Origin of the sequence: Pseudomonas sp. SWRI77 (assembly GCF_014269105.1) — a bacterium.
Classification (GTDB): domain Bacteria; phylum Pseudomonadota; class Gammaproteobacteria; order Pseudomonadales; family Pseudomonadaceae; genus Aquipseudomonas; species Aquipseudomonas capeferrum.
Window position 1 is genome coordinate 1 of the sequence record NZ_JABWRV010000032.1, and the last position, 57,671, is coordinate 57,671.

At 63.2% G+C, this 57,671-nt stretch carries 51 protein-coding genes, 1 tRNA gene and 1 riboswitch (1 of these 53 running past the window's edge); of the genes, 22 read left to right on the forward strand and 30 right to left on the reverse strand.

Annotated features, from left to right (window positions below; genetic code table 11):
• The coding region (locus HU766_RS23440) for a S24 family peptidase (protein ID WP_273028043.1) at positions 1–457 on the forward strand (457 nt) is incomplete at its 5' end.
• Positions 458–744: 287 nt separating this feature from the next.
• On the opposite strand, the gene HU766_RS23445 is transcribed toward HU766_RS23440, so the two are convergent.
• Positions 745–3,684 carry a TonB-dependent receptor gene (locus HU766_RS23445; protein WP_238338674.1) on the reverse strand — a complete coding sequence of 980 codons (2,940 nt, stop codon included), beginning with the start codon at positions 3,682–3,684 and terminating at the stop codon, positions 745–747.
• Between the two features lie 188 nt (positions 3,685–3,872).
• On the opposite strand from HU766_RS23445, the gene HU766_RS23450 reads away from it, so the two are divergent.
• From HU766_RS23450 to HU766_RS23485, 8 genes are all read left to right on the forward strand, one after another.
• The gene (locus HU766_RS23450) at positions 3,873–4,412 is read left to right on the forward strand and encodes a sigma-70 family RNA polymerase sigma factor (protein WP_033703427.1); all 540 of its coding nucleotides are present in this window, start codon (positions 3,873–3,875) and stop codon (positions 4,410–4,412) included.
• Positions 4,405–5,349, forward strand: a complete 945-nt coding sequence (locus HU766_RS23455; RefSeq protein WP_186661082.1) for a FecR domain-containing protein — start codon at positions 4,405–4,407, stop codon at positions 5,347–5,349. The genes HU766_RS23450 and HU766_RS23455 overlap by 8 nt, the downstream gene beginning before the upstream one ends.
• 30 nt (positions 5,350–5,379) lie before the next feature.
• Complete coding sequence (locus tag HU766_RS23460; protein WP_186661084.1) at positions 5,380–6,276, forward strand: alpha/beta hydrolase; 897 nt, start codon at positions 5,380–5,382, stop codon at positions 6,274–6,276.
• A gap of 162 nt (positions 6,277–6,438) precedes the next feature.
• Positions 6,439–6,580, forward strand: a riboswitch (FMN riboswitch).
• Positions 6,581–6,660: 80 nt separating this feature from the next.
• Positions 6,661–7,311 carry a 3,4-dihydroxy-2-butanone-4-phosphate synthase gene (gene ribB, locus HU766_RS23465; RefSeq protein ID WP_047583482.1) on the forward strand — a complete coding sequence of 217 codons (651 nt, stop codon included), beginning with the start codon at positions 6,661–6,663 and terminating at the stop codon, positions 7,309–7,311.
• A gap of 114 nt (positions 7,312–7,425) precedes the next feature.
• Positions 7,426–7,668, forward strand: coding sequence for an exodeoxyribonuclease VII small subunit (locus tag HU766_RS23470; protein WP_033703432.1), 243 nt, complete (start codon positions 7,426–7,428; stop codon positions 7,666–7,668).
• Entirely contained in the window at positions 7,665–8,552 is an 888-nt protein-coding gene (gene ispA, locus HU766_RS23475) for a (2E,6E)-farnesyl diphosphate synthase (RefSeq protein ID WP_033703434.1), read from the forward strand. The genes HU766_RS23470 and ispA overlap by 4 nt, the downstream gene beginning before the upstream one ends.
• A gap of 96 nt (positions 8,553–8,648) precedes the next feature.
• The gene (dxs, locus tag HU766_RS23480; protein ID WP_033703435.1) at positions 8,649–10,544 is read left to right on the forward strand and encodes a 1-deoxy-D-xylulose-5-phosphate synthase; all 1,896 of its coding nucleotides are present in this window, start codon (positions 8,649–8,651) and stop codon (positions 10,542–10,544) included.
• A gap of 124 nt (positions 10,545–10,668) precedes the next feature.
• Positions 10,669–12,543 (forward strand): TonB-dependent receptor, encoded by a 1,875-nt coding sequence (locus HU766_RS23485; RefSeq protein WP_186661088.1) that lies wholly within the window; start codon positions 10,669–10,671, stop codon positions 12,541–12,543.
• Here the strand turns inward: HU766_RS23485 and HU766_RS23490 are convergent.
• The 12 genes from HU766_RS23490 to nrdR form a co-directional block, all read right to left on the reverse strand.
• Entirely contained in the window at positions 12,521–13,333 is an 813-nt protein-coding gene (locus HU766_RS23490) for a cobalamin-binding protein (protein WP_186661093.1), read from the reverse strand. The genes HU766_RS23485 and HU766_RS23490 overlap by 23 nt on opposite strands.
• Complete coding sequence (locus HU766_RS23495; protein ID WP_047583478.1) at positions 13,333–13,752, reverse strand: hypothetical protein; 420 nt, start codon at positions 13,750–13,752, stop codon at positions 13,333–13,335. The genes HU766_RS23490 and HU766_RS23495 overlap by 1 nt, the downstream gene beginning before the upstream one ends.
• Entirely contained in the window at positions 13,749–14,366 is a 618-nt protein-coding gene (ribA, locus tag HU766_RS23500) for a GTP cyclohydrolase II (RefSeq protein ID WP_033703440.1), read from the reverse strand. Before ribA ends, HU766_RS23495 begins: the two co-directional genes overlap by 4 nt.
• Before the next feature lie 160 nt (positions 14,367–14,526).
• Entirely contained in the window at positions 14,527–15,270 is a 744-nt protein-coding gene (locus tag HU766_RS23505; RefSeq protein ID WP_186661096.1) for a transporter substrate-binding domain-containing protein, read from the reverse strand.
• Positions 15,271–15,286: 16 nt separating this feature from the next.
• On the reverse strand, positions 15,287–15,790 hold the full coding sequence (locus HU766_RS23510) for a phosphatidylglycerophosphatase A (RefSeq protein ID WP_033703443.1): 504 nt from the start codon (positions 15,788–15,790) through the stop codon (positions 15,287–15,289).
• A complete protein-coding gene (gene thiL, locus HU766_RS23515; RefSeq protein WP_186661107.1) occupies positions 15,787–16,755 on the reverse strand; it encodes a thiamine-phosphate kinase in 969 nt (322 codons plus the stop codon). The genes HU766_RS23510 and thiL overlap by 4 nt, the downstream gene beginning before the upstream one ends.
• An 18-nt stretch (positions 16,756–16,773) precedes the next feature.
• Complete coding sequence (nusB, locus tag HU766_RS23520; RefSeq protein ID WP_033703445.1) at positions 16,774–17,274, reverse strand: transcription antitermination factor NusB; 501 nt, start codon at positions 17,272–17,274, stop codon at positions 16,774–16,776.
• Positions 17,271–17,747 (reverse strand): 6,7-dimethyl-8-ribityllumazine synthase, encoded by a 477-nt coding sequence (gene ribE, locus HU766_RS23525; RefSeq protein ID WP_003255395.1) that lies wholly within the window; start codon positions 17,745–17,747, stop codon positions 17,271–17,273. The genes nusB and ribE overlap by 4 nt, the downstream gene beginning before the upstream one ends.
• Positions 17,748–17,838: 91 nt before the next feature.
• Positions 17,839–18,930: a bifunctional 3,4-dihydroxy-2-butanone-4-phosphate synthase/GTP cyclohydrolase II gene (gene ribBA, locus HU766_RS23530; protein WP_033703446.1), complete on the reverse strand. Its 1,092-nt coding sequence runs from the start codon at positions 18,928–18,930 to the stop codon at positions 17,839–17,841.
• Positions 18,931–18,948: 18 nt separating this feature from the next.
• Entirely contained in the window at positions 18,949–19,614 is a 666-nt protein-coding gene (locus HU766_RS23535) for a riboflavin synthase (RefSeq protein WP_033703448.1), read from the reverse strand.
• Between the two features lie 42 nt (positions 19,615–19,656).
• Positions 19,657–20,787: a bifunctional diaminohydroxyphosphoribosylaminopyrimidine deaminase/5-amino-6-(5-phosphoribosylamino)uracil reductase RibD gene (gene ribD / locus HU766_RS23540; RefSeq protein WP_186661115.1), complete on the reverse strand. Its 1,131-nt coding sequence runs from the start codon at positions 20,785–20,787 to the stop codon at positions 19,657–19,659.
• A gap of 2 nt (positions 20,788–20,789) precedes the next feature.
• Positions 20,790–21,254, reverse strand: coding sequence for a transcriptional regulator NrdR (gene nrdR, locus HU766_RS23545; protein ID WP_016393425.1), 465 nt, complete (start codon positions 21,252–21,254; stop codon positions 20,790–20,792).
• A gap of 105 nt (positions 21,255–21,359) precedes the next feature.
• Here nrdR and HU766_RS23550 point away from each other — a divergent pair, with 105 nt between their 5' ends.
• The 3 genes from HU766_RS23550 to trxA are packed head-to-tail and all read left to right on the forward strand — an operon-like array spanning position 21,360 to position 23,376.
• Complete coding sequence (locus HU766_RS23550) at positions 21,360–21,812, forward strand: YbaY family lipoprotein (protein ID WP_033703450.1); 453 nt, start codon at positions 21,360–21,362, stop codon at positions 21,810–21,812.
• Positions 21,813–22,472, forward strand: coding sequence for a 50S ribosomal protein L11 methyltransferase (locus HU766_RS23555; RefSeq protein ID WP_186661117.1), 660 nt, complete (start codon positions 21,813–21,815; stop codon positions 22,470–22,472).
• A gap of 31 nt (positions 22,473–22,503) precedes the next feature.
• Positions 22,504–23,376 (forward strand): thioredoxin, encoded by an 873-nt coding sequence (gene trxA / locus HU766_RS23560; RefSeq protein ID WP_186661119.1) that lies wholly within the window; start codon positions 22,504–22,506, stop codon positions 23,374–23,376.
• Positions 23,377–23,453: 77 nt separating this feature from the next.
• Here the strand turns inward: trxA and HU766_RS23565 are convergent, their stop codons facing one another.
• The gene (locus tag HU766_RS23565; RefSeq protein WP_186661121.1) at positions 23,454–23,795 is read right to left on the reverse strand and encodes a hypothetical protein; all 342 of its coding nucleotides are present in this window, start codon (positions 23,793–23,795) and stop codon (positions 23,454–23,456) included.
• A gap of 133 nt (positions 23,796–23,928) precedes the next feature.
• Here HU766_RS23565 and HU766_RS23570 point away from each other — a divergent pair, with 133 nt between their 5' ends.
• The 5 genes from HU766_RS23570 to HU766_RS23590 all read left to right on the forward strand — a co-directional run bounded on the left by HU766_RS23570 (position 23,929) and on the right by HU766_RS23590 (position 27,848).
• Entirely contained in the window at positions 23,929–24,498 is a 570-nt protein-coding gene (locus HU766_RS23570; RefSeq protein WP_186661123.1) for a DUF2796 domain-containing protein, read from the forward strand.
• A complete protein-coding gene (locus tag HU766_RS23575; RefSeq protein WP_186661124.1) occupies positions 24,499–25,209 on the forward strand; it encodes an ATP-binding cassette domain-containing protein in 711 nt (236 codons plus the stop codon).
• Positions 25,209–26,474, forward strand: coding sequence for an ABC transporter permease (locus HU766_RS23580; protein WP_186661126.1), 1,266 nt, complete (start codon positions 25,209–25,211; stop codon positions 26,472–26,474). The genes HU766_RS23575 and HU766_RS23580 overlap by 1 nt, the downstream gene beginning before the upstream one ends.
• 68 nt (positions 26,475–26,542) lie before the next feature.
• A complete protein-coding gene (locus HU766_RS23585) occupies positions 26,543–27,055 on the forward strand; it encodes a DUF3299 domain-containing protein (RefSeq protein WP_186661172.1) in 513 nt (170 codons plus the stop codon).
• Between the two features lie 109 nt (positions 27,056–27,164).
• Positions 27,165–27,848, forward strand: coding sequence for an OmpW family outer membrane protein (locus HU766_RS23590; protein WP_014589498.1), 684 nt, complete (start codon positions 27,165–27,167; stop codon positions 27,846–27,848).
• Here HU766_RS23590 and HU766_RS23595 read toward each other — a convergent pair.
• Positions 27,836–29,059 carry an MFS transporter gene (locus HU766_RS23595; RefSeq protein WP_186661128.1) on the reverse strand — a complete coding sequence of 408 codons (1,224 nt, stop codon included), beginning with the start codon at positions 29,057–29,059 and terminating at the stop codon, positions 27,836–27,838. The two genes, HU766_RS23590 and HU766_RS23595, sit on opposite strands and share 13 nt — an antisense overlap.
• Positions 29,060–29,158: 99 nt before the next feature.
• Here HU766_RS23595 and HU766_RS23600 point away from each other — a divergent pair, with 99 nt between their 5' ends.
• Positions 29,159–29,602 carry a helix-turn-helix domain-containing protein gene (locus HU766_RS23600; RefSeq protein WP_095065405.1) on the forward strand — a complete coding sequence of 148 codons (444 nt, stop codon included), beginning with the start codon at positions 29,159–29,161 and terminating at the stop codon, positions 29,600–29,602.
• A gap of 35 nt (positions 29,603–29,637) precedes the next feature.
• On the opposite strand, the gene HU766_RS23605 is transcribed toward HU766_RS23600, so the two are convergent.
• From HU766_RS23605 to HU766_RS23615, 3 genes are all read right to left on the reverse strand, one after another.
• Positions 29,638–30,570: an NAD-dependent epimerase/dehydratase family protein gene (locus HU766_RS23605; protein ID WP_033703465.1), complete on the reverse strand. Its 933-nt coding sequence runs from the start codon at positions 30,568–30,570 to the stop codon at positions 29,638–29,640.
• Positions 30,563–31,447, reverse strand: coding sequence for a sugar nucleotide-binding protein (locus tag HU766_RS23610; RefSeq protein ID WP_186661130.1), 885 nt, complete (start codon positions 31,445–31,447; stop codon positions 30,563–30,565). The genes HU766_RS23605 and HU766_RS23610 overlap by 8 nt, the downstream gene beginning before the upstream one ends.
• A 119-nt stretch (positions 31,448–31,566) precedes the next feature.
• Positions 31,567–32,376, reverse strand: a complete 810-nt coding sequence (locus HU766_RS23615; RefSeq protein ID WP_033703468.1) for a helix-turn-helix transcriptional regulator — start codon at positions 32,374–32,376, stop codon at positions 31,567–31,569.
• A 178-nt stretch (positions 32,377–32,554) separates the two neighbouring features.
• Here HU766_RS23615 and HU766_RS23620 point away from each other — a divergent pair, with 178 nt between their 5' ends.
• Both HU766_RS23620 and HU766_RS23625 read left to right on the forward strand, forming a co-directional pair.
• A complete protein-coding gene (locus tag HU766_RS23620) occupies positions 32,555–33,997 on the forward strand; it encodes a sodium:alanine symporter family protein (protein ID WP_186661132.1) in 1,443 nt (480 codons plus the stop codon).
• Between the two features lie 63 nt (positions 33,998–34,060).
• On the forward strand, positions 34,061–35,059 hold the full coding sequence (locus tag HU766_RS23625) for an asparaginase (protein ID WP_186661137.1): 999 nt from the start codon (positions 34,061–34,063) through the stop codon (positions 35,057–35,059).
• A gap of 78 nt (positions 35,060–35,137) precedes the next feature.
• Here the strand turns inward: HU766_RS23625 and HU766_RS23630 are convergent, their stop codons facing one another.
• The 10 genes from HU766_RS23630 to fdnG form a co-directional block, all read right to left on the reverse strand.
• Positions 35,138–40,324 (reverse strand): RHS repeat-associated core domain-containing protein, encoded by a 5,187-nt coding sequence (locus HU766_RS23630; protein WP_186661147.1) that lies wholly within the window; start codon positions 40,322–40,324, stop codon positions 35,138–35,140.
• Complete coding sequence (locus tag HU766_RS23635) at positions 40,321–45,438, reverse strand: hypothetical protein (protein ID WP_186661150.1); 5,118 nt, start codon at positions 45,436–45,438, stop codon at positions 40,321–40,323. The genes HU766_RS23630 and HU766_RS23635 overlap by 4 nt, the downstream gene beginning before the upstream one ends.
• A 134-nt stretch (positions 45,439–45,572) precedes the next feature.
• A complete protein-coding gene (locus tag HU766_RS23640) occupies positions 45,573–45,884 on the reverse strand; it encodes a hypothetical protein (protein ID WP_186661152.1) in 312 nt (103 codons plus the stop codon).
• Positions 45,885–46,092: 208 nt separating this feature from the next.
• Positions 46,093–46,188: transfer RNA gene (locus HU766_RS23645), tRNA-Sec, on the reverse strand.
• A gap of 6 nt (positions 46,189–46,194) precedes the next feature.
• Positions 46,195–48,117: a selenocysteine-specific translation elongation factor gene (gene selB / locus HU766_RS23650; RefSeq protein WP_186661154.1), complete on the reverse strand. Its 1,923-nt coding sequence runs from the start codon at positions 48,115–48,117 to the stop codon at positions 46,195–46,197.
• On the reverse strand, positions 48,114–49,541 hold the full coding sequence (gene selA / locus HU766_RS23655) for an L-seryl-tRNA(Sec) selenium transferase (protein WP_186661156.1): 1,428 nt from the start codon (positions 49,539–49,541) through the stop codon (positions 48,114–48,116). The genes selB and selA overlap by 4 nt, the downstream gene beginning before the upstream one ends.
• 144 nt (positions 49,542–49,685) lie before the next feature.
• On the reverse strand, positions 49,686–50,612 hold the full coding sequence (fdhE, locus tag HU766_RS23660) for a formate dehydrogenase accessory protein FdhE (RefSeq protein WP_186661158.1): 927 nt from the start codon (positions 50,610–50,612) through the stop codon (positions 49,686–49,688).
• Positions 50,613–50,616: 4 nt separating this feature from the next.
• Complete coding sequence (locus HU766_RS23665) at positions 50,617–51,273, reverse strand: formate dehydrogenase subunit gamma (protein ID WP_186661160.1); 657 nt, start codon at positions 51,271–51,273, stop codon at positions 50,617–50,619.
• Entirely contained in the window at positions 51,270–52,220 is a 951-nt protein-coding gene (gene fdxH, locus HU766_RS23670; protein ID WP_186661162.1) for a formate dehydrogenase subunit beta, read from the reverse strand. Before fdxH ends, HU766_RS23665 begins: the two co-directional genes overlap by 4 nt.
• Complete coding sequence (gene fdnG / locus HU766_RS23675) at positions 52,220–55,288, reverse strand: formate dehydrogenase-N subunit alpha (protein WP_186661164.1); 3,069 nt, start codon at positions 55,286–55,288, stop codon at positions 52,220–52,222. Before fdnG ends, fdxH begins: the two co-directional genes overlap by 1 nt.
• 825 nt (positions 55,289–56,113) lie before the next feature.
• Here fdnG and HU766_RS23680 point away from each other — a divergent pair.
• Both HU766_RS23680 and HU766_RS23685 read left to right on the forward strand, forming a co-directional pair.
• Positions 56,114–56,383, forward strand: a complete 270-nt coding sequence (locus HU766_RS23680; RefSeq protein WP_186661166.1) for a hypothetical protein — start codon at positions 56,114–56,116, stop codon at positions 56,381–56,383.
• A gap of 4 nt (positions 56,384–56,387) precedes the next feature.
• Complete coding sequence (locus tag HU766_RS23685) at positions 56,388–56,660, forward strand: DUF3077 domain-containing protein (RefSeq protein WP_033697742.1); 273 nt, start codon at positions 56,388–56,390, stop codon at positions 56,658–56,660.
• A 93-nt stretch (positions 56,661–56,753) separates the two neighbouring features.
• Here HU766_RS23685 and HU766_RS23690 read toward each other — a convergent pair whose 3' ends face one another.
• Entirely contained in the window at positions 56,754–57,527 is a 774-nt protein-coding gene (locus tag HU766_RS23690; protein WP_033703478.1) for an SDR family NAD(P)-dependent oxidoreductase, read from the reverse strand.
• A gap of 22 nt (positions 57,528–57,549) precedes the next feature.
• A protein-coding gene (locus tag HU766_RS23695) for a TSUP family transporter (protein ID WP_033703479.1) crosses the window boundary here: on the reverse strand, positions 57,550–57,671 show its end. The gene runs 664 nt beyond the window's last position; the window shows 122 of its 786 coding nt (coding positions 665–786); the start codon falls outside the window, past its right edge; the stop codon is at positions 57,550–57,552.

Sequence of the window (57,671 nt, forward strand, 5' to 3'; positions counted from 1 at the left end):
CGACACCCCGCCCACCCCGCTGTCGGCCCACGGCGGCCGGATGCTGCAAGTGCCCCTGCACGAATTGCATAACGGCCGGCTTGCCCCGGTTGCCAGCAAGCACCTGCGCCTGCCCTGCAAGGCACTGAAGACCTTGGGCGTTGCCGCAGACCAGGCGATCTGCCTGGCCATGCCTGCCGCCAACATGGCCCCGCTGATCCCGCAGGAGGCCACCTTGGCTGTGGACCTGGGCATGACCCAGGTAATCGAGGGCGAAACCTACGCCCTGCTGCACAATGGCACGCTCAGGGTAAACAACCTCAGCCTCGGCCAGCATGGCACCCTGTACCTGCACAGCCACGACCGGCGCAACTACGCCGTCGAGCGCTACACCCGCGCCCAACGCCAGGCACAGGGCCTGGAGATTATCGGCTGGGTCTTCCACTGGTCGCATTTCCGCCGGCAGCGCCCCGGCTGAAACACACTGTGCCATTTTTTGCTGGGCATCCTGCGCGAGCCCTTGTATGCTACGCGGCACATTTAGCCCCGACCGGCGCAAGCCGCGGTCCAGAGGGCTCGGCGACACCCCATACGGGCGTTTGCCATCTCTATCAGGTCCTTGTGACCACACAGTTAAGGCGGTTGCGGCTTACCATAAATTAGTCGGAAGCGTCCCCGAGAAGCCGGCCACAAGCCGGCTTTTTAATGCCTGCAGAAAATGCAGGACGATGGCAAAACCCGCTGCGCCACCACCCTCACCTGCCATCAGAACCGCGCCACCATCCCCATCCGCACCGTGCGCCCCGGTGCCGGCATGAAGCTCTGCGCCAGTGGATCCAGGTAATAGCGATCGGTCAGGTTCTGCAGCGAAACATTCACCTCGGTGTTCTCCAGCAACTTGTACTTGAGGAACAGATCGAACAGTGCCACCGAGCGGTACTCGACCTGCGGCGTGGTGGCGCCGGACTGCCAGGGTTTGTCGAGGGTGCTGGTGGGGCCGGAGGTGTAGGTCACGCGCCCGCCCAGCGTCAACGCCTCGTCGAAGAAGCGCAGGCCGGTGGTCAGGTTGCCTGAGAAGCGCGGCGGGTTCTGGGTGTTGGTATAGGAGCCCATGAAGCTGCCCGGGGTGCAGTTGGGCGTGTCCTGGGTCTTCTGGTAGGGGTTGGCCGTGGCGCGCAATTTGCTGGCAAACGCCGCGTCGCAGGTTTCGGTCTTGAGGTAGTAAGTGGCCGACAGGTCGGCGAACACGCGGCCGGCATCGTAGTGCGATTGCAGCTCAAGGCCACGGGTGCTGAAACTGTCGGTGTTGCTGAAGGTCATCTGGCCCCACAAACCTGGGCTTGGGTCGTAGTAACGGGTGATGTAATTCTTGATGTGGTTGTCGAAGAAGGCCAGTTTGATCGCCGCCGAGTCGTGCGCGGTAAAGAGGTTGTCGCGCAAGGCGCTGACGCCGATTTCCCAGCTCTGCGAGCGTTCAGGCTTGAGGCTTTTGCCGGGGGTGACTTGCTGGGTGCCCTGGCTGGTCTCGAACAGTGAAGGCAGGCGCAGGCCTTGGGTGTAGGTGACGTAGAAGAACGTGTCGGGTATCAGCTCGACATTGATGCCGAAAGCCGGCGCGAAGCCGCCGCCGCTACTGCTGCCCTGCGGGGTGTGGTCGTAGCCTGTGACCACGCTGCTGATGCCTTCTGGGTTGACCTCCACGCGGGTCGCACCGAAGTCGTTGAAGCGCACGCCGTTGAACGGCTCGTTGCTGTTGCCGAAGACGATGCCGTTGTTCAGGCGCGGGTCGGTGGCGTCGGTGTACTGGCCGTTCTGGTCGGGGAACCAGGTCATGCTGCCCCAGCCCTTGGGGCCGCTCGCCGAGATATAGCGCACCTCGCGATCCTCACGCCGGGCGCTGGCCAGCACGGTGTTGTCCTTGGTGCGGAAGTGGCTGTACCGGCCACCACCCCACAGGGTCAGTTGCTCGATCGGCTGGTACTCGAGCTTGCCGTTGAAGCTGAACGCCTGCCTGGATGCATCGCGCAGGGTGCGGTTGGCATCGATGTCGTGCTGGGTGATCAGCACATTCTTCTGCGGTTGCAGGTCTTCAAGCTGGAACGCGCCGCCCAGGTCCAGTGTGAAGTCGCCATGGGCGGTCTGGAATTTGGAGACGTTGCTCAGGTCGCCGCCGATGCGGCGGTTGTCCTGCCGTGTCCAGCTGCGGTCCGTACGAAACAGCTGGGAAACCGGTGCAGTCCATGACGAACTCAACGTGCTGGTCTTGGCGTCGGTCATCCACAGGTTGCTGGTCAGGTCGACCCACGGGTTACCGGCAGGCAGGTAGTGATAGCGCGCGGTGTAGGTATCGATCTTCACCTCGCCCAGGGGGTACTGGTAGATACCCGCAGTGCCGTAGCGGTAGATGTCAGAAGGCATGATTTCGGCGCTACGCCCATCGTAGCGGCGGTAGCCCAAGTCCAAGGTGTGATCGTCGGCGATGCGCCAGGTGGCCTTGAGCAGGTACGAGTCGGTTTTCGAGGAAGAGTTGAGCACTTCCTCGCCCGCGTTGTAGGTGCTCGCCACGCTGGGCTGTTCACTGCCGTACTGGTTATAGATGCGGTAGCGATCCTGGCCCTTCTTGCCGGAGAAATAGTTACCTTGATTGCGGTGCGCATATGCCGCCACCACGTCCAGGCGCTCGCTGGTGAAGGCAAACGCGGCACTGCCAGATTCAGCCTCGGAGCCGAACAGGCTGGCGCGGTTGTCGCGGGGTGGCGCGGTGAGGTTTTCATCCTTGGCGCTGGCGCTGCGATGAGCGGGGGCTACGCCGTTGTCCCAGAGGTCGCCCTTGAGGCGCACGCCGACCTGGTTGCCGTCGACCAGAATGTCCTGCACGCCGATAGTCTGCATTTCAACCGTGCCGCCAATCGCCCCAGACTTGGTCGACGGGCCTTTGTTCACGGTCAGGCTGCTGATCAGGTCGGGGTCGATGTAACTGCGTTGCTGGGTGCCGCCATAACCGCGATAGACGTCCAAGGCCTGCTCCGAACCATCGACCTTGACTGCCACCCGGCTCTGCCCCTGGATACCGCGGATGTTGACGTCCAGGGCACCGCCATTGCGCGTGTCACCGACCTGCACGCCGGGCACGCCGTTGAGCAGATCGCCTGCGGAAACACGGCCGAAGCGGTCGATCTGTTCGCTGTTCAGGTGCACCGAAGAGCGTGGCGCCCTGTAGGTATGCGCCTCTGGCCCCTGGGCGGCGGCCTCGACCATCGTCGGCGATAACTCGGCCGCCGCATTCGGCGCAGCGCGCTGGGCGATCAGCACGTAGCTGCCGGTCGAGCTCGGCACCAGTTGCAACCCGGCGTTGGCCAGCAACCGCTGGATACCCTCGCTGACTGTATACCGGCCCTTCAAGGCCGGCGCCGTACGCCCACGGGTCAACTCAGGGTCGTAGGACACCAGTAGCCCGGACTGGCTGGTGAAGCTGCCCAGGGCTGCGCCCAGCGGGCCCGGGGCAATGTTGTAGTCACGCGGTGTGGCATCGTCCAGGCGGGTGGCGGCGAGCGCAGCCGTGCCGGTGTCCTGTGCCAGGGCCAGGCTGCTGTTCAACAGGCCGGCGCCGCAGCAGCCGATCATCGTGCAACGCAGGGCAAACGTGATGGGCGCCAAGCAAAATCGAGGGCGCGGAGCAGGTGAAGGACAACGTACTGGGAGCATGCTTATCTCGCTCGTAGGGTTTGCGCCCACCACTGGCTGCGGGCTGTTACCTCCTCTGTCGCACGAGATCGAAAAAAGGATATGGGGGCATGAGCACCGGCTGAATTTACCGATTCGGCCTTGTGATCTGAGCAATTCTAGTGATAATGGTTTTCATTTGCGACCGTCATGTACCGATTCAACCGACGATGAATGCGCCCTTTTCCCCGCCGAACAGTACCGAACCGTGCAGCGTCGAGACGCTGTACATCGAGAATCACGCCTGGTTACGCAACTGGCTCGCCTACCGGCTGAGGTCGTGGGGGCGCGGCGTGGCCGATGATCTGGCGCACGATATCTTCTTGCGGGTGCTGACCAGCCGAGAGGGCGCGCGGGCCGAACCGATCCGCCAGCCGCGCGCCTACCTGACCCGCATCGCCAATTGCGTACTGGTCAGTTGGCGCCGCCGGCAGTCGCTGGAACGCGCCTGGCTCGAAGCCCTGCTGCTGCTGCCAGAACCCGAGCACCCTTCGCCTGAGCTGCAAAGCGTGATCCTGGAAACCCTGCACGAGATCGATGCGCTGCTCGACACCTTGCGCCCACGGGTCAGGCAGGCGTTTCTGATGGCGACGCTGGACGGCATGAAGCAGAAGGACATCGCCGTAGCCCTGAACATCGCATTGCCGACCGTCAAGAAGTACATCCACGAGGCCTACCTCACCTGCCTGACGCAGATGCCCGATGAATAGCGGCACTGCCACGCTTGACGCTGCCATCCCCCAGCAGGTGCTTGCCCAGGCGGCCTCCTGGCTGATGCTGATGCAGGAGGGGCCGTTGCTGCCGGCCCAACAGCGCGAGCTGGAGCGCTGGCGGCTTGCCAGTGCCGACCACGAGCGCGCGTGGAAACGGGCGCAGCACCTGCTCACGCGCCTGGGCAGCGTGCCGCCCACGCTGGCCAAGCAGACCTTGGACCGCCCGACGGGCAGGCGCGCCGTGCTGCGCGGGCTGCTCCTGCTGATGGGCGTCGCCCCCCTCAGTTGGTGGGCATGGCGCTCGCAGGTCGGCGACTACCGGACGTCGCTGGGCGAGCGCCAGCACGCACGGCTGGCCGACGGCACGCAGATCACCCTCAACAGCGACAGCGCGGTGGACGTGCTGTTCGATAGCGCGCAACGCTTGCTGCACCTGCGCCGGGGCGAGCTGTACATCGTTACCGCTGCCGACCCCCGCCCACTCCTGGCGCAGACCCAGCAGGGCCAGTTGCTTGCCCTGGGCACGCGGTTCAGCGTGCGCCAACTGGCCGATGAAACCGTGCTCGCCGTCTATGAAGGCGCTGTGCAGGTACGCCCTGAGCGCGCCAGCGTGGCACCAGGCGAGCACATCATCCGGGCCGGGCAACAAGTGCGCTTCAGCCGTGAGCACCTGGGCAGCATCGAGGCGGTGCGGGAAACCACCCTGGCTTGGCGTAACGGGCTGCTGGTGGCCGACGACATGCCGCTGCGCCAGTGGACCCAAGAACTGACGCGCTACACCGACCAGCACCTTGAATGCGACCCTGCCCTGGGCGAGCTGCGGGTGTCTGGCACGTTCCCGGTCGATGACTTGCCACTGGCCTTGGCCATGCTGGCGCAAACCTACAGGCTGCAGGTTCGCCCGACCGGCCGGCAGGTGTTGATCAGCCGTTGACCACCCTATACGACCGAGCGAGATTCCCCGATGAGCAAGATGCCCCTGTACCTGGCCATGGCCATGGCCCTGGCCCTGGCTGCGCCCGCCGCTTTGGCCAAGCCGGAACGCGAGCAGAAGATGGACACGTCACTGCTGCAGCGCCAGGACCTGGCCTACCGCTTCAGCCAGCTGGACCTGGATTCGGCCGACGGCCAGCGCCATTACCGCCTGTGGGTCGGCAAACCGGACCGCCCAGCCCCCGCCGCAGGCTACCCGGTACTGTGGATGCTCGACGGCAATGCCGCGCTGGGCGCGCTGGACAGCGCACAGCTGAGCAAGCTCGCCGCAGGCCAGGCGCCGTTGCTGGTGGCCGTGGGTTACCAGACCGATCAGCGTATCGACCGAACTGGGCGGACCTATGACTACACCCCGTCGGTACCTGGGCAGGCGCAGCAGCGTGACCCGCTGACCGGCCAGCCCAGCGGCGGCGTGGATGCGTTCTTCGACCTGCTGAGCCAGCGCATGCGGCCGAGGGTGGCCGCCGTGGCGCCGATCGACCTGCAGCGGCAAACATTGTGGGGGCATTCCTATGGTGGCCTGGCGGTGCTGCATGCGCTGTTTACCCGGCCGGCCGAGTTCAGTGACTACGCAGCGGCCAGCCCGTCGTTGTGGTGGCGTGACGGGGTGATTGTTGGCGAAGCCCAGGGGCTGCAACAGCGTTTGGGTGATCACCGCCCGAGGTTGCTGCTGATGCGTGGTGGCGACGAGCCTTCGAGCCCGCGTGCATCTATGAAAAGCGATGGGGAGCAGCCGGCGCAAGTGCTGGCAGCGGACCTGGCCGACGTGAAGGGTTTGCAGGTGCGGTTCGAGCGGTTTGACGGATTGGGGCATGGGCCGATGTTGCCGGCCTCGCTGAAGAAAGTGATCGACGAGATGTCTCGGTAAACTTGTTCCGGCCTCCTTCGCGGGGCAAGCCCGCGCCTACTGGATCACCACGGGTTCTGAAGGCGACAGAAGCCCTTCTGTTGCTTCAGTTTCACCGCCCACGGTCGCCTAAGGTCTTAGCCGCGCGGGTTGCCAGCAGGGTGGCACTGTGCTGTATGCTTGGCCGGTCTTCAGGGCGGGGTGCAAGTCCCCACCGGCGGTAAATCGAAAGATGAGCCCGCGAGCGCCCCGGCCATGCCGGGGGTCAGCAGATCTGGTGAGACTCCAGAGCCGACGGTCATAGTCCGGATGAAAGAAGGCGTCAGGCAGGGGCCATTCGGGCGCCTCTGCGCGCGCGTTTTGTTCGCCCCGAGACGTTCATCGATCATTCACGAGGAGCGTTTCATGTCACCTATGCTGCAAAAGCAATTCCCCAACCTTTCTGCCGCCATCGCCGCCTTCCAGGCCGGGCGCCCCGTGCTGCTGCTGGACGACGACGACCGCGAGGACGAAGCGGACATCATCGCCGCCGCCGAAAACATCTCGTTGCAAACCATGGCCATGATGATTCGCGACTGCAGCGGCATCGTCTGCCTGTGCCTGGACGAAGCCACCGTGGACGCACTGCAGCTGGCGCCGATGGTGCAGAACAACCAGGCGCGCCACGGCACCGGCTTTACCGTCACCATCGAAGCGGCCGAAGGCATCACCACCGGCGTTTCGGCGCACGACCGGATTACCACCATCGCGGCGGCGCTGAGCTCGACAGCCGAGCAACGCCATATCGTCAGCCCTGGCCACGTGTTCCCGCTGCGTGCGCGCAACGGCGGGGTGCTGACCCGTCGTGGCCATACCGAGGGTTCGGTAGACCTGGCGCGCCTGGCCGGGCTGCGGCCGGCAGCGGTGCTGTGCGAGCTGATGAACCCCGATGGCAGCATGGCCCGCGGGGAGCAGGTGGCGGTGTATGCGCGGCAGTACAATTTGCCGGTGCTGACCATTGAAGAGCTGGCGCAGTATCGCGAGGCGATGGTGGCCCGCGAAGCCGAGATTGCCTGATAAACCGGCGGGGCCGCGCTGCGGCCCCAAAGCCTGGCTGACGTTCACAAGTTTGCTCCCCCCGCCCTGCTCTGCTAGTGTCGCGCCGTTAAGAACGCCACCGAGACAGCCGCCATGGCCCGCAAAAAAGCCTCCCTCGATTTCGAGCAATCCCTCGCAGACCTGCAAGCCCTGGTCGAGCGCCTGGAGAACGGCGAGTTGTCGCTGGAAGATTCGCTGGCCGCCTTCGAGCAAGGCATCGCCCTGACCCGCGATTGCCAGGGCGCACTGGCCCAGGCCGAACAGAAGGTGCAGATTCTTCTGGAACGCGACGGCGAGCTGGCAGCCCAACCCTTCGACGCCGAGCCGCAAGCATGATCAACAGCTACCAGGCCAACTGCCAGGCCCGCGTCGACGCCGCCCTCGAACCCCTGTTCGAAGCGCCAACCAAAGAGCTCGAGCGGCTCTATGCCGCCATGCGCTACAGCGTGATGAACGGCGGCAAGCGTGTGCGCCCGCTGCTCGCCTACGCGGCCTGCGAAGCGTTGGGTGCGCCTGCCGAACAGGCCAATGGCGCGGCCTGCGCGGTCGAGCTGATCCACGCGTACTCGCTGGTGCATGACGACCTGCCGGCGATGGACGACGACGACCTGCGCCGCGGCCAGCCCACCACCCACAAAGCCTTCGACGAAGCCTGCGCCATCCTGGCCGGTGACGGCCTGCAGAGCCTGGCCTTCAGCGCCCTGCTCGACACACGCCTCAGCCCGCAGTCCGACACCCTGCGCCTGGCCATGGTCCAGGCCCTGGCCAAGGCTGCCGGCCCGGCGGGCATGGTCGGCGGCCAGGCCATCGACCTGGGGTCGGTGGGTATCAAGCTGGACCAGCAAGCCCTGGAATTCATGCACCGGCACAAGACCGGTGCGCTGATCGAAGCCAGCGTGCGCCTCGGCGCCCTGGCCAGCGCCCGCGCCGAACAGGCGCAACTGGATGCCTTGCAGACCTACGCACAGGCCATCGGCCTGGCGTTCCAGGTGCAGGACGACATCCTCGACGTAGAAAGCGACACCGCCACCCTGGGCAAGCGCCAGGGCGCCGACATCGCACGAGACAAACCGACCTACCCGGCCCTGTTGGGCCTGGAAGCCGCCAAGGCCTATGCCATCGAACTGCGCGACCAGGCGCTGGTCGCATTGCAAGGGTTTGGGGAAAATGCCGAGCCCCTGCGGGCGCTGGCACGCTATATCGTCGAACGCCGCAACTAAGCACCGACGCCAATCCCGCACAACCCGTGGTCGAATGGGCACTTTTCCCACAATGGGGTAAACTGCCGCGTCTTCACACCTATAACGACTCGCCTGATGCCCACGACGTTTCAAGAGATCCCCCGCGAACGCCCGGTCACGCCGTTGCTCGACCGCGCTGACACGCCTGCCGGCCTGCGCCGGCTGGCCGAAGCCGACCTGGAGACCCTGGCCGACGAGTTGCGCCAGGAACTGCTCTACACCGTGGGTCAGACCGGTGGGCATTTTGGCGCCGGCCTGGGCGTCATCGAGCTGACGATCGCCCTGCACTACGTCTTCGACACCCCGGACGACCGGCTGGTGTGGGACGTCGGCCACCAGGCCTACCCGCACAAGATCCTCACCGGCCGCCGCCAGCGCATGCTCAGCCTGCGCCAGAAGGACGGCATCGCCGCCTTCCCGCGTCGCAGCGAGAGTGAATACGACACCTTCGGCGTCGGCCACTCCAGCACCTCGATCAGCGCAGCGCTGGGCATGGCCATCGCCGCCCGCCTGCAGAACAGTGCACGCAAGTCGATCGCGGTGATCGGCGACGGCGCCCTGACCGCCGGCATGGCTTTCGAGGCGTTGAACCACGCCCAGGAAGTCAACGCCGACATGCTGGTGATCCTCAACGACAACGACATGTCGATTTCGCGCAATGTCGGCGGCCTGTCCAACTACCTGGCCAAGATCCTCTCCAGCCGCACCTACGCAAGCATGCGCGAGGGCAGCAAGAAGGTGCTCTCGCGCCTGCCTGGCGCCTGGGAAATCGCCCGCCGCACCGAGGAATACGCCAAAGGCATGCTGGTCCCAGGCACCCTGTTCGAAGAACTGGGCTGGAACTACATCGGCCCGATCGACGGCCACGACCTGCCGACCATGATCGCCACCCTGCGCAACATGCGTGACCTCAAGGGCCCGCAGTTCCTGCACGTGGTGACCAAAAAGGGCAAGGGCTTCGCCCCGGCCGAAGTCGACCCGATCGGCTACCACGCCATCACCAAGCTCGAACCTGCCGACAAGCCCGCCGCGCCGAAGAAGCCCAGCGGGCCCAAGTATTCCGCTGTGTTCGGCCAGTGGCTGTGCGACATGGCCGCCAGCGACAAGCGCCTGGTCGGCATTACCCCGGCGATGAAGGAAGGCTCTGATCTGGTCGACTTCAGCGAACGCTACCCGGAGCGCTACTTCGACGTGGCAATTGCCGAGCAGCACGCGGTGACCCTGGCTGCAGGCATGGCCTGCGAAGGCAGCAAGCCGGTGGTGGCGATCTATTCGACGTTCCTGCAGCGCGCCTATGACCAATTGATCCACGACGTGGCGGTGCAGAACCTCGATGTGCTGTTCGCCATCGACCGCGCCGGCCTGGTCGGCGAAGACGGCCCGACCCACGCCGGCAGCTACGACCTGTCGTACCTGCGCTGCATCCCCGGCATGCTGGTGATGACCCCGAGCGACGAGAACGAGCTGCGCAAGATGCTCACCACCGGCCATCTGTACAACGGCCCGGCGGCGGTGCGCTACCCACGCGGTACGGGCCCCAACGCGCCGATCAGCAGCGACCTTGAACCCTTGGAGATCGGCAAGGGCGTCATCCGCCGCCAGGGTGAGAAGGTCGCCTTGCTGGTGTTCGGCGTGCAGCTGAGCGAGGCCTTGCAGGCTGCGGAGCAGATCAATGCCACAGTGGTCGACATGCGCTTCGTCAAGCCGCTGGACGAGGCACTGGTACTCGAACTGGCTGCCAACCATGAGCTGCTGGTAACCATCGAAGAGAACGCCATCATGGGCGGTGCGGGGGCTGCCGTGGGCGAGTTCCTGGCCAGCCAGGCGGTGACCAAGCCGCTGCTGCACCTGGGGCTGCCAGACCTTTATGTCGAGCATGCCAAGCCTGCGCAGATGCTGGCAGAGTGTGGGCTGGATGTGGCTGGGATCGAGGCTTCGGTCAAGGCTCGGATGGCCAAGCTCGGGCTGTAATCCTTGGGGCCGCTTTGCGGCCCATTCGCGGGACAAGCCCGCTCCCACAAGTACATCACTCTTCTCGAGAACAGTGACAAACCTGTGGGAGCGGGCTTGTCCCGCGAATAGTCTGGAACTGCCCATGAAAATCCCGAGCTTCACCGCCACCCTCCTGTGCCTGCCACTTCCGCTCCTGGCCGCTGAACGCGACAACGCCCTGAAACTGCCCGACGTCCTGATCAGCGCCAACCGCCAGGTCGAGTCGCGCACCGCCACCAGCGCCGCCAATACCGTCTTCACCCGCGCCGACATCGACCGCCTGCAACCCACCAGCGTCACCGACCTGCTGGCCCGTGTCCCAGGCGTGCAAGTGGCCCCCACCGGCGGGCGCGGCAGCGTGCCCGGCATTTTCATCCGCGGCACCAAGGCGGCGCAGAGCCTGGTACTGGTGGATGGCGTACGCATCGCCAACGCCACCTCTGGCGACAGTGGCCTGCAGTTTCTCGACGTTGACCAGATAGAGCGTGTCGAGGTGCTGCGCGGCTCCCGCTCGGCGGTATACGGCAGCGACGCCATGGGTGGCGTGATCCAGATCTTCACCCGCCGCAGTAGCGGCCCCGGGCTGCAGCCACGCCTGCGCCTGGCCGCCGGCAGCAACCAGACCTGGCAGCGCAGCCTGGGCCTGTCCGGTGGCGACGGCGCCACCCGCTTCAACCTGGGTGCCAGCCTGGACGAGACTGCCGGCATTGACGCCACAGGCCCCTCCTTTGCCAGCGACGGCGATCATGATGCGTTCCGTAACAAGTCACTCAACCTGAGCCTCAGCCACACCTTCGGCGAACGCTTCGAGGCAGGCCTGAACCTGCTCGACAGCCGCGGGCGCAGTGAATACGACAATCCGTACGGTGGCTTTGACCCGGTCACTTTCGAAAGCTTCGGGCAAAAACCCTACACCGACTTCAGCGTCAGCAGCCTGCGCACTTACTTCGACGCCCAGCTCAACAACACCTGGCATTCACGCCTGGAGCTTGCCCACAGCGAAAACCGTGACGACAAACGCGACAAGCTCAGCGATGAGCACTCCGTGTTCAACACCTATCGCGATCAGGTTACCTGGCAAAACGACCTGGCCCTGGGTGAGCAGCACAACCTGTTGATCGGCGGCGATTGGTACGAAGACCGCGTGCACGCCAACACCGATTTCAACAAGGACAGTCGCTGGAACCGCGCCGCCTTCATTCAGCATCGGTACAAGGGCGAGCGGTTCTCCACCGAACTGGGGGTGCGCCGCGACCAGAACCAGCAGTTCGGCGGCCAGACCACCTGGAGCGGTAGCCTTACCGTGCCCTTGAACGCGCACAATGATGTGCTGCTGTCCTACAGCGAAGGCTTCCGGGCACCGACATTCAATGACCTGTATTACCCACAGTTCAGCAACCCCGACCTGAACCCGGAGCATTCCCGAAGCTACGAGCTGCAATGGCGCAGCCAGCTTACCGCCGACAGCCGCCTGGAGACCTCGCTGTACCGCACCGACCTGCGCGACGCGATCATCTTTGGCCAGGACTCGATCCCACGCAATGTCGCCTCGGCGCGGGTCAACGGGTTTGAACTGTCGCTCGACCAGCAATGGGGCGCGTGGCGCAGCCAGCTGGGGCTGGCGCTGATCGACCCACGTGACCGCGACAGCGGCCATACCCTCGCCCGCCGTGCCCGCCGTACCGTGAGCCTGGACCTGGACCGCGCATTCGGGCCGTTCAGCGTGGGCGGGAGCTGGCAAGCCGTCAGCAGCAGCTACGATGACGAAGCCAACCGCAACCGGCTCGCCGGCTTCGGCCTGCTCGGCCTGCGGGGTAGCTGGGCAGCAACGGATGAGCTGAAACTGGAAGCGAAGCTGGACAACCTGCTGGACCACCGCCACAGCCGTGCCCGGTACAGCTACGAGGGCGCCAGCCACGGTTACCGCGAGGAAGGCCGCACTGTGCTGCTGAGCGTCACCTGGACGCCGGCGCTCTAGCGTCGAGCAACGCACACAGGCGCGCGGTGGCCTCGATCATCTGCCCGCTGGGCCGCTCCAAGCCCTTGTCCGGCACCACCAACAGACGATCACTGGCCACAGCACTCAGACGTGGCCAAGCCTCCCAACTTGCCAGCTGCGCCTGGTCACCCGCCAGAATCACCTGGGGGTCCTGCAGCAATACAGATTCCACGCTCACCTGGGGCGCCGGCTGGCTCAGATCGGCGAAAACATTGCGTGCGCCGCACACGGCCAGGGCATCGCTGACCACCTGCCGGCCACCGAGGGTGTACAACGGCTTGTCCCAGACTTGATAGAACACCCGCAGCGGCTGCTCACGCCGATACTGCTGACGCAGGTGCCGCAGCCTGTCGCGCAAGGTTTGCGCATAATGCCGGCCCTGCTGGTCACGGCCGACGCGCTGGGCGATGGCTTCGATCTGATCGATCAATTGGTCAATGCTATGGGGCTCGGCGCTGAACGTGGCGATGCCCAGGCGCTTGAGCTGATGACGCTGCGCTGGCGCGACACTGCCCGGCCACAGCAGCAGCAAGTCAGGCTTCAAGCTGAGCAGGCGCTCCATGTTCAGTTGCCCCAGACGGCCCACAGAAGGCACATCCTGCAGCGCTGGCGGGCGCTCGCCGCCATCGAGCATGCCGACCAGCAGATCATCGGCCTGCAGCTCGAGCATGATCTCGCTCATCGAGGGCGCCAGGCTGACCACCCGCAGCGGCTCAGCCGCGCTGGCGGCACAGGCGCACAGCGCCAGCAGCCAGAGGAATACGCGCATCAGCCCAGCTGACGCGGAATGCGGTACAGGTAGAGCACGACCACCGTGGACAGTGCCAGAAGAATCTGCGGCACCGCCTCCAGCCCCACCAGCACCGACAACGCGGCGACCCAGGCAGGGAAGCAGGCATACAGCATGGCCAGCCGCCGCACCCGCGCCAGCTCGATCCAGGCTGCCGGCTCCTCGCTGCTGCCGAGCACCTTGGCGGTACTGATCAAGGCACGCTTGTAAGCGCCAAAGCGCGGCAGGCTGAGGAACATGGTCGCCGCACCGGCGATGAACAACGGCATGGCCAGCACCGGGATCAATGGATCACCGCCACCAAAAGCCCAGGCCATCACCGGCAGCGGCACCAGGCCTATCGCCAGGTATTGCCACCAGGCCAGGGCCAGGCGCCGCTTGACCTCGGCGCGGGTCACGCCTGGGGCACCTCGCCCTGGTGTTCGTTGCCCAGCATGTGGCCGAGCTTGCCGGCCTTGGTGGCCAGGTAGTAACGGTTGTGCGGGTTGTGCCCGGTATGCAGCGGCACACGTTCAGCGACGACGATGTTCATGTCGGTCAGGGCCTTGACCTTGCGCGGGTTGTTGGTCATCAGGCGCAGGGCCTTCACCCCCAGGTGCTCGAGCATCGGCAGGCAGATGGCATAGTCGCGCTGGTCGGCGGCAAAGCCCAGGCGTTCGTTGGCTTCGACGGTATCGGCGCCGCCGTCCTGCAGTTCGTAGGCGCGGATCTTGTTCAACAGGCCAATGCCGCGGCCTTCCTGGCGCAGGTACAGCAGCACGCCACGGCCTTCACGGGCGATGGCCTGCAGGGCAGCTTCCAGTTGCGAGCCGCAGTCACAGCGCTGGCTGAACAGGGCATCGCCGGTCAGGCACTCGGAATGCAGGCGCCCCAGCACCGGCTCGCCGTCCGCGATATCACCCAGGCTGAGCACCACATGCTCACGGCCGGTGGCTTCGTCGAGAAAGCCATGCATGGTGAAGGTCGCAAAGGGCGTCGGGAGTTTAGAGGCGGCAACAAAGACGACGGGCACGTTGTGCTCCTGGCATAAGTAGGAAATTTCTGTTGCGGCGATTGTATCAGCAGGTCGGCACCTGTGCGCTGGCTGAATACCGTCGCTTAAGATCGAAAAGTTCGATGCTTAGCAGAGGCCCGCCCTCAAGACGCCGAACCTGTATGGGAGCGGGTAGCGCTCACTGCGGCTGGCTGTCGGTGGTGAACGGATACGGCTGTTTCCAGTGCTCGAAAATCGGCTTCAATTCACCGCTGCGCACCAGCTCGGCCATGCGCTTGTCGAACAGGTCGCGCAGCGCCTTGGACTTTTCGTTGTGGGCAAATGCCAGGTACAGCGGTAGCTCGGCGACATGGGTTTTACGAAAACGCGCAGGCTCGGAAGCCTGGCCCAGCACGTAGTCGACTTCGGTCAACGCATCGATGTAGAAGTCCACTCGGTCATGCTCGAGCATCGGCAGAATGCCTTCGCGGCGCTGGATTTCGCGGAAGTTGTGCGCATTGGGCAGATAGCTGGCGTAGTCGTAGCCGCGCACCCAGGCCAGGCGATACTGGCCGACCGTGCTGGGTGTGGGCACAGGCTTGGCGACCAGCCCCAGGGCGTAGATATGGTCCATGTCGAAGTGCCAACGCGGGTAGAGGTTGTCGTCAGCCTCGTCCTTGTAGGAGCCGACCCAGGCATCGGCCTCGCCCCGTTTGACCAGACCCACCGCACGGCTGTAAGGCGCGCTCTGGGTAACGACCTTGACCCCGGCAGGCTCGAACACCTTGCGCAGTACATCCCAGGCAACCCCGCTACCGTCGGCGTTGGTGTAGTCGAGCCATTCTTCGCTGACCAGATGGACCTGCTTCGGCACACCTTCGGCCGCCCCCACCCAGGGAGCAAAGCCCAGCAGCATTGCCAACAGCACAGTCCTTATGGCCATCTACGCGCTCCCTGCCTCAGGCAACCGCCCACACCAGAACCTGCATACCCAGCCAGGCGAACACGCCGGCCAGGACGTCGTCGAGCATGATCCCGACCCCGCCATGCACATGGCGGTCGATCCAGCGAATCGGCCATGGCTTGAGGATGTCGAAGAAGCGGAACATCAGGAACCCCGCCAGCAACCATTGCCAGCCTTCCGGCACCAGCCAGAGGGTGATCCACATGCCCACCATCTCGTCCCAGACAATGCCCTCATGGTCATGCACGCGCAAGTCATTGGCGACTTTGCCGCACAACCAGAAGCCGAACAGCATGGTCACGCCCAGCAGCAGCCAGTAACCCCAGTCTGGCAGCATCTGCCACAGCGGGATGAACGGTATGGCCACCAGCGAGCCCCAGGTGCCCGGCGCCTTGGGCAAGGTGCCGGAGCCGAAGCCGAAGGCGATGAAGTGCCAGGGGTTGCGCCAGACCGAGGGCGGAACGAACTCCGCAGGCACCTGATTGGGGTGATCGGTCACGGTGTCTCCCTAAAATGTTGATAGCCGCGTTGCCGCGGGGTGATGTCCTGGCCCTGCCGGTCACGCAGGCTGACGCCCTGGCCCTCAAGCACGCGCCCGATGACATGAAACGCCGCCAGGCCTTGCGCCTGCAGGGATGAAAGCTGCGCCGGCGGTAAAGTGAACGCCAGCACATAGTCGTCGCCACCGGTCAGGGCCGCCTGCACCGCGGCCTCATGGCCGAGCAAACCCTGCAGAGCGGATGACATCGGCACCTGCTCCAGGTTCACCTCGAGCGCCACGCGGGAAGCCTTGGCAATATGCCCGCAGTCGGCCAGCAGGCCGTCGGAGATGTCCAGTGCCGCGCTGGCTCGCCCGCGCAACAGCTGCCCCAGGGCGAACTGCGGCGAAGGCGACCAGTAGTGATCGAGCAGCGGCTGGGCCAGTGCGGCCTCGGCCTGGCGCTGGCCCAGGACCAACGGCAAGGCGCCGGCGGCGTTGCCCAGCTCACCCCCCACGCACAGAAGGTCACCCGGGCGAGCACCACCACGGCGCAACGCCTGCCCGGCCGGCACGCGGCCAAACACGGTCATGGTGATACTCAAGGGGCCGCGGGTGGTGTCACCGCCAATCAGGCTCAGCTGGCAACGCCGGGCCATACGGTTAAGGCCGTCAGCGTAGGCTTGCAGCCAGTCGGCGCTGACATCGGGCAAGGTCAGGGCAAGGGTGAAGCCGATGGGGGTGGCGCCCATCGCCGCCAGGTCACTGGCGGCCACGGCCAGCGAGCGCTGGCCAAGCAGCAAGGGGTCGCAGACCGCAGGGAAGTGCACGCCGGCCACCAGGGTGTCGGTGGACACCGCCAGTTGCTCGCCCGCAGGCAAATCCAGCAGCGCGCAATCGTCACCGATGCCCAGGGCCACGCCTTCACCACCTTGCGCACAGGGCGCGGCGGCGAAGTAATGGCTGATCAGCTCGAACTCACCCATGGTCGGCCAGCGCCGGGATCAGCGCTTGTTCGCCTTGGCTTCCGCTTCGCGCAGCGAAGGGGCGAGCTTGTCCAGCACACCGTTGACGAACTTGTGGCCGTCGGTGGCACCGAAGACCTTGGCCAGCTCGATACCTTCGTTGATCACCACGCGATATGGTACATCGACGCGCATCATCAGTTCCCAGGTGGACAACCGCAGCACAGCCAGTTCGACAGGGTCGAGCTCTTCCAGCGCCAGCGCCAGGCAAGGCTTCAGGGCCGCGTCGATCTCGTCCTTCTTGGCCGGGACCCCATGCAGGATCTCGCGGAAGTAGGCGCCATCGACATCGGTGAAATCGTTATCGACCCGGAACTGCGCTTCGATCTCGTTTACCGACTGACGCGCCATGTGCCACTGGTACAGCGCCTGTGTCGCGAGCTTGCGGGCTTCGCGGCGCTTGGCGCTCTTCGAGGGCTTGCCGGCATCCGCAGGTTTTGGATCGCGCGGGTTGAAACGATCGCTTTCGTCGCTAATCACTTGGCCTCCAACTGCGCCAGCAGGCTGACCATTTCCAGAGCGGACAGGGCAGCTTCAGCACCTTTGTTACCAGCCTTGGTGCCGGAACGCTCGATGGCCTGTTCGATGGAGTCGACGGTCAGAACGCCGAAGGCCACCGGAACACCGAACTCCATGGACACCTGGGCCAGGCCCTTGGTGCATTCGCCCGCCACGTATTCGAAGTGCGGGGTACCACCGCGGATCACGGCGCCCAGGGCGATGATCGCGTCGTACGCGCCTTGCTGGGCGACCTTCTGTGCTACCAGCGGGATTTCGAACGCGCCCGGGGCACGGATGATGGTGATGTCGCTTTCGCTGACACCGTGGCGTACCAGGGCATCAACGGCACCGCTTACCAGGCTTTCGACGACGAAGCTGTTGAAGCGGCCAACCACCAAAGCATAGCGACCTTTGGGGGCGATGAAGGTACCTTCGATGGTCTTCAGGGTCATTCCGATGTTCTCATGTTCAAGAGCGAGGCCGCATACAAGCGGCCTCGGCAGGGGTCTGGACTCGAGTAGAGGGCGTCAATGCCGCCTCAAGTCACTCGGAGGGCACGTATTCTACAACTTCCAGATCGAATCCGGATATCGCATTGAACTTCATCGGCGAACTCATCAGGCGCATCTTGCGCACACCGAGGTCGCGCAGGATCTGCGAACCGGCACCCACGGTGCTGTAGGTGGTCGGTACCTTGGTCGGTGCATCGCCCGCGCTTTCGCGGATGTGCGCCAGCAGCACGTCGCCGTCCAGCGGGTGGCCCAGCAGCAGGACCACGCCGCTGCCAGCTTCGGCCACGGCAGCCATGGCGGCGCGCAGGCTCCAGCGGCCCGGTTGCTTGACCAGCAGCAGGTCGCGCAGCGGGTCCATGTTGTGCACGCGCACCAGGGTCGGCTCTTCGGCGCAGATATTGCCCAGGGTCAGGGCCATGTGCACGTCGCCTTCCACCGCATCGCGGTAGGTGACCAGGTTGAACTCGCCCAGCTCGCTCTCCACCGGCTGCTCGGAGACGCGTTGTACGGTGCGCTCGTGGATCATGCGGTAGTGGATCAGGTCGGCGATGGTGCCGATCTTCAGGCCGTGCTCGGCGGCGAACACTTCCAGCTCGGCGCGGCGCGACATGGTGCCGTCATCGTTCATCACTTCGCAGATCACGCCGCTCGGCTCGAAGCCGGCCATGCGCGCCAGGTCGCAAGCGGCCTCGGTGTGGCCGGCGCGGGCCAGGGTGCCGCCCGGCTGGGCCATCAGCGGGAAGATGTGGCCCGGGCTGACGATGTCCTCGGCCTTGGCGTCCTTGGCAGCGGCAGCTTGCACGGTACGTGCGCGGTCGGCAGCGGAAATGCCGGTGGTGACACCTTCGGCGGCCTCGATCGACACGGTGAACTTGGTGCCGAAGCCGGACCCGTTACGCGGCGCCATCAGCGGCAGCTTGAGCGTTTCGCAGCGCTCGCGGGTCATCGGCATGCAGATCAGGCCACGGGCATGCTTGGCCATGAAGTTGATGTGCTCAGGCAGGCAGCACTCGGCCGCCATGATGATGTCGCCTTCGTTCTCGCGGTCTTCGTCATCCATGAGGATGACCATTTTGCCCTGGCGGATGTCTTCGACCAGTTCTTCGATGCTGTTGAGCGCCACTCGGCACCCCCTTCTCAATCAGGATTTCAAGAAGCCGTTGGCGGCCAGGAAGCTTTCGGTAATGCCACTGCCCTTGCTCGGTTCGCCAGCCTTGTCGCCCAGCAGCAGACGCTCCAGGTAACGGGCCAGCAGGTCGACCTCAAGGTTTACCCGACGCCCTGCGCGATAGTCGGCCATGATGGTTTCGGACAGGGTGTGCGGGACAATGGTCAGCTCGAACTCGGCGCCATTGACCTCATTGACCGTCAGGCTGGTGCCGTCGACGGTGATCGAACCCTTGTGGGCGATGTACTTGGCCAGCTCCTTGGGTGCACGCACGCGGAACTGGATAGCGCGGGCGTTATCGCTGCGCGAGATGATTTCGCCGACACCGTCGACGTGGCCGCTGACCAGGTGGCCGCCCAGGCGGGTGGTGGGGGTCAGGGCCTTTTCCAGGTTGACCTTGCTGCCGCTCTTGAGGTCGATGAAGGCGGTGCGCTTGAGGGTTTCGACGCTGACGTCGGCCCAGAAGCCATCGCCCGGCAGTTCGACGGCGGTCAGGCATACGCCGTTGACGGCGATGCTGTCGCCGAGCTTGACGTCACCCAGGTCGAGCTTGCCGGTCTCGACGTAGACGCGCACGTCGCCACCTTTGGGGGTCAGGCTGCGGACAGTGCCGATGGATTCGATGATGCCGGTGAACATGGGGTCTTCCTCAAGAACGGGTTGCGCAGGGCAAGCCTGGCATTATACGCCGGGCGCCGGCAGGGGGATGGCCGTGACCCGCCAGTCATCGCCCACCGCGCGCATTTCGGTAATTTTCAGTCGCGGCGCTTCGCTCATCGTTGCCAGGGGCCACTCCAGCAGCGGGCGGGCCTGGGAGCCAAGGAAGGTACCGGCGACGAACAACTGGTACTCGTCGATCAGGCCTTGCCGGGCGAACGCACCGGCAAGGCCGGCGCCGGCTTCCAGCAGAATCTCGTTGACGCCACGCTGGGCCAGCACACGCATCAACGCGGGCAGGTCGACCTGGCCACCGGCGCCTGGCAGGCTCAGCAGCTCGTGGCCCGCCTCGGCGTACCGCGCATCTGCTGCGGCAGCCGTCACCACCAGGGCCGGGCCGGCCAGGAAGAACGGCGCATCCAGCGCCAGCCGCAGGCGGCCATCGATCAACACGCGCAGCGGTGGGCGGCTCAATGCCAGGGCACGGGTTTCATCATCCAGGCCTAGCTCTGCGCCACGCACGGTCATGCGTGCGTTATCGGCCAGCACGCTGGCGGCGCTGGTGAGCACCACACTTGAACGGGCGCGCAGGCGCTGCACCGCAGCACGGGCGGCAGGGCCGGTGATCCATTGGCTTTCGCCGCTGGCCATGGCGGTGCGGCCGTCCAGGCTCATGGCCAGCTTGGCCCTGACGAACGGCAGGCCGTGCTCCATGCGCTTTAGAAAGCCTGGGTTGAGGGCCCGAGCCTCGGCTTCGAGCACGCCGCTGTGGACCTCGATACCCACCGCTGCCAGGCGCCGCAGCCCCTGCCCCGCTACCTGTGGGTTGGGGTCCTGCATCGCTGCCACCACGCGGGCCACGCCGGCCTCGACCAGAGCTTCGGCGCACGGCGGCGTGCGGCCATGGTGGCTGCAGGGTTCGAGGGTGACATAGGCGCAGGCGCCGCGGGCACGCTCACCGGCCTGTCGCAGGGCATGCACCTCGGCATGCGGCTCACCGGCGCGCACGTGCCAGCCCTCGCCCACCACCTCGCCATCGCGCACGATCACACAGCCCACGCGCGGGTTGGGGTGGGTGCTGTAGACACCCTTGCGAGCCAGTTCCAGGGCACGGGCCATGTAGTGGGCGTCGAGAATCGCGGTCTGGCTGGGCATGCTCACTCTTTGGCTGGCTCACGGGCCAGGCGGTCGATTTCTTCGCGGAATTCGTCGAGGTCCTGGAAGCGTCGGTACACCGAGGCGAAGCGGATATACGCCACTTCGTCGAGCTTGCGCAGCTCGGCCATCACCAGCTCACCCACCACCAGTGACTTGACTTCGCGCTCGCCGGTGGCGCGCAGGCGGCTCTTGATGTGCGCCAGCGCCGCTTCCAGGCGTTCGACGCTGACCGGGCGTTTTTCCAGTGCCCGTTGCATGCCTGCACGCAACTTGTCTTCGTCGAAGGGCTGGCGCGTGCCGTCTTGCTTGATCAGCCGCGGCAGCACCAGTTCGGCAGTTTCGAAGGTGGTGAAACGTTCGCCGCAGGCGACGCACTCGCGACGGCGGCGCACTTGCTCGCCCTCGGCGACAAGACGAGAGTCGATGACCTTGGTGTCGTTGGCACCGCAAAAGGGACAGTGCATGGTGGCAGGCAACAAAAAAAGGGAGGGCCATGGTAGCGCATCCCACTGGCAAGACAAGCCAAAGGGGTTAACATCCAGGGAAATCTGCCCCTGAAGGATGACCCAATGCACCATCGAGCGCTCGTCGTGCTGTGCTGCGCCGCCTTGCTTGCCGCTTGCGGTAGCGACCGGCCCAAGCCCGAACAGGCCCAGGCGCCCGCGCCAGCAAAATCGGCCAAGAAAACCCAGCCCCTTGGCCCGCTGCCCGCCTACCAGCGCGAACTGAGCGGTACCTTGCTGGAAGTCCCGGCCGGGGCCGATGTGGAGCTGGCCCTGCTGGTCATCGACGAACGCGACCGCCCGCAACGCTTGCTGGCCAGCAGCAACCTGAGCGGCACCGGGCAGGCGCTGCCTTACCAGTTGCGCTTCAACCCCGAGGCTTTTCCGGCCGGTGCCCGGGTAGAGCTGCGTGGCCGTGCCAGCCGCTCTGGCCAGCTGATCATGCACCTTCCGCCGGTACGCATTACCCAGGCACAGACCCAGGCCACCGGGCCGCTGCGCTTCGAGAAGGCACCGTAAGTGGCACCCCTGGCACTGCAACAGGCCCTCAGCGGCCTGATCGGCGAAGCGCGCCTGGTGGCCAGCGAGCTGCCTGAGTGCGAACTGAAGCTCTGGCTGATCGACGACCAGAACATGGACCGCGCATTCAGCAGCGAAGAAACCCGGCGCATCCTCGAAGAGCCACCCTACTGGAGCTTCTGCTGGGCCAGCGGCCTGGCCATGGCCCGTTACTTGGCTGCACACCCGCACTGGGTGGCCGGCAAGCGCGTGCTCGATTTTGGCGCCGGCAGCGGTATCGCCGGCATTGCCGCAGCCCGCGCTGGCGCCCTGGAAGTGGTGGCCTGCGACCTCGACCCGCTGGCCCTCGACGCCTGCCGCGCCAACGCCGCGCTGAACGGGGTGGCGCTGGGTTACAGCAGCGATTTCTTCGCCGAGGACGACCGCTTCGACCTGATCCTGGTCGCCGATGTGCTGTATGACCGCGCCAACCTGCCCCTGCTCGACGCCTTCCTCGGCCGTGGTCGCCAGGCCCTGGTGGCGGACTCACGGGTTCGCGACTTCTGCCACCCGCTGTACCGGCAATTGGGCGTGCTCGACGCACTGACCCTCCCGGACCTGGCCGAGCCCCACGAATTCCGCCGGGTCAGCCTGTACCACGCTAGCCGCGAGCCTTTATAGTGGTGCCATTCACGAGTTTGCGAGAGTCGCGATGAGCCAAGACACGCCGTACATTTTCGACGCCACCGATGCCACCTTCCAGCAACTGGTCATCGAGAACTCTTTCCACAAGCCGGTGCTGGTGGACTTCTGGGCCGAGTGGTGCGCCCCGTGCAAGGCGCTGATGCCCTTGCTGGCGAAGATCGCCGAGGGTTACCAGGGCGAGCTGCTGCTGGCCAAGATCAACTGCGACGTAGAACAGCAGGTGGTCGCCCAGTTCGGCATCCGCAGCCTGCCGACCGTGGTGCTGTTCAAGGACGGCCAGCCGGTCGATGGTTTTGCCGGTGCGCAGCCGGAGTCGGCGATCCGCGCACTGCTCGAACCGCACGTGCAAATGCCTGCCGCCCCTACCGCTTCGCCACTGGAACAGGCCAAGGCTCTGTTCGCCGAGAGCCGTTTTGCCGAAGCCGAAGCGCTGCTGCAGACGCTGCTTGGCGAAGACAACAGCAATGCCGAGGCGCTGATCCTGTACGCCCGTTGCCTGGCCGAACGGGGTGAATTGGGCGAGGCCGAGACGGTGCTGGACGCGGTCAAGACCGATGAGCACAAGGCCGCCCTGGCCGGGGCCAAGGCGCAGCTGACCTTCCTGCGCCAGGCCGCCAGCCTGCCAGAAGTCGCCGACCTGAAAAGCCGCCTGGCGCAGAACCCGGAAGACGACGAAGCGGCCTACCAGTTGAGCATTCAGCAGCTCGCCCGCCAGCAATACGAGGCGGCGCTGGAGGGGCTGTTGAAGCTGTTCAAGCGTAACCGTGGCTATGAAAACGGGTTGCCGCAGAAGGCCATGCTGCAAGTGTTCGAGTTGCTGGGGAGTGATCATCCGCTGGTTGGGGTGTACCGCCGCAAGCTGTCTTCAGCCATGTTCTGACCCGTAGCAGCTGCGAGGGCTCCGCCCTCGTTCGCGGGGCAAGCCCGCTCCCGCAGGCAATGCTGCACGCCTGCGGGTCAGCCGATCCAGTGATAGACCGGCGCATCCGCGCCGCTTTCCACCTTCACATCACTGCTGTGGCGCAACCGCACCAACAGCCGCTTACCTGCCGCCGTACTGCCCGCCAATCCCTCAAGGCGGTCCAGCAACTCCGGTCCGTTCATCTGCCCCGCCTGGCGCAAAACCTGGCGCGCTGCCGCCCAATGCCCGTCATCCTGCCTCGGCGCCGACGATGGGGTGGCCGCTGCTTCAGCCACAACCGGAACCTCGATCTGCCGCCCCAACTGCGCCCACTCGGCCGGGTCCAACTCGATGGTCAGGTCCACTGGCCAGTCACCAATCTGTCCACGAATTCTCACGATGTTTTCCTTGAGCACAGGTCAATGTGGCCATGCTACAGCAACATGAAACCTGCACCACACAGGCTGGCGGCGCAGAGAAAAGTTGTTATAACATTACCAAATCATTCCCAGCCTGCTCTTGGAGCCTTCCATGCGTCGTCTGCTGCTCGCCTTGCCCTTCGCCCTGCTGCCCCTTTCCATGGCGCATGCCCACGATGACCATGATCACGCCCATGGCACCCTCGGTGCCCACGAGCACGGCGTGGCCAAGCTCAATGCCGTGCTGGATGGCAGTACCCTGGAGCTGGAGCTGGACAGCCCGGCCATGAACCTGGTCGGCTTTGAACATGCCGCCAGCAGCGATGCCGACAAGGCCAAGGTGGCCGCCGTGCGCCAGCAACTCGAACACCCCTTGCAACTGTTCGGGCTGGCCGCGGCTGCCGGCTGCAAGGACGATGCACAAGCGCTGGAAAGCCCCCTGTTCGGCGACGCGCCGAAAGCCGACGACGATGGCGACGAACATGAGCACGGCCACCAACACAGCGACATCGGTGCGCATTATCAACTGACCTGCGCGAACCCGGACACGCTCACCCAGATCGACCTCGCCCCCCTGTTCAAAGCCTTCCCGGCAACCCAGAAGATCAACGTACAACTGATCGGCCCGACAGGCCAGAAAGGCGTGGAAGCAACGCCTGCCAAGGCTGCGGTCGCGTTCTGAATGGGCCAGCCGCTGATCGAACTGCATGACCTGGTCTTCGCCTGGCCAGGTCAGCCGGCCCTGCTGGATATTCCCGCCTTTCATCTGGCGGCCGGCGAGGCGCTGTTTCTCAAAGGCCCAAGCGGCAGTGGCAAGACCACCCTGCTGGGCCTGCTGGGCGGGGTGAACCTGCCTGGCCAGGGCAGCATTCGCCTGCTTGGCCGCGACCTCGGCAGCCTCGGCCAGGGCGCGCGCGATCGCTTCCGGGTCGACCACACCGGTTACATCTTCCAGCAGTTCAACCTGCTGCCGTTTCTTTCGGTGCGCGAGAACGTCGAGCTGCCCTGCCGCTTCTCGCGTAGCCGAGCCACACGGGCGGCCGAGCGCCATGGCAGCGTCGATAACGCTGCCGCCACGCTGCTTGCCCACCTGGGCCTGGGTGACCCGGCCCTGCTCGCCCGTCGCGCCGACAGCCTGTCGATCGGCCAGCAGCAACGGGTTGCCGCCGCACGGGCGCTGATCGGCCAGCCCGAACTGGTGATCGCCGACGAACCGACCTCGGCCCTCGATGCCGACACCCGCGAAGCGTTCATCCGCCTGTTGTTCGACGAGTGCCGCGCGGCCGGCGCCAGCCTGTTGTTCGTCAGCCATGACCAGAGCCTGGCCCCCCTGTTCGACCGGCACCTTTCCCTGGCCGAACTCAACCGCGCCGCCAAGCCCCGGGAGGCCTGATGTACCTGCTTCGTCTTGCCCTGGCCAGCCTGGCCAACCGCCGTTTCACCGCCTTCCTTACCGCCTTCGCCATCGCCTTGTCGGTGTGCCTGCTGTTGGCCGTGGAGCGGGTACGCACCGAGGCCCGCGCCAGCTTCGCCAGCACCATCAGCGGCACCGACTTGATTGTCGGCGCCCGCTCGGGGTCGGTGAACCTGCTGTTGTATTCGGTGTTTCGTATCGGCAACGCCACCAACAACATCCGTTGGGACAGCTACCAGCACTATGCCCAAGACCCACGGGTAAAGTGGGCGATCCCCATTTCGCTCGGCGACTCGCACCGCGGCTATCGCGTGATGGGCACCACCGGCGACTATTTCAGCCATTACCAATATGGCCGCAGGCAGCACCTGGAACTGAGCCAGGGCCGTGCGTTCGCCGATGACCCGTTCGAAGTGGTGCTCGGCGCCGAGGTGGCCGAGGCGCTGCACTACCGGCTCGGCGACAAGCTGGTGCTGGCGCATGGCGTGGCGGCCATCAGCCTGGTCAAACACGACGACAAACCCTTCACCGTGGTCGGTGTGCTGAAACGCACCGGCACCCCGGTCGACCGTACCCTGCACATCAGCCTGGGCGGCATGGAGGCCATTCACATCGACTGGCACAACGGCGTGCCGGCCCGTGGCGCGGGGCGCATCAGCGCCGAACAGGCCCGTACCATGGACCTGCAACCCGCCGCCATCACCGCGTTCATGCTCGGCCTGAACAGCAAGATCGCCACCTTCAGCCTGCAACGGGAAATCAACGAGTACCGCAACGAACCCTTGCTGGCGATTTTGCCCGGGGTTGCCCTGCAAGAACTGTGGAGCCTGATGGGTACCGCAGAGCAGGCGCTGTTCGTGGTTTCGCTGTTCGTGGTGCTGACCGGGTTGATCGGCATGCTCACGGCCATTCTTACCAGCCTCAACGAACGCCGGCGGGAGATGGCGATCTTGCGTTCGGTAGGTGCCCGCCCCTGGCATATCGCAGGGCTGCTGGTACTCGAGGCGCTGTCGCTGGCAGTGGTGGGGATCGTGGCCGGGCTGGGGCTGTTGTACGCTGGCATCGCCGTGGCGCAGGGCTATGTGCAGGCCAATTACGGCTTGTTCCTGCCACTGGCCATGCCCAGTGCGCACGAGTGGACGCTGTTGGCTATCATCCTCGGCGCAGCATTGCTGATGGGCAGCGTGCCGGCCTGGCGTGCCTACCGGCAGTCGCTGGCCGATGGCTTGTCGATTCACCTTTGAGAACCGTCATGACCTCGAACCTCACCGCCTGCTTCGCGGGTTTACCCGCGAAGCGGCCAGTGCACGCCGTGCACATCGTCCTGCTTGTGCTGCTCACGCTGGCGTTACCTGCCTGGGCCACCGCCCCTCGCGAACTCGACTGGCCCGCATTGATCCCCGAAGGCGCACCCGTCATCCCGCCGCAGCTGGCGCCACTGCACGACCTGTCACAACTGAGCGACGCCCTGTCTGCCGAGTCGGCCCCCGCCGCCCACCAGCAGGCGCCGAATGCACCGGTGGTGCAAAGCCTGGACGGCCAGCAGATCAAACTGCCCGGCTACATCGTGCCGCTGGAAGTCAGCGAGGAAGGCCGCACCACCGAGTTTCTGCTAGTGCCCTACTACGGCGCCTGCATCCACGTGCCCCCGCCGCCGTCGAATCAGATCGTGCATATTTTCAGCGAGATGGGCGTGCGCGTCGAAGACCTCTATCAGCCCTACTGGATCGAAGGAAAACTGCAGGTCAGAGCCTCCAGCAGCGAGCTGGCCGACGCCGGATACCAGATGGAAGCCGAGAAAATATACGCTTATGAGCTGAAGTGAGAACTGTTTCGAATTCGTTACGACGCTTCTTTGAGCTGGATCAAACTTTCTGTTTAGACGCCTCCGTACCATTGGACTACTCGATTATTAATGTCCTCTGGGAGCTTCCATGAACAAGTCCTTGCTTGGCGCCTCGCTTGTGGCCCTCGCCCTTGCCGCCCCTGCCGCCCACGCCTACCAGGCGGGCGATATGATTCTGCGCGCCGGCGCCATCACTACCGCACCGAACGAAAGCAGCGGCGACCTGAAGTTCGATGGCAACAAGGTGTCGGGCACCAAGGCGACCCTGGACAGCGACACCCAGCTGGGCCTGACCTTCGCCTACATGCTCACCGACCACATCGGCCTGGAGCTGCTGGCGGCCACCCCGTTCAAGCACACCGTCGGCGTCAAGGGCCTGGGCGGCGGCCTGGACGGCAAGCTGGCCGACATCAAGCAACTGCCACCGACTCTGTCGCTGCAGTACTACCCGATGGAGCCCAACTCCAGGTTCCAGCCGTATGCCGGCGTGGGCATCAACTACACCCTGTTCTTCGATGAAGACCTGAGCAGCGCACGCAAGCAACAGGGCTTCAGCAACCTGAAACTGCAGGATTCGGTGGGCATCGCTGGCCAGTTGGGCATGGACTACATGCTGACCGACAACCTGCTGGTCAACGCCTCTGTCTGGTACGTCGACATCGACACCAAGGCCAGTGTCAACGGCCCGACCGCACTGGGCTACAGCAAGACCAAGGTCGACGTCGACGTTGACCCGTGGGTGTACATGGTCGGCCTTGGCTACAAGTTCTGATCCCGGGCCGGGAGGGCGGCCACGGCCGCGCTCCCGGTGCTCGACACTAGCCAGCAGCCCAGCGCTGTGGCACTGATCCCCGCCCCCAACCCGCACACCGCAGCCCATCCCCAACGGGCATAGACCCAGGTCGCCAGTACCGCACCCAGGCCGCTACCCAGCGAATAACAGCACATGTAGGCGCCAATCAGCCGGCTCGCCAGGGCGCTGCGCCCGGCCAACAACAGGCTCTGGTTGGTGACATGCACCGCCTGCACCGCGAAATCGAGCAATACCACGCCCAGCAGAAACGCCAGTAGCGAGTGCTCGACGAACGCCGTCGGCAGCCACGACAGCGTCAGCACGCCCAAGGCCAGACCGGTGGTGCGATCGCCCCGCCCTTGGTCGGCCAGGCGACCGGCCCGGGCAGCGGCCAAGGCCCCCGCCACACCCGCCAGGCCAAACAGCCCGATCTGGGTATGGTTGAGCGCCAGGGGTGACGCACTCAGCGGCAGCACCATGGCGCTCCACAGCACGCTGAAAGCGGCGAAGATCAATAATCCATACAACCCTCGCTGGCGCAGCAGCGGGTCTTGTCTGAACAAAGCAAACAGCGAGCCGATCAGCGCCAGGTAACTGGACCGCTGCGCCGCAGGCCGGGTGCCAGGCATGCCGTTCCAGAGCAGCCCGGCCATCAGCACCAGCACCCCGGCTGCGGCAAAATAGACGACGCGCCAGCCGGCCACGTCGGCGACCACGCCAGACACCAGGCGCGCCAACAGAATGCCCAGCACCACCCCGCTGGTGACGGTGCCCACCGCCTGCCCCTGTTGCGCGGGGGTGGCCAGGGTCGCGGCATGCGCCACCATCACCTGCACCATGACCGCCATCAGCCCGACCATGGCCAGCGCCACCAGCAGCACCGCCCAGCCCCAAGCCATGCCGACCGCCACCAACGCCAGCGCCGAAACCAGCAATTGGCCGATGATCAGGCGCTTGCGGTCGATGAGGTCGCCTAACGGCACGATCAGCAGCAAGCCCAGCGCATAACCCGCCTGGGTAGCACCTACCACCCAGCCGATGCGCTGCTGCCCTACCCCAAGGTCCAATGCCATCGACTCAAGCAGTGGCTGGGCGACGTACACGGTGGCCACGGCCATGGCACAGGTGAGCGCCAGCAACAGGGTCATCGCTTGGGTCAGACGAGGGGGTGAAGCGCTTGAGGCGTGCATGGCGTATCCCTCCGAACTGGTTTCAAATTAAAACCACATGTGGCTTTCTAGCAAATGTGGTTTTAATCTGCAACCAGAACAACCGAAGAGTCTTCGCTGATGCTTAACGAAACAAACGCACAATGCCCGGTAGCCCGAGCCCTCGAAGTGCTCGGTGACCGCTGGGCGCTGATGATCTTGCGCGATGCCTTCGATGGTTTAGGCCGCTTCAGCGAGTTTCAGAAAAACCTGGGGCTGGCCAAGAACATCCTGGCGTCACGCCTGAAGTTGCTGGTCGAGAGTGGCTTGCTGCAGCTGCAGCCGGCGTCGGATGGGAGTGCCTACAAGGAATACGTGCTGACCGAGAAGGGCCGTTCGGTGTTTCCGCTGGTGATTGCCTTGCGCCAGTGGGGTGAGCGCTTTTTGTTCGAAGCGGGTGAGGCGCGCTCGGCACTGCTGGAGCAGGCCACAGGGCAGGCGATCGCCCCGCTGCAAGTGCGCACTGAGGATGGCCGGGTGTTGCGGCCGGAAGATTGCCAGCGCAGGTTGGTGCGCCACGGATAACTCCGTGACCACCTTCCCACAGCGTCAGGCGGCTTTCAGGCCTTGCCGAGCAGCCGGGACAAACCTTCGACCAACGGCGTTGCCTGCGGGAAGTCGAAGCGCGCCAGCAAGCGCTGATTATCCGCCCTTGAGTGGCGGATATCGCCCGAGCGCGCCGCGCCATAGCTGATCGCAGGCAGGCTGCCGATCACCTTCTCCAGCGCCGCCAGCAGTTGGTTGAGCGACGTGGCCTGGTTCAGCCCGATATTCACCGCCCCCTCCTCGACCTGCTGCTGCTCCAGCGCCTGGATCATCACTTGCACCAGGTCCCCGACATAGAGGAAATCGCGGGTCTGCTCGCCATCACCGAACACCGTGATCGGCAGCCCTTGGGTGGCGCGCTCGCTGAAGATGCTGATCACGCCGGAATACGGCGAGGAAGGGTCCTGGCGCGGGCCGAAAATATTGAAGAAGCGGAAAACCACCGGCTCCAGGCCATGCTGACGGCGGTAGAAATCCAGGTACTGCTCACTGGCCAGCTTATCCACAGCATAGGGAGTAAGCGGTGCCTTGGGCGTGTCTTCGGCTATCGACTCGCCTTCGCCGTTGTTGCCGTACACCGCAGCGCTGGACGCGAACAGTACCCGGCGCACACCGTGCACGCGCATGGCTTCGCAGACATTGAGGGTGCCAATGAAATTGCTCTGGTGCGTCTTTACCGGGTCTTCGACTGAGGCCTGCACCGACGCCACTGCCGCCAGGTGCACCACTGCGCTGCAGCCCGCGGCCGCACGCGTGACCAAGCCGGCATCGGCGACATCGCCTTCGATCAGTTCCAGGCGCGGGTGCGCGATCTGCAGGTTGTCCCGCCTGCCGGTGGACAGGTCGTCGAGAATGCGTACGGCGTAACCCTTGTCCAACAGCGCATCGCACAGGTGAGAGCCTATGAAGCCGGCACCGCCGGTGATCAGGATGGGGGCGTCAGCCATGGCGGTAGAAACGGTCCAGTAGAGGTGGCAGGCCAGCGCGCCAGGCGCGCGGCTTGATACCGAAGGTGTGAAGGATTTTCTTGCAGGCCAGCACTGCGTGCTGTGGCTCTTCGCTGGCATCCGGCCGTGCGGCATGGGCCTGCGGCGTGGGGGCCTGCACCGCCAGCTGACGGTACTGGCCGGCCTCGGCAAGAATTGCCTGCCCCAGCGCCAGCGGCGTGGTCGCCTCGTTGCCAGCGTAATGGTAGGTGCCCCACAGCGGTGCGCTGCAATCGAGCTGCTTGAGCACCGACAGGATCACCCGGGCCGCATCGTCGACCGGCGTCGGGTTGCCGCGCCGGTCATCGGCCAGCAGCAACTCCTGGGGTTGCTCGGCACGGGTCAGGAAGCGCCCGAGCGTGCCGTCGACGCTCTCGTCGAGCAGCCAGCCAAAGCGCAGCAGCACATGTTGCGGGCACGCCGCACGCACGCTCTGCTCGATACGCCAGAGTGCCTGGCCACGCAGGCCCAGCGGCACCGGCTCGTCCTTCTCGCTGTAGGCCGTAGCCCGCGAGCCATCGAAAACCCGGTAGCTCGAAGGCTGCACCAAGGTGATCTGGTGGTGCTGGCACAACTCTGCCAGCCGCTCCACCGCCCGCTCCTGCTGGGCCAGGCGCTGTTCGCTGACCGACTCGGCCTGGAACCAGTCGAAGTAATAGGCCAGGTTGACCAAGGCATTGGGGCGGTGATCGTCGAGCAGCTGAGTGAGGCTGGCCGGGCCCCAGCCGTTTTCCGGCGGGCGCGGTGCCAGGAATGCGATGTCCTCTTCAGCCCCGAGACGAATCAGCGCTTGCCCGAGGGCATTGCCACCACCCAACAGCATTAGGCGCATACGCATAGAGTCAGCAGATCCGGAGAGGTTGATTGAGGGAAAGGGGTCATTTTGCGGTTTCCTGCCCGGGAAGTCCAACACGGGTGGGTGGCTGCCCTGGCGCCATCCCCTGCCCTTGCCAAAACCTATTCGATCTCGAACAACCCATTACTCAACGGCCCCACACTCAACCGTTCGCGCACGTCGTCATCGATGCGCGGGTCATCCGGCCGGTACAGCTTGACCTGGCGATAGGCATTGATGCGGTTGATCTCTTCGCCCAGGTACTCCCACACCACGCGGGTGCAGGCCGGGTTGCGCCGGTCGCCGCTGGAGACACCGGTCTTGAGGCCGTTCAGGCGGGTGATGCGGCTCTTGAAGCTGGGGATGAGGATGGTCTGGCTCATCTCGTTGAGGGTCAGCGACTCGTAGTCGATCAGGAACATTCGGTCTTGCAACTGAAACGCCGCGCCCAGGTAGCGGCAACGCACCTCGGCGTGCAGGTCGGTGGCGCTGCTGCGCTCCTGACGTTCCTGGCGTTCGAACAGGAAGCGGCCGCGCTCTTCGCGCAGGTGCACCAGCGACAGCAGCACCGAGCCCGGTACCGACATGCAGTTGGAGTACTCGAAGTAGTAACCGCAGTAGCGCGACAGGTTGCCGGCGTGCTCGTGCAAGGGCCGGAACAATTCACTGATCGGGTCGCTGGGCTGGTCGGCCACGGCCGACACCCGCGCACCGATCAGCCGGGAGAACTGCTCGGGGGGCACGTTCAGTTCGTAATCCTCGACGCCGAAGAAATCGCCGATGCGCTTGAGGTTGAACGCCGTCGGACGGCTCTGGCCGCTCAGGTACTTGTTGAACTGGGCACGGTTGATCGACAGCTGCCGGCAAACTTCCGAGATAGAGCGGTAGTGGCTGCAGGCCAGTTTGAGGTTGGTAGCGAAATGCTCGCTCATGCAGGGGCTTCCAGGTGACGCGAATGGCGCAAGTGTAGCATCAAGTCGCATCAACTCAGAACAAAATGCGAAATTGTAACCACTCTTGTCATAGCCAACCATGCGCCCCAACGCATAGCGGCGCGCCTGCCGCCCGCTGTCTTTCCACACGAAGAATAAGAATCGAGGTCATTTCCCAATGCTCGAAGCACTCAACGATTTCCTCTCGGGGAAACTACTCATCGTGCTGATCGTCGGACTCGGCAGCTACTTCACCATCCGTTCGCGGTTCGTGCAGTTCCGTCATTTCGTGCACATGTTCAGTGTGTTCAAGGAATCGCTGCGCGGCCAGGCAGGCCAGCTGAGTTCGTTCCAGGCCCTGATGCTGAGCCTGGCCGGCCGCGTTGGCGCCGGTAACATCGCCGGTGTCGGTATCGCCGTGACCCTTGGCGGCCCGGGTGCCGTGTTCTGGATGTGGGTCACCGCACTGGTGGGCATGTCCAGCAGCTTCTTCGAATGTACCCTGGCCCAGGTGTACAAGCGCGCCGATGGCGATGGCCTGTACCGTGGTGGCCCGGCCTACTACATTCAGCACGGCCTGAAACTGAAAAGCATGGCCGTGGTGTTCTCCATCCTGCTGCTGGTTACTTATGGCTTCGCCTTCATGGGCTTGCAGTCGTACACCGTGACCCACTCGCTGGAAAACGCCTTCGGCTTCGCGCCGAGCCACACCGGTATCGCCCTGGCGGTGCTGCTGGCCGTGGTGTTCATCGGCGGCATCAAGCGTATCGCTGCCGTGTCGGACCTGTTGGTACCGATCAAGACCCTGGCCTACATCGGCGTGACCCTGTACGTGATCGGCACCCAGATCGAACACGTACCTGCCATGCTGGAAACCATCTTCAAGAGCGCCTTCGGCCTCGACCCAGCGTTCGCCGGCCTGCTCGGCAGCGCCATCGTCATGGGCGTGAAGCGTGGCGTATTCGCCAACGAAGCGGGTCTGGGCAGTGCACCGAACGTTGCCGCAGTGGCCGCGGTGAAACACCCTGGCGCCCAGGGCGTGGTCCAGGCGTTCAGTGTGTTCCTCGACACCTTCGTGATCTGCACCTGCACCGCGCTGTTGATTCTGCTGTCGGGCTTCTACACCCCGGGCTTCGAAGGTGATGGCATTGTCCTGACCCAAAACTCGCTGGCCGCCGTGGTTGGTGACTGGGGCCGCCTGTTCGTCAGCGTGGCGCTGTCGCTGTTCGTGTTCACCTGCATCCTCTACAACTACTACCTGGGCGAGAACAGCCTGCAGTTCCTCAGCCGCAACCGCGTGGTGCTGCTGGTGTTCCGTGCCTTGGTACTGGCGTTGGTGGTGTGGGGTTCGGTGCAGGACCTGTCGACCGTGTTCGCCTTCGCCGACATCACCATGACCTGCCTGGCCTTCGTCAACCTGGTGGCCCTGGCCCTGCTGTTCAAGGTCGGCCTGCGGGTGATGCGCGACTACGACGACCAGCGCAAAGCGGGCATCAAGCAGCCGGTGTTCGACTCTGCCAAGTTCGCCGACCTGGACCTGGACCGCGACGCCTGGCCTGCCAACCCGCAGGTGGAAACAACCACTGACAAAGCCGTTGGCCAAGCCCAGCCGCAGCGCTGATACTCTCCCCTGCCCAGCCGCCCCACCTGCGGGCGGCTCTTCTTTCTCCGCTCACCGCTACGGATGTTCTCCATGCGCGCAGTAAAGAATCTTCTCGTCCTGTACACCGGCGGCACCATCGGCATGCTCGAAACCCCTGAAGGCCTGGCGCCAGCGGGCGGCTTCGATGCGCGGATGCGCGAGCACTTCGCGCAAATGGCCGATGCCCCCCAGTTGCAGTGGACATTGCAGGAAATGAACCCGCTGCTCGACAGCGCCAACATGCAGCAGCACAACTGGCTGGCCATGCGCGATGCCATCGTCGAAGCGGTGGACGTTGCCGGCCACGATGGCGTACTGGTGCTGCATGGCACCGACACCCTCGCCTACAGCGCGGCAGCGTTGTCGTTCCTGCTGCTTGGCTTGCCGGCGCCGGTGCTGCTGACCGGCTCGATGCTGCCAGCCGGCGTGCCCGGCAGTGATGCCTGGGACAACCTGTGCGGCGCGCTGCGCCAGTGCGAGCAAGGCCTTGAAGAGGGCGTGCAGCTGTACTTCCACGGCCAGTTGCTGCATGGCTGCCGGGCTTCGAAGCTGCGCAGCGAGGCCTTTGATGCCTTTGCCGCGCTGCCGCGTCATCGCGACGGTGAGCGTGCCACTGCCCTGCCTGCCGAGCTTGGCTACAAGCACCCACGCCAGCCGGTCAACCTGGTGCTGATGCCGGTGTTTCCTGGCTTGCAGGCCGAGCATTTGCGGGCGCTGCTAGACAGCGGCGTGCAAGGGCTGCTGCTGGAGTGCTATGGCAGCGGCACGGGGCCATCGGATGACCAGGCCTTGCTGGAGGTGCTGCAGGCGGCGCGTCAGCGGGGTGTGATGCTGGTTGCGATCAGCCAGTGCCCGGAAGGGTCGGTGGTATTCGATACCTATGCAGCGGGCAACCGCCTGCGTGGCGCAGGCCTGGTCAGTGGCGGCGGCATGACCCGTGAAGCGGCGTTGGGCAAGATGTTTGCGCTGCTGGGGGCGGGGCTGGATGCAGAGGCGGCTGAGCAATGGGTTGCGCAGGATCTGTGTGGTGAGCGGGCCTGAGCCCCCTGCCCACTTACCCACCTGCACAGGCGCGACCGTCTGGGCAGGTGGATAAGCCCCTGGAACAGGCCGCCGTTTTTACGTCGGGAAGAAATGCTTCATATTATATTGAATGCCCCAGTCTGTTTTGTAAAAACCTTCCATGTTCGGTTGCTTGCTAATAGCAAACCCGGAATTCGGAGCCGCAACGAATGTCCGGAAATAGTCGTTGAAGCTGCCCTTGAAGCCAAGTTTTTTGAAACGCTTGAACAATGTCGAGTTATCAGGCGTCGAGATGAACAATCTACTCACTGAGGCTTTAACCGGCTTGCGTGTCACGTCGCTGAAACCTTGCGCAAACGAACGCCCGTTGAATTCCAACCCCAAATTGCAGGACAACAGGCGCGCGCAGTCGTACCGCTTCATTGACAAGTGGCTCCACTCGACGGCACTGATCTCGCCCCAGCGCTTTCTGGTCAGTTTCTTCAACTCGCCGGGGGTGTTCTTCATTCGTTTTTGCAGGTCTTCCCCTAGCAACTTATAGAACTTCTCAGGGCTAGTCCTGACGGGTTTGTAATGGCCCGCTCTCCCCGTGGGTTCATAGCGGACCAACGCAGCGCCCGCACCTTCCGCAGCATAACCATGGGCAAGAAAATTTGCTCTGAGCTTGGGGCGAACGTACTCAGGGACCGGTTGAAGTACCAGACCAGAAAGTTGCTTCTTTTTAATAAATGTGTTCAACGCTTTTTTACAAGCACTGTGCGCTTTCCTCAAGGCAGGCAACGTCGTCTTTTCATAGACGACGAACGCGTCGCCAATTTTCTTGTTGATCGCCTTTATCTTGGTGATCTCCGCACTGTGCGTTATTTCCAGCGCGGCCGCCCTCGCCTGAAGTTGTTTACTGATATCCTTGGCTACTTCCTGCCAATGGCTGACCCCTGCGGCACCGCTTTGCGGTGCCTTCTTCAGCAGTGCTTTATCGATGATTGACGTAGCGCCCAAGTAGACACTTTCGTCGCTGAATTTATAGCGAAGCTCATGCAGTTGGTTGGAAAACTCATCGACATTGTCTGGCGTTACGCGGTTTACGGCAATGGTATCTATCCGGTTGCCCTGCACGGTCACCTGCCCGGCCAACATAGCGTCCAACTCGTCGCGGGCCGCTTGCACCGTGCGGTACTCCTTATCAAGGACTGTATTAAAGTTCCGTTTCAAGATAACCGACTCGTCACGCAACTTCAGGAAATTCTTGTGCGACTTTTCAACGTCCTTCAAGGCAGCTTGGTAACTGTCGACCACGGAAGACTCGAACTTTTTGACGCGTGCAGCTTTGAGGGTTTTGTCCTCCTGCTCGATAAACTCCATCATTGCGGTGGCATTTTTGGTTATCGCTGGCTTGACGTCGGCGAGGTCCTCAAAGAATCCCACGCCAGGAATGATATCCGGTTTCTGCGAAATGACCCGCGCACTTTTCATGCTGCCGCCGAGTTCGATTCCTCCGAGATGCGTGGCCTCCTCAAGCATCTCTGCGGCGCGCGTGTTTTTTACCAAGTACGCTGAACGGCGCGACGCCTTGAACAACGACTTCAATCCGTGCAGTTTTACGCTCTGTCTTAGTCCGCGAATGGCCTGAACCCCATAGCGAGCGCCTGTCGTGACCTGGCGACCGACTTTGGCCAGGCCTTTGCCCGAGGCATCAAACAGACTCGTGGCTAACGCGGCCCAGCCCAACTTCTCAGATAACGCGGGATTGCTCTTGCGTAGCACAAGCTCTCCCACAGTCAATCCGAATGACACACCCGCAATGAACAGAAACAGCACTCCAAGCATTCCCCCCGTCGCAATAGCACCCATGACCGCAAAGGCGGTCGCCACACCCAGCAATGCCCACTCCCACCACGCAGCGCTATCATGATGAGGCGGGGTAGTATCGCGGATCATTTCATCCAGCGAAGCCAGGCTTTCAGCCTGATCTCGGCGGCTGATCATGATATGGCCGCTGGGGTCGTGCCAATTAACCGGATCACGGCCCGCGCAATAGGCGCGATCGTTCAGGCCGCCCTCACCGAATGGGCTCAAGCTGTCACTCTGGTAGAAGGCTTGATGCCTTGGGTCATACACCCGATAGCCATTACCCAAGTGATAACTGCCCGTCACAGGGTCCACGCGTTGACCGTTGTAAGCCGTGCCACTGTTGAACGTATTCAAGCGCGCCAAGGGTGCCTCGCCCCACGGGGTAAACCCGATCGAGCGGCTCTGCCACTTGCCTTCAGCGCTGATCGAATACTCCTCTGCCCCCCCACTTTGCGGATCGGCCAGGACGAAGTAGGTTTGCAAGACCTCGCGCGCGCTTTCGGCCGAAATGCAGTCCACAACCAAGCCCGCCTCTTCATCGAGCAGGCGGCGCCGGAGCACGCTGCCTTCAGCATCCAACCACACCTCCCCACACAGCTGATGGTCACTGTACTGAAGCACACGGCGCTGCTTGCCAGTTTCATCCCATTGAGCCGCCAGGCGGCCCAACTCATCGTATTCATAGGTGGCAAGCGTGCTACCCGCAGCGCTGACAGAGCGCAGTTGCCCACTCTGGGTATAGGTCAGCGTCTGACCCAAGGCATTTTCAGACAGGTTGCCATTGGCGTCACAGCTAAGTACCGCCTGCTCCTCACTGGCATCTGCTTGCGTCACGGTTGCGTGGGTGCGCCGGGTGGGTTGCGACGCATCTGTGTACTTGTAGCTGCGCGTCTCGGTCTTGTTATCGCTGAATGTTGTGGTACAGCTCACAAGATTACCCAGCGCATCGTAGCTGTAACGCTGCTGTTTGAGGCTTCTGGCGTGCGCATCCTCGATTGCATACCCCTCCTTGGCCTCAACGCACCAGCACTCGAGCTCATTTCGCAATGAGTGGTAGGTGTAGGTTTCAGTACGTGTTGCCGTCTGCTCTGCATTGCGGTACCAGGTCTTGCTCAACAATTGACCGCTCAATGACCAGCTCTGCACGTAGCGACTCTTGATTACACCGTCCAGCCGATAGGTCCTTTGTGTTTCCCGGCTCAAGTCATCGTAGGCCATGGAGACCGTCATGCCTCTACCGCTGCGAAGGTCCTGCACGGTCAATTGTTCGATTTCGCCTAACGTGCCGTATCGATAACGATACTCAAGGCGTCCACGCCGCACACGGGAACGCCGATTCCAGCCATCCTGCCAAGCGCGAGTCGACATGCCGTTAGCATGCCTGATCGCGCTGACATCACCGCGTAGAGACTGCTGGTAGCATTGTTGCTGGTGCACCCCACGTACCCATCGGTTGGATTGAACCGCCCCCATCAGAAGCGGCAGCGTGCAGTCGCTTAGAACCCTGCTCTGCATCTGCTCTGCCGCCTCGGGCCGCTCTGTATACAACGTACGGGTGATGTCGTTATAGGCGAATGACGCGACCAGGGTTTTAGGTACACTGACGTCTTTGCCGGCTCTGTCGGTATACCAGCACTGCGCATCGCCATCTTCATTGGGCTCACTCCACAGGCGTGTGCCATCTGGGCGCTTGTAGCGTGCACCTTCTTGTGAATAAGTCAGCGACGACGTCGGGCCACCTACCGTTCGTGAGGCAATCTCGCCACTGTGATGACTCGAACCCAACAGCGTCTGATGGCCAAGCTGCTGCTCTGTACCCTTTTGCGGTTTCAGGCTGACGCTGACTGGCGTCTCGCTCAGGCCTTGGTACGTCCACTTCAACACCGTATTGTCCGGCGTGGTAATCTGGATCCTCCGCCCGAGTTCGTCGTACGCATACGCCCACTTTCGGGCAACTTCTGCATTGTCGATGCTCACGGTTTCGGTCGATTCGATACGCTGACCGCGAGCATTGTGCTTATCAACGTGAGTGCGCCCAGTGCTGCTCAAGTGGGCAGAGGTGTCACTCCGCCGCTTGAGAAGCTGAGTGATCGAGACCTGGCCGTCATTGTGATTGTGCTGCGTCGTGTGCTGGCCGTGCAGCACACCTTTAGAAAGATTACCGGTCAAGACCTCGGTAGTCAGAATCTCGCTCTCGTCAGCGTCCCGTGTCAGCGTTCGGGTTTCTGACTGCCAGAACCAGCCCTGCAAGTTGTCCGGCAGGGATGCCCCCTCGTTACGCAGGCACAGCCCTCCGGGAAGATAGTCAAAGACGCATTGGTGCTGCACCTCTCCGTCAGCGCCGTAGGCGATCTCTTCAAGGCAAACATAATTGCTCGCACAGTGATCATCACCGGCAAGGCGTTGGAGCTCACGGCGCACCGGCCGCTGCAAACCGTCGAAAAATGTCCGCCCTGACCGCCCATCCGGTCCTACTGTGCGCACCGAAGTGCCATTTGACGTTTCCGACCATTCGACACTCAGGGTAGCCAGCGGCGCTTCGCTAACCTCTCCGGCCATGAACCCCGTCTCGTCCCAGCCATAGGTGCTGCTGGCCACCGAGCGGTCCCTGGCGTCATATCGGTAATACAGCATGGTTGCCGGCCGCCCCAAGTCATCCTGCTCGGTCTCGCGCAGCACCCGGCCGCTTCTGGCTGAGCGGATCTGGTGAGAAAGCGTCGCGGTAAGGTTGAGGTTGCCATACTGCAACGGCGTGGCGCTTTTGCTAGCCACGGTACCCGCCGCGGCATCCACATCGGTGACCTGGGTGACCTTGCGCGTCTGGCGGGCAGTATTGTCCTTATACCAGCGGGTGCAGGTGGTCTGCGCCCTGGACTGCCCATCGATCACCGTCGTCATGAGCTGCTGCAGGCTGACTACCACACCCACCCGGTCAGATGCTTTGCCAACGGTCCAGGGCGTACCGCCGGTGTCAACCGTGACGCCTTCAATCGTCAAGATTGTATCGGGTACCAGCATCCCCTTGCTGTCTATCCCTGCGCTCTGATAGCCATACAGGGTGAGTGTCATGTCTGACAGAGTGCCATCAGGGAACTTGACGTAGCTGCAATGGCCCATCAGCGGCGGGGAGCTCGGGTCCGGGAGGTTCGGACACGCCAACCCCAGCGTGCTGACGATACCCGTGCCTTCCTCCAGCTTCAGGCCTTGCAGCACGCTCCTCACTGTGGGCACCTTATCGCTGCGGTCGGGTTTGTCGTCACTGGCCGTCACCGGGTAATAGCAGAAATGCGAGGTCCAGCCGTCATCGGTCTCGGTTTTGGTCAGCATTGCGCAGAGCGGGTCATAGGTGAACCGAGTCGTTTCCGTTGCAGCGCGGGGCACAGGTGCCATCGGCGCTGTCGATTGGCTGCTGGTGGTCGTTTTTGTGCTCATGACGGGCTCCCATCCTTGGCTGACTCGGCAGCGCTGTCGGCGACAATGGCGCCCCTTGATTGCAGGCGCAGGTCCTCGGTGGTGACGGTCGTGCTCACGGGCTGGGTGGCCAGGCGGAACTTCAGGTTGGGGTCGGTACTGGTAATCGAATCGGGGTACACCATCGTTGTGGTTTCCCGAACTACACCCGGGGTTTCCTGGATGACTTGAGTTTCCAAAAGGAAGCCGTTCTTCAATGCCCAGGTGCGGCGGGTCAACGGCCCACACGCAGCGCTGCCGGTCTCGAGCGAGCAGGTGGCTGAATACGTCTGCCCGGGCTTGCCCATCTGGTTGATGTTGCCTTCATACTCCCAGATATGGCTGATCGTCTGCTGCCCTGCGCCTGGCACCAGGGTGTGGCGCAGCACCCTTGACAGGGGGATGACGGCGTCGCTCAGATCCCAGTTCTTCCAGTTAGGGGCATAACTCACGGCCTCAATGGACCCGTCCTCTTCAGCTACCCAACACAGCACACGGTCCAGGACCGGTTCGCGTTCGTAGCCGAACTTTACGGTCTGCACTGGCGCGCTGGCATCCTCGCCTTTACGGGTAAGGCAGGTCAGCAGGCAGTCGTTGATGGTGAGGGTGACCTCGTATGCTTCGTCCGTTTCTGGCCAGACAGTGAAGGTGCTGCTGTAGCTGCCTTTTGCCACTGGGGTGCCATGCGCGGCCTTGAGCAGTGTGGTTTTACCGTCAGCGATGGAGGTCAGGAAGATGTGGCCTTCTTTACCTTGCCACTTCAGTGTCAGCGTGCCGCCCTGCGGGGAAGTGATGCTGGTGGGCACCAGGGTATAAACCTTGCGGTTCTTGTCTTTTTGGATCGCATTGATCTCCTCCAGCTTCGCATTGAAGTAGGTTTCATGTTCTTCCGTAATGCCCGGTTCCTTGAGCCATTGTTCAAGGTTGTTCTTGATTGAGCCAATTTTGGTCAAAAAGGCCTTTTTGTAGTTCTCGTTCGGCTCTTTACCATCATACGGATGGGGTCTTGCCAAGGTTTCGGTGCGCCCGGAAGGGAAGGTTACGGTCAACCCTGTCAGCTCGTTGAATGTGCCCTTGGCGCCAGTCAAAGTTACGCCGTTGATAGACAGCCCTTCGGCCTTCCTGGCCTGAGTAGCCAAGGCATCAGTCAAGGTGATGGTCTGGCCGTTACTGAGCGTAAGGCGGTGCGCGTAGTTGTCATAGGCGCTGAAGCGGAACGCCCAGCCGTCGCCCAAGGCACTTTCATTGGCCCGAGTAGCGGAGTAGTGCAGGGTCAGGTCGATTTCCGGGCCTTTGCCACTGAGGCCGCGGATCACGCCGACCGGGTAATGGGCATGGAACAGCCCGGTTTTGGGGTCGACGCCGTTTTCGCTGGCGCCACTGACATCGTAGACCTCGGAGCCGAGGGTGCCGGCGTAGTCTGCGCACAAAGAATCAGCAACGACGAACTCTTTGCCCATGAATGGCCGTTGAATGGTCGCGGCGGCCCTTGAGTGAGGATTGCCATACGCACCCATGGTCCAGCATGCGGAATCAATGCCCGACCTGCTGACATAACTCACTGCACAGAGCTCTGCGTCACCGCTGATTTTTTCTTCATCGGGAATGTGCAGACGGATTCCGCCATATCCAACACTATTTACTGTAGCGAGAATATCCGGCGCACAGTGCGACGTGAAGGAAATGTACCGAATTCCTTTATCCAATGCGCTCCGTGTTAGCTGCAGGTGAAGGTATGAGCTGAACTCTGTGGACTGAGTGCACATCAAACTTCTGAGTGTATACACGTCACGGCCCCCTACGGCCTCGACAACTCCTGGGCGAGCCAATAACGGATCAAATCGTCCTGACCTTTTCTCCAGCATATGCTTTTTCACTTCAGCAACAGCTTTTTTTATTTTCTCATCGAATTCTGGTAATTGGTAAAAACGCGGCGTATCGTAGTGCAACTCTGGCAACGCTAAATAGACCGATTTAAGTTTCTTAACCCCATCAAAGCCTATAGCATCATAAAGCTCCTGAACAATACTGTTAACTACGACTTTCAACGCAACATGGTGACCGCAATAGTCATAGTGGGCGCGTTTTTTGTGATTACCACTCTTTATGGGGGAGAGGAACTTTCCCTCAAACAAGACACGCATAAGAATGATTTTCGCGACCAAATCGAGAGCAGCCTCCGCTAATACCCTTAAGCATTTGACATCCGCCACAAACAAGTTCATCACCTCTAAATCTCTCAAACTGCTATACACACTCAGATCTCGCAGAGCCGGTATAAACCGAGACTTCAGCTCAAAACTATCCTGTAAAAAATCCTCAGGCTCGACTACAACTTCACCAGCCCTATAAGCCATCAGCAATATGAGTGCATGCACCTGCTGTTCGAAACCTTCAGGCTCTACATACTTGAGAGTCAGCTTACTTTCTGTGCACGACAAGCACTCCAACACATAATCTTCCATATCATGAAACCGAAACTCCCATACATCTTTCTGCGGATACGCCATATCATCTTCTGATAGTCTAATACATAGAAGTGCCGCAGTATCGGCAGAGGGGGCTTTAAACTGAAAACTCTTGTAGGTCGCTGTTTGAGAATTATACTCAGCCTCACCGCGCCGGGCCCGCATTTGATCACAATCACGCTCGTTTAAAACCTCCCCACCCCAATGTATTAACTTGGCATAGGTTTTATTGAAGCCCGAGGTATTACTCCACGTCTTTGAAGTCGCGTAACCGACTGCTTCTTCCACAATCCTCATATTACGCACAGACATTAGCCGGGGCATTAAATGGGGCACCCCCACTAATTTCGATTTTTCTTTCTGCAATTGCTTCGCAATCACCACCCATTCGGCATCCTGGGGCAACCACAGGAAGTGCTTCGAAAAATCCGTAGTCGTTTCGCTCGGCATTGTGGCTCGAGTCTTTGCTTCGCCCCACTCTGGAACAGAAGATGCCACCTTCCCGCCCAACGCTTTAAGCCACTGCGCTTGGGTTTTCGCTTGTTCCTGGCTGGGCGTGAACGTCCATGTTTCTACCGAGTGCCCACTCCAGCGATCGGTCAAGGTCAAGGCCACTCCATCCTTGTACCCGTCATAAAGCTCACTGAGACTCAGCGCTTTACCGTCAGATGTCTCCAGCGCTTTTTCGTAGTCCCCAGTCAGCCCAGGCACGCCGATCACAGTCAACCTGACAGGTAACGGCATGAGCCACAATGCCCACTCACTGGCGGTGGTCGGTGTGACGCCAGGGTTCTTGCCAGCGGCCAAGCACAAGTAACTTCCCAGTGGCGAGGCCGCCAGCGCTTTTTTCAGTGAAACCAGGCACTTCTGCGCATCGCTATCGGTTTTCTTGACGGTGTAACTGAACGGTGAACCCGGTAGTTGCCCCGTGCTGTAGCGGTCGTATAGATGAAACTGAATGACCGCCCCTTCGGTGGGCTTGAACGCAGCCACGGCGCGGTGCTTTTGCCAGGTCAGTGCATCAAGCTCTACCGACAGGTTCGAATGTTGCGCCACCCACAACGCATTGCCACTGTCCGCCGATGTCACAGTGACCTTGTCGTCGTCAAGCCCCCCGGCGCGCAGCATCCCGTATTGCCCATCCTTCGCTTTGGCGTTGATGGCATCGCACAGCCCCTTGGACCATGCACTCACTGACGTATCATCGTGCACTGCTGGCGGTGTGTAGAGGTAGGTCTCGTACAGGTGCAGGGAGGTGCGGTCGCGCACCTGCACGCTAACGCTTTCGCCGGCCGGTGGCGCTATGTCAGGCACCCGCCCGGCAATGACCTGGTTGGCCTGGAACGGGGCATTGGTGAACAAACGGCAGCCGCTGCCGTAGTGCCACAACCGGTTGATCGCATCTTTATCGGCGTCAGACAGCGCGGCAAACGCCTCAGTTGTCGGGCTCCCTGCCTTGTTGATGTCCAAACCGCCTACGTCGGCCAGGTGGCCGGCGCAGATCCATTTGTAACCGTCGATGGCAGGTGCCTCGTCGACCGCCGTCAAGAAGGCTTTGGGCCAATCCGCCTTGGCCTTCTCGGTGGCCGTCGCCTTCCAGGCAACCGTCTTGAGAATCCGCCCATCTTGTTCACTGACGAGCCAGGCATGCACATGCTCACCTACGCTCAAGTCGCGGTCGGCCAACAGGTACGCAGAGCTGAACCACGTGTGCTCGCCGGCACCGAGGGTGGCGGGCTCGAAACCTGTCATGTTCGGCAGGATATCGTTGTCGAGCGCGCTGTCTGTTGCGTCGCTCCACATCGGCCCAAACGAAGCCTGGGCAACACCTGTGCCCGTACTTGTGCCCGTACTTGTGCCCGTACTTGTGCCCGTACTTGAGCCGCCTTCGCCAGGCAGGCCACCGGTGCTCTCGCCGGCCTGCCCAGAGCCGGGCTGCTGGCCTGCACTGCCGTCGTTGCGCTTGATGGCAACGCGCCCGCTGTTAGCCTGCGTCACTGCCCAATCACCCGGGCGGTAGAGATCCCCCAGCAACTCTTTCAACCTGGTCGTATGCGTATCGATGCCGCCAATGCCTTCGGGTTTCTTCTCTCCGGGCGCAAGGTAACGGAAAATATGACTGGTATAGCCCCAGGGTATGGATTCGTTATGCGTTTTCTCAGTAATAGCACGTTTGATGAAATAATTATCGGCGTGTGCAGGCAGCTTGGCGAGATCACCGTCAGGCTTCCAGCCGAATTCGCCCATTATTGGGTTACGATAAAAGTGCCCGTAATGATAAACCGTATCAAGTGAACTTTGCTCCAGCGTCCAGCGAATGAGAAATGGCCCAGGTTCATCATAAAGGTAAGACATAGGGGCTTCTCGCTCGATCAAGACCCACCCCAGCGCCAACAGTGCCGCAAACTCCTTTGCCAATTGCGCCTGTTTGGCAGGCAGTTCCGCAACGGTCTGTATGTCTTTCCAGGCAAATGAACGGCGCTTGCCGTCTACTTTCACCTCGGCCTCAGTTTTAGAGCTCCCTTGCCAGACCCCGCGCGCACCATTGATCGTGATGGCATCGCCTTCCTGGAAGTATTCGGCAATCTCTTCCCGGCTAAATACTTTAGTCCCTTTTACCTCAGTCATGACACTTACCTCTGTATTGGGTTAGGCGCGTAAAGCCCAAAACCGGCGTGCTGGGAGGCCGGAATAGCCACGGGCTAATCTGGTAGTGATCACTGTCAAAGGGCGCCGGCTATCACTGACAATAGCGTCAGTTATCAACTAACCGGACGGCCCCACGGTTGCGCGAATAGCAATAGGTAGTTACTCAGTTGTTGCAGGGTAATGATCGGTTTTAAGCGCTGCGCGGCTTTGATGTATGTGAATGCATCGTATCTATGGAACGCGAGGTTATTGAACGTGTTTACGGTGAGCCGGGTGATACCTGTGGGCATTTCGCTTGAGTAGTCGCGCAGTTGCGTGACTTGCCCATCGTCAGTGATGGCTCTGCTCGGCATACCCCGCGTATCGAGTTCGACGCGGTTGGTGTCGACCATCGGGGTATAAGCCTGTTGTGCCTGTGTCGTCATGCTAGGTGCTCCATGCTGGCGCGGCCCTCTGGTCCGTGGCGACGCTGTGCCAGCCCCCTGGGTGTACTCATTAAGCAGCCGGAACAACACACCGACAACTGACAAAAATGACAGGTGACATTGCCACAATTTCGCCGTAGGCCTGCGCTGCGCACGGCATTGCTGCGCGGGCAAACATTGGCTGGGCATAGGGGAAGTCAGGGGGAAATGGCGGAAGGCAGCGGGAGTCGAACCTGCCCGGGAACGGCTGCCGTCCCCAACCGGGTTTGAAGCCCGGCCGCGCCACCGGGCGCGATTGCCTTCCTTGAACTCAGTGCCTGGCCTGCTGCTGGGCCAGGGCGCTGTCGGCGCGGATGTAACGCTGGTCGGCCACCCTGCGGGTCAGGCCGATGCGGTCGAAATACTCCAGAATCTGCACACTGCGTTTGCGACCGATGCCCAACATATCGCGAAACGCTGCCACCTGCACTATCGGCGCTTCATTCGCCTGGCCAAGCAGCAACGCGGCCATGCGCTGTATCGTCGCCGCCGGGTAAAACAGGTCGCGTACCACCTGGTGCACCAGCCCGAGCCTTGCCAGCTTGCGCAACAGCAGGCGTACATCCGCTTCGGCGCAGCCCGCTTCATTGGCCAAGGCCCTGACCCACGGTGGGTCGAACTGCCCCTCCAGCAAACGTGGCTCCAGCCTCGCCCACAATGCGTTGTCGGCCTCGCTCAACTGCACCTTGTGATCGGGCAGATGCAACCAAGGCCCGCTGCTGGAAACCTGCCCTTCATCGAGCAGTTCATCCAGCAGGCTGACAAACGCCGGGCGCTCCAGCGGCAAAGCCGCAAAGCGTCGCAAGCGGTCGCGGTCCGGGCCGAGCTGGTCGGGCTCCTGCTGGTGAAACAGCGCCAGCTGCGCCAGCAGTTGCTGCTTGAGGGCGCACCACTGGGCGTTGGCAAACAACAACGGCCCCTGGCGCGTGGCTATCACCTGCACATCCGCCGGCAACTGCCAGCTGGCCCGCAGGCGGTTGAACTGCCGCTCCAGCCGCTGCGGGTCAAGCCCTCCGGCAGCGGTGGCAAGCAAGGCCGGTAACGCCTGCTCCAGATCCTCGGCATCACGCAGCACCTGCAACTGGCGCAGCCGGGGCTCGCTGCGACGCTGCCGGCTGGGCGCAAACGGGTCGAGTACCCGCCCGCCCCCCAGCGTGCGCTGGGCGCGCTGATCGCGCAGCACCAGCCGATCGCCATGCACGGCCTGCAGCGGCGCGTTGAGTAGCAACTGGGCATACATGCGCTGGCCTGCCTGCAGTACTTCGCCTTCGAGCAATGCCACGCGGGCAGTCACATCCTGGGTGCCCAGGTGGACGTGCACGGCGCTGAAATGCTCGAACGGGCGGGGCTCACCGGCAAGCAGCGTGAGCTCGATATCCACTCGGACACTGGGCGCATGCAGCCACTCGGGCACCAGCCAGTCACCCCGGTGTACCTGCTCGACCGCCAGCCGCTCGGCCGCGATGTTCAACGCCACCCGCTGGCCCGCTTCGGCCACCAGCGCCGCTTGGCTCTGCGCATGCAGGCCACGCACGCGCACGGGTTTGCCCGCTTTGCCCAACAGCAAGGTATCGCCGGCACGGACCTGGCCGGCCAATGCCGTGCCGGTGACCACCACGCCGGCACCGGAGACGGCGAAGGCACGGTCGATGGCCAGCCGAAAACCACCGCGCACACTGCGCTGCCGCACGCGCCCTTGAGCCTGCAGCAGCGCCTGGCGCAACGCCGCCACCCCCTCGCCCGTGACGCTGGAAAGGGCAAATTGCGGCGCGCCCGCATATGGCCCCGGCGCCAGCAGCGCGGCAACCTGCGCTTGCACCTCGGCCACCCGCGCGGGCGCTACCCGGTCGCACTTGCTGACCGCCACCAGTGCCTGGGGGATGCCCAGCAATTGAATGATCGCCAGGTGCTCGCGGGTCTGCGGCATGACGCCGTCGTCTGCGGCCACCACCAGCAACACCAGGTCGATGCCGTGGGCACCGGCGAGCATGTTGTGGATAAAACGCTCGTGGCCGGGCACGTCGATGAAGCCGGTCAGCGGCGCACCTTCGGCCAGGGCTGCATAGCGGTAGCCGAGATCGATGGTCATGCCGCGCTCGCGCTCTTCCTGGCGATGGTCACCCGCCTGCCCGGTCAGGGCCTGCAGCAGCGCGGTCTTGCCGTGGTCGATATGGCCGGCGGTGCCAACGATCACTGCACCGGCCCCAACTGCAGGGCCGGCAGTTGCGCCAACCACTGGGCTTCGTCGTCCAGCTGACGCAGGTCGAGCCACAGTGCATCGTCGTCGATGCGCCCGAGCACCGGTACCGGAAGGTTGCGCAAGGCCCGCTCCAACACATGCAGGCTACGCCCGCGCAGCTTCTTCGACACCCGCGGGCGCAGGCACAGCGCGGCGCTGGGCAGGCGTGCAACCGGCTGGCTGCCACTGCCGATCATGCCCAATGCTGGCTCCACGCTGACGGCCCACTGTGCGTCGAGGCGAGCCTTGAGTTCCGGTGCTAGGCGCTCGGCCTGGGCCTGGATTTCGGCCTGGCTGCGGGTCAGCAGGCGCAGGCTGGGCAAGCGCTCGGCCAGCCGGTCGGGGTTGCGGTACAGCGCCAGCACCGCCTCAAGCGCGGCGAGGGTGATCTTGTCGACGCGCAGCGCGCGTTTGAGGGGGTTTTTCTTGATCTTGGCGATCAGCGCCTTGCGCCCGACGATGATCCCGGCCTGCGGGCCGCCCAGCAGCTTGTCGCCGCTGAAGGTGACGATATCGGCGCCGTCGGCCAGGGCCTGGCGCACGGTCGGTTCGGCGGGCAGGCCCCAGCGAGTCATATCGAGCAGGCTGCCACTGCCCAGGTCTTCGAGCAGGGGCAGGTCATGTTGGTGGGCAATGTGCGCGAGTTCGGCGGTGGGCACCTGAGTGGTGAAGCCCTGGATGCTGTAGTTGCTGCAGTGCACGCGCATCAGCAGGCCGGTACGCGGGTTGATCGCGCCTTCGTAGTCGCGGGCATGGGTGCGGTTGGTGGTGCCGACTTCGTGCAGGCGCACGCCGGCGCGGGCCATGATGTCGGGGATGCGGAAGGCACCGCCGATCTCGATCAGCTCGCCCCGGGAGATGATGCCCTCCTTGCGCGCGCCCAGGCTGTTCAGCGCCAGCAGCACGGCGGCGGCGTTGTTGTTGACCACGGTGACGGCTTCGGCGCCGGTCAGCTCGCGGATCAGCCCTTCGATCAGGTCGTCGCGGTCACCGCGCTTGCCGGTGGCCAGGTCGAACTCCAGGTTGAGCGGGTAGCGGGCTGCGGTCTGCATGGCTTCGATGGCCTCTTCCGGCAACAAGGCGCGGCCGAGGTTGGTGTGCAGCACGGTGCCAGTGAGGTTGAACACGCGGCGGACCTGGCTGCGTTGCTGGGTGGCCAGGCGCTCGCCGGTGCGGCCCAGCAACACGTCTGCGGCCAGTTCGGCGGTGCTGAGTTGGCCTTGCCGGGTGGGTTCGCGCAGGTCGTCGAGCAGTTGGCGCAGCGTATTCAGCACGGCGTCGCGGCCATGCCGGTCGATCAGCGGGAGGCAGGCCGGGTGGCGCAGGAGGGTATCGATGGAAGGCAGGCGTGGGGCGTTATCGGCGAGGCTTGAAGACATCAGGTACTACCTTGAGCTGGTCCGTTGTCTGTTCTGACCCTTTCGCGGGGCAAGCCCGCCCCCACAGTTTTCGAAAAAAGCGCAGTACCTGTGGGAGCGGGCTTGCCCCGCGAAAAGGGCGACTCGAACTTGCAGTGTAGACACTCAGCCACCACCCGGCGCCAGCATCAGGTTCGGTGCCAGGCGTTGAAAGCCTTCCTCATCCAAGCGCATATCCAGTGCCAGGCTGGCCAAGTCATCGGCCAACGGCTCGGCCGCCGCATCGTTCTCCAGGTAACTCTGCTTCAGGTAGCTGTTGCACCCCGGGCAGCACTCGGCCCGCAGCGGCGCCTTGCCCGGCGCGTGGCGATCATCCTCCAGGCTAGTATAGCGCAGGCCCTTGCTCGACTCGCAGTACACGCACTTGACCCGCACCACATGCCACTCGCAGGCACACAACGAACACGCCAGGTAACGCAGGCCGTTGTGCTTGCCACGGTTGCGCACCACCCCGGCCATCGCCGGCGAGCCGCAGGCCGGGCACTGGGCCTGGCTGCCAGAGGGCTTGAGCTCGGCGGCCGGCAGCGCCAGCAGCCAGCTGAACCACGCGGCTTGTAGCGCGGCGCCGAGAAACGGCACCAACGCTGCCGGCACGGCGTCGAATTGCCCAGCCAGCAAGGCGATGCCCCACCCCTTGCGCTGGCTGTCGTCACTGTCGCGCAGTGCCTGCAACGCCACAGCCAACGGGCCGCTGGCCTCTTCGTCAAAGTGCTCGATCAACGCCTGCATCCACGCCAGCCACGGCCCTTCGCGCACCAGGCTGTCGGCTGCAAGGGGCGGCAGACCATGGCTTATGCACAGGCGCTGACGCGCTTCGGCCACCGGTAAACCACTGGGCGGGTTATCCACAAGCTGCTGCTGGAAGCGGCACAGCCAGGCGATCAGGCGCAGGTAATCGCCAAGGGCATTACCCACTGCCAACTGCTCCAGCCGCTCGGCACGCTGGGCGAACAAGTCCTTGGGCGGCAGATGAATGAACGGCGGCGCCACCGCCGACGCTTCGATCTGCCCGGGTTCGAGTATCGTGCTCACACGCTCATCCTTCTTTACGTCCGTGATCGCCCGGCGTCTTGTCGCCAGTCACGTCGCGGTACCACAACTGATGGTGTTTGCGCGCCCAGGCGCGGCTGACCCAGCCATGCAGCATGGCGCCGATCGAGCCTTTGATCCAGATACCGGCGTAGATGTGCACGATGATGCTGAGGATCAGCACGAAGCCTGCCAGTGCATGGGCAAGCGACGCTACGCGTATCGCGCCAATATCGAAGTAATGGCTGAAATACGCGCGCCAGATCACCACACCGCTGATCAACAGCACCAGCATGCACACCAGCAGCGTCCAGAACAGCAGCTTCTGCCCTGCGTTGTACTTGCCAATAGGCGGCACGCCGTCTTCCCGGTTGACCATCACCCGGTCGATGCGGCGCAGCCACAGGCGGTCGTTGGCGGTGATGAAATTGGCGCGCCAGAAGCGCACCACCAGGCCAAGGAAGAACACGAACATCGCCACGCCCATGAACGGGTGCAGGATGCGTGTCCAGGGCCCGCCGCCGAACAGGTGGCTGAGCCAGAACAGCGCCGGGTGGAACAGCGCCAACCCGGAAAGCCCGGCCAGGAAGAACAGGATGGCGACGATCCAGTGGTTGGTCCGTTCGTTGGCGTTGTAGCGCAGGATGGGTTTGTTGTCGTTCATGGCCGCTGCTCCCCTTGCCCACCGGGCTGCTTCGGATCGTAGACATGCACTGCCGGGTCCACCTGGTGCACGCTGTCATCGGGCGGTGTGGGGTGTTCGTCCTCTTCGACCCGCTGCGGGCCGACCCGCACATAGTGGAAGAACCCGGCCAGCACCGCCGCGCCCATGGCCAGCAGCGCCAGCGGTTTGGTGAAGCCCTTCCACAAGCCCACCAGCGGGCTGATCACCGGTTGGTCCGGCAGGCCGGCGTACAACGTGGGCGTGTCGGCATGGTGCAGCACGTACATCACGTGGGTGCCGCCGACGCCGTCCGGGTCATACAGCCCGGCGTTGTCGTAGCCGCGCGACTTGAGGTCGACGATACGCTCGGCGGCGTGCACCTTCATCTCATCCTTGGTGCCGAACACGATCGCCCCGGTCGGGCAGGTTTTCACGCAGGCCGGCTCCAGGCCCACGGTCACGCGGTCGGAACACAGGGTGCATTTGTACGCCTTGTGGTCCTTCTGCGAGATGCGCGGGATATTGAACGGGCAGCCGGTGATGCAGTAGCCGCAGCCGATGCAGTGGTCCTGGTTGAAGTCGACGATGCCGTTGGCGTGCTTGATGATTGCCCCCGGGCTCGGGCACGCCTTCAGGCAGCCTGGTTCGGCGCAATGCATGCAGCCGTCCTTGCGGATCAGCCACTCCAGGTTGCCGTCGTCGCGCTCGTGCTCGGTAAAGCGCATCAGGGTCCAGGTCTCGGCGGTGAGGTCCTGGGGGTTGTCGTAGGTGCCGTGGTTGTGGCCGACCTCGTCACGCAGTTCGTTCCACTCCGAGCACGCCACCTGGCAGGCCTTGCAGCCGATGCACTTGGTGGTGTCGATCAGCTTGGCGACTTCCTGCTGCTGGCGTACCGACGGCGGTACGGTGGTGGTGGCCGAGCGGGCGATGATGTCTTGGCTGGCCATCAGAGTTTCTCCACTTTGACGAGGAACGACTTGGACTCCGGCGTCTGGGTATTGCCATCACCCAGGAACGGCACCAGGGTGTTGGTCAGGTAGCCGTGCCGGGTCGCCCCGGTGAAGCCCCAGTGCAGTGGGATGCCGATCTGGTGCACGGTCTGGTTGTTGACCTGCAGCGGGCGAATCCGCTTGGTCACCACCGCCACCGCATCGATATGGCCGCGCTTGCTCGACACCCGCACCCGGTCACCCGCCTTGATGCCTTTCTCGTTCGCCAGCACCTCGCCAATCTCGACGAACTGCTCGGGCTGGGCGATGGCGTTGAGCCGGCAATGCTTGCTCCAGAAGTGGAAGTGCTCGGTCAGCCGGTACGTGGTCGCCGCGTAGGGGAATTCATCATGGGTGCCGAGGGTGTCCCACACCGAATCGAAGATCCGCCCGGCCGGGTTGCTGGTGGCCTTCTTGTTCTGCGGGTGCAGCGGGTTGATGCCGATCGGTGTTTCAAACGGCTCATAGTGCTCGGGGAACGGGCCTTCGGCCATCTTGTCGATGGCGAAGAAGCGCGCCACGCCCTCGGGGTTCATGATGAACGGGTTCATCCCGGCTTCCGGTGGCGAGTCGACCTTGAAGTCGGGCACGTCGGTACCGGTCCAGGCCTTGCCGTTCCACCACACCAGGCGCTTCTTCTCTGGGTCCCATGGCTTGCCTTGCGGGTCGCTGGAGGCACGGTTGTAGAGGATGCGGCGGTTGGCCGGCCAGGCCCAGGCCCAGTTCTGAACCTGGTGCATACCATACGGGTCGCTGTTGTCACGGCGGGCCATCTGGTTGCCTTGCTCGGTCCAGCAGCCGGCGAAAATCCAGCAGCCCGACGCCGTGCTGCCGTCGTCCTTGAGCTGGCCGAAGCCCGACAACTGTTGCCCGCCCTTGAGCACGGCGCCGGTCGGGTCGGTGACGTCGGTCACGGCCCAGCCGTTCATTTCCTTGGCCAGCTCCTCCGGGGACGGCTCTTCAGGGATCTTGTACGGCCAGCTGATGTTCATCAGGGCATCGGGGTAGGCGCCGCCCTCGGCCTGGTAGCGTTGGCGCAGGCGCAGGAACAGTTCACTCATGATGTGCACGTCGGTGCGGGTCTGGCCTGGGCCGTCGGCGCCCTTCCAGTGCCACTGCAGCCAGCGGCTGCTGTTGACCAGCGAGCCGTCCTCTTCGGCAAAACAGGTGGTGGGCAGGCGGATCACTTCGGTCTGGATGTTGGCCGTGTCGACGTCGTTGAACGGCCCGGCGTTGCGCCAGAACTCGGAGGTTTCGGTGGCCAGCGGGTCCATGATCACCAGCCATTTGAGCTTGGCCAGCGCTGCGGTGACGCGGTTCTTGTCCGGCAGCGCGGCGATCGGGTTGAAGCCCTGGCAGATGTAACCGTTGACCTTGCCCTGGCTCATCATCTCGAACATGCGCAGCACGTCGTAGGCCGGCACGTCGAGCTTGGGCAGCCAGTCGTAGCCCCAGTTGTTTTCTGCCGTGGCATTGGCGCCATACCAGGCCTTCATCAGGCTGACGTGGAACTTGCCGTAGTTCTGCCAGTACGACAGCTGCCCCGGGCGCAGCGGCTTGGAGGCGCGTTTGTCGATGAACGCGGCGTAGTCCTGTTCGGCATCGCCGGCCAGGGTCAGGTAGCCCGGCAGCGAGTTGGACAGCAGGCCGAGGTCGGTCAGGCCCTGGATGTTGGAGTGCCCGCGCAGGGCGTTGACCCCGCCGCCCGGCATGCCGACGTTACCCAGCAGCAACTGGACCATGGCCGCACTGCGGATGATCTGCGCGCCGATCGAATGCTGCGTCCAGCCCAGCGCATAGAGAATCGTCATGGTCTTGCCCGGTGCCGAGCAGGTGGCAATCTCTTCCCAGATCTTCATCATGGCGTCCTGCGGCATGCCACAGGTCATGCTGGCCAGTTCCGGGGTGTAGCGGCTGTAGTGCTGCTTCATCAACTGGAACACGCAACGCGGGTGTTGAAGGGTTGGGTCGACTTTGGCAAAGCCGTCCTCCCCCAGCTCGTAGCCCCAACCGGACTTGTCGGCATACACGCGCTTGGCGGGGTCGTAGCCGCTGAACAGCCCGTCCTCGAAGCCATAGCTTTCTTTGACGATGAACGACACGTCGGTGTAGTTGCGCACGTATTCGTGCTGGATCTTGTCGGTGCTCAGCAGGTAGTTGATCAGCCCGCCCATGAAGGCGATGTCGCTGCCGGTGCGAATCGGTGCGTAGTAGTCCGCCACCGAGGCGGTACGGGTAAACCGCGGGTCGACCACGATCAGCCGCGCCTTGTTGTGCGCTTTGGCCTCGGTCACCCACTTGAAGCCGCACGGGTGCGCTTCTGCTGCGTTGCCACCCATCACCAGGACCAGATTCGCGTTGGCGATATCGGACCAGTGGTTGGTCATGGCGCCACGGCCGTACGTCGGGGCAAGACTTGCCACCGTCGGGCCATGTCAGACACGTGCTTGGTTATCGAACCCCAGCATGCCTGTTGCGCGGATGACCTTGTGGGTCAGGTAGCCAGCCTCGCTGGAGGCGGCGGAGGCAGCGAGAAAACCGGTGGTGAGCCAGCGGTTGACGGTTTGCCCCTGGGCGTTTTTCTCGATGAAGTTGGCGTCACGGTCCTGCTTCATCAGGTGGGCGATGCGGTCGAGCGCCTCGTCCCACTCCACCCGCACCCACTCCTTGCTGCCCGGCTTGCGCACTTCGGGGTACTGCAGGCGGCTCGGGCTGTGGATAAAGTCCAGAAGGCCTGCGCCTTTGGGGCACAGCGTGCCGCGGTTGACCGGGTGGTCGGCGTCGCCTTCGATGTGGATGATGTTCTGTTTGACGTTTTTGCCCGCATCGCCCTGGCTGTACATGATCAGGCCGCAGCCGACCGAGCAGTAAGGGCAGGTGTTGCGGGTTTCGATGGTGTGCGCCAGCTTGAAGTGGCGTACCTGCTCGGCGAAGGCCGGCGTCGGGGCCATGCCCAACGCCGCCAGGCTAGAGCCTCCAAGGCCGACGGCGGCGACCTTGAAGAATTGCCGACGGTTGAGGTCCATCGTGCACTCCTGATCAGGTGGTGGGCGCACGGAACATGGCCGGCGCCTTTTGGTAGTCACGGTGACGGTTTTGACGGCCGCCAAGGGGTAAGACTAGTCAAGAATTGGGAAGGTGCGATGACGTGGGTCAGGGGAGGTGTTGGGGATCGGTGTGGGGGCTGACAGGTGTTCGCCACAACAGCTTCAGCGCCTGTGAGATCGAGCGCCGCCCGCGCGGCGCATCGCGACGCAAGGCCGCTCCTACATCTGTTTCGGGCCAATTATTCCTGAGGCATTGGCGCGCGCCCCCTTGGTGTTCGCCTCGATATTGCGTCGTGCGAACAAGGCGGTCGCGCGCAAATGTCACAGACCTCATTGGCCCGAAACAAATGTAGGAGCGGCCTTGCGTCGCGATGCGCCGCGCGGGCGGCGCTCGATCTCATAGGCGCTGAAGCTGTTGTGGCGAACACCCCGTGCCCACCCTTTTCTCCCGACATGCACCTCACAGCCAACAAACCCATCCGCCGTAAGACATTTCTGAACCTGAAACCAAATGCTACAGGTTCCAGCCACTTAGGAATTACCCTACACGCACTGCTGAAGTATCGCTGTTGTCGGGGAAATGCCTCAGGGATAACGTTTTCGGGTCGCTTCGGCGGCCGGGCATGAGAACCCGATCAATTAGCTAGCAGCACCGTTATGGTGGCCGTACGTGGGCGGGCTTTCGCCTGGCCGAGTGTTTGCTAGCTTCTATCGGCTTTCTCACACCTGCGTATGGCTGCCACCTTCAATCCATGAGAAAGATTCAGGTGGTAGCACCCTTCGACGAGAAGCTGGAGTTACCCTATGAAAAAGATCGTCCCAGACCCACCCCGCCGCAAACCGATCACCACCCCATTCTTCACCGTCCAATCCGACATGTACCCACCCCATGCCCTCGCCCACGTTAGCGAGCTGCTACGCGGCGTCATCGAAACCATCGACGACCATTGCCGCGCCCACGCCAGCGAACCTGGCCTGAACATGCTGAGCAATGCCTTGCATGCCAGCGAGATCGCCCGTTCGCTGGTAGAGCACGTACACAACCGTCTCTATGGCCAACAGGCCGAGGAGTGAGCCCATGGCCGACGAACCCAAGCCCCTCACCACCGCGGGCCTGGCAACCTTCCTTGATGTGGGCAACCCATCGTTGAACTTGCTGCGTGTGCAGCCTGGCATCCCGATTGATGTGGCATACGAGCAGGTGTCGGTGCTGCTGGGCTACATCAAGCACCTGGTGCGTGAAGGCGATATGGACGATGACCACAAGTTGCTCGGCGCGGCTGACTACCTGAGTGTCCTGGCCAAGGCGTTGATGGACGATATCGAGTTAGCCAAGAACCGGTTGCATTAATCTCACTGGCCTCTTCGCGGTAAACCCCACAAGATCCCGCAAAGAGGCCATCAGCCGTCAGGGCGCCGGTTGGCCCAAACGATAACGGGGCAATCAAGCAGCGCCCAACGGCCTAGGCAGATCGCGCACCACATTAAGCGCCGCACTGCTCTGCGCCACCGGCATGATCTCGATGGTATTGATATTCACATGCGCGGGCTGGTCTGCAATCCAGGCCACCGTGGCCGCGATATCCTCCGGCAGAATCGCCTCCACATCACGGTACAGAGCCTGCACGGCCTCCACATCGCCCTTCAGGCGCACCAGCGAAAAATCGGTGCCCGAGCACAGGCCCGGTTCAATGTTGCTCACCCGAACACACGTACCGGCCAGGTCGGCACGCAGATTGAGGCTGAACTGGCGAACGAATGCCTTGCTGGCGCCATACACGTTGCCGCCTGGGTAGGGGTAAGTGCCGGCAATGGAGCCGATGTTGATGATCATCCCGCTGTCCGCCGCCACCATCTGCGGCAGGATCTTGTGGGTGACCATGGCCAGCCCGGTGACATTGGTGTCGATCATCCGCTGCCAGTTTTCGGCGCTGCTGGCCTGGGCGCGATCGACACCCAGCGCCAGCCCGGCGTTGTTCACCAGCAGGTCGATCTGCAGCGACGCATCACGGATCTGTTCGACTGCCGCTTCAAGCGACACCGGGTCGGTGACATCCAGGGCCAGCGGGATGAAATTGACCCCCAGTTCACCCTCCAGTGCCTGCAGTTTATCCATGCGCCGGGCGCCACCGATCACGCGGTAGCCCTTGGCAACCAAGGTACGACAGATGGCACGGCCAAACCCCGAGGAGGCGCCGGTTACGAATGCGGTTTTCATCAGTTATCTCCGGTTGGGTAAGTCAGACCAGGTACTTCACGCCCAGGCTGGTGAACAGGCACAGCATCGAGAACACCAACACCTTGCGCACCACGTCGTTGCCTTTGCGCAAGGCCAGGGCACTGCCCATGTGGTTGCCGAGGA

Bases quoted from the DNA above. Each gene is read 5' to 3' on its own strand.
- HU766_RS23445 (WP_238338674.1), bottom strand. From the start codon at position 3,684: ATGCTCCCAGTACGTTGTCCTTCACCTGCTCCGCGCCCTCGATTTTGC.
- HU766_RS23450 (WP_033703427.1), top strand. From the start codon at position 3,873: ATGAATGCGCCCTTTTCCCCGCCGAACAGTACCGAACCGTGCAGCGTC.
- HU766_RS23685 (WP_033697742.1), top strand. From the start codon at position 56,388: ATGGCCGACGAACCCAAGCCCCTCACCACCGCGGGCCTGGCAACCTTC.
- HU766_RS23625 (WP_186661137.1), top strand. From the start codon at position 34,061: ATGTTCTCCATGCGCGCAGTAAAGAATCTTCTCGTCCTGTACACCGGC.
- HU766_RS23605 (WP_033703465.1), bottom strand. From the start codon at position 30,570: ATGGCTGACGCCCCCATCCTGATCACCGGCGGTGCCGGCTTCATAGGC.
- HU766_RS23610 (WP_186661130.1), bottom strand. From the start codon at position 31,447: ATGCGTATGCGCCTAATGCTGTTGGGTGGTGGCAATGCCCTCGGGCAA.
- HU766_RS23600 (WP_095065405.1), top strand. From the start codon at position 29,159: ATGCTTAACGAAACAAACGCACAATGCCCGGTAGCCCGAGCCCTCGAA.
- HU766_RS23615 (WP_033703468.1), bottom strand. From the start codon at position 32,376: ATGAGCGAGCATTTCGCTACCAACCTCAAACTGGCCTGCAGCCACTAC.
- HU766_RS23690 (WP_033703478.1), bottom strand. From the start codon at position 57,527: ATGAAAACCGCATTCGTAACCGGCGCCTCCTCGGGGTTTGGCCGTGCC.
- selA (WP_186661156.1), bottom strand. From the start codon at position 49,541: ATGTCTTCAAGCCTCGCCGATAACGCCCCACGCCTGCCTTCCATCGAT.
- ribE (WP_003255395.1), bottom strand. From the start codon at position 17,747: ATGACCCTGAAGACCATCGAAGGTACCTTCATCGCCCCCAAAGGTCGC.
- ispA (WP_033703434.1), top strand. From the start codon at position 7,665: ATGATCAACAGCTACCAGGCCAACTGCCAGGCCCGCGTCGACGCCGCC.
- HU766_RS23535 (WP_033703448.1), bottom strand. From the start codon at position 19,614: ATGTTCACCGGCATCATCGAATCCATCGGCACTGTCCGCAGCCTGACC.
- HU766_RS23620 (WP_186661132.1), top strand. From the start codon at position 32,555: ATGCTCGAAGCACTCAACGATTTCCTCTCGGGGAAACTACTCATCGTG.
- HU766_RS23455 (WP_186661082.1), top strand. From the start codon at position 4,405: ATGAATAGCGGCACTGCCACGCTTGACGCTGCCATCCCCCAGCAGGTG.
- HU766_RS23665 (WP_186661160.1), bottom strand. From the start codon at position 51,273: ATGAACGACAACAAACCCATCCTGCGCTACAACGCCAACGAACGGACC.
- ribB (WP_047583482.1), top strand. From the start codon at position 6,661: ATGTCACCTATGCTGCAAAAGCAATTCCCCAACCTTTCTGCCGCCATC.
- ribD (WP_186661115.1), bottom strand. From the start codon at position 20,787: ATGCCCAGCCAGACCGCGATTCTCGACGCCCACTACATGGCCCGTGCC.
- trxA (WP_186661119.1), top strand. From the start codon at position 22,504: ATGAGCCAAGACACGCCGTACATTTTCGACGCCACCGATGCCACCTTC.
- HU766_RS23630 (WP_186661147.1), bottom strand. From the start codon at position 40,324: ATGAGCACAAAAACGACCACCAGCAGCCAATCGACAGCGCCGATGGCA.
- HU766_RS23570 (WP_186661123.1), top strand. From the start codon at position 23,929: ATGCGTCGTCTGCTGCTCGCCTTGCCCTTCGCCCTGCTGCCCCTTTCC.
- HU766_RS23485 (WP_186661088.1), top strand. From the start codon at position 10,669: ATGAAAATCCCGAGCTTCACCGCCACCCTCCTGTGCCTGCCACTTCCG.
- HU766_RS23590 (WP_014589498.1), top strand. From the start codon at position 27,165: ATGAACAAGTCCTTGCTTGGCGCCTCGCTTGTGGCCCTCGCCCTTGCC.
- HU766_RS23470 (WP_033703432.1), top strand. From the start codon at position 7,426: ATGGCCCGCAAAAAAGCCTCCCTCGATTTCGAGCAATCCCTCGCAGAC.
- HU766_RS23575 (WP_186661124.1), top strand. From the start codon at position 24,499: ATGGGCCAGCCGCTGATCGAACTGCATGACCTGGTCTTCGCCTGGCCA.
- HU766_RS23635 (WP_186661150.1), bottom strand. From the start codon at position 45,438: ATGACTGAGGTAAAAGGGACTAAAGTATTTAGCCGGGAAGAGATTGCC.
- thiL (WP_186661107.1), bottom strand. From the start codon at position 16,755: ATGGGTGAGTTCGAGCTGATCAGCCATTACTTCGCCGCCGCGCCCTGT.
- HU766_RS23640 (WP_186661152.1), bottom strand. From the start codon at position 45,884: ATGACGACACAGGCACAACAGGCTTATACCCCGATGGTCGACACCAAC.
- HU766_RS23490 (WP_186661093.1), bottom strand. From the start codon at position 13,333: ATGCGCGTATTCCTCTGGCTGCTGGCGCTGTGCGCCTGTGCCGCCAGC.
- dxs (WP_033703435.1), top strand. From the start codon at position 8,649: ATGCCCACGACGTTTCAAGAGATCCCCCGCGAACGCCCGGTCACGCCG.
- nrdR (WP_016393425.1), bottom strand. From the start codon at position 21,254: ATGCACTGTCCCTTTTGCGGTGCCAACGACACCAAGGTCATCGACTCT.
- HU766_RS23595 (WP_186661128.1), bottom strand. From the start codon at position 29,059: ATGCACGCCTCAAGCGCTTCACCCCCTCGTCTGACCCAAGCGATGACC.
- HU766_RS23580 (WP_186661126.1), top strand. From the start codon at position 25,209: ATGTACCTGCTTCGTCTTGCCCTGGCCAGCCTGGCCAACCGCCGTTTC.
- HU766_RS23460 (WP_186661084.1), top strand. From the start codon at position 5,380: ATGAGCAAGATGCCCCTGTACCTGGCCATGGCCATGGCCCTGGCCCTG.
- HU766_RS23550 (WP_033703450.1), top strand. From the start codon at position 21,360: ATGCACCATCGAGCGCTCGTCGTGCTGTGCTGCGCCGCCTTGCTTGCC.
- HU766_RS23505 (WP_186661096.1), bottom strand. From the start codon at position 15,270: ATGGCCATAAGGACTGTGCTGTTGGCAATGCTGCTGGGCTTTGCTCCC.
- fdxH (WP_186661162.1), bottom strand. From the start codon at position 52,220: ATGGCCAGCCAAGACATCATCGCCCGCTCGGCCACCACCACCGTACCG.
- HU766_RS23680 (WP_186661166.1), top strand. From the start codon at position 56,114: ATGAAAAAGATCGTCCCAGACCCACCCCGCCGCAAACCGATCACCACC.